This window comes from Iningainema tapete BLCC-T55 (genome assembly GCF_014698965.1).
Classification (GTDB): domain Bacteria; phylum Cyanobacteriota; class Cyanobacteriia; order Cyanobacteriales; family Nostocaceae; genus Iningainema; species Iningainema tapete.
In genome coordinates, this window is sequence record NZ_JACXAE010000029.1 from 115,343 (window position 1) to 172,816 (window position 57,474).

The following is a 57,474-nucleotide window of genomic DNA, read 5'->3' on the forward strand; positions in this document are numbered from 1 at the left end:
TTAGCAATGCTGACAATTGGAACCTTTGATTGACAAAGGTTTTAAAACTTGACGTGACTCAGACAAAACAAGAGGCACACACTGAAGCGTGAATTTTCCCAGGTGATTATTCTCGCCCTTAAACTTTGTATCTCTATAATCTAAATACCTGCTTTTGACAAACCAAATGTAGGACAAAGCTTTCCTATATTAGCTCTAGTGGTAAAAAAATCTGTTGGACTAGAACTTAGAAGTCAACTGAGTGAAAAGTCCTGCTTTAGCTTTGATGCTTTTCCAGCAAACCCTACCAAAGAAGGAACTTCAAATCATGTCAAACGATTACAACAGTAATTCTGGCTACACCTTCATTGTTAATAGCTTGCAAGACATTATTGATCCTAATGATGGTGTCACTACCCTACGTGAAGCGGTTAATGCTGCTAACAATCAAAGTGGACAAAGCACAACTGTATTTAATCTTGCGCCTGATTCAGAGATTAAGCTGATAGGACAACTTAATATTACTGGCAATCAGATAATTAATGGACCTGGTGCTGGAAGCCTTACTATTAGCGGTAACAACACCTTTAGCAACTTCGCGATCGATAACGCTAATGTTGTAATTAGTGGGTTGACTATTGCCAACGGTTTAGATGGTATTGATGTCGGTAGTAACAGCACTGTATATGTAACGAACAGTAATATCACAAACAATGCAGATGATGGCATTGATGTAAACGGAAACGACAATACCATTAACCTGTTTGGAGTTACGATCACAGGCAATGGTGAAGAAGGTTTGGAAATTGATGGCACTGACAACACTGTTTCTGCTAGCAACAGCAGCTTTGTTGGCAATAGCGTGGATGGCTTCAACATTGATGAAGGCGGCAACAACAATGTCAGCCTCAACGATTCAGTGTTCAGTAACAATGGTGACGATGGTATTGATATCAACACCGACAACAACACTGTCCGCTTGTCCGGTGTTACTGTAACTCGTAACGGTGAGGAAGGTTTGGAAATTGATGGCACTTTCAACACTGTTTCTGCTACCAACAGCTTCTTCAACAACAACAGTGATGATGGGTTGGATATTGATGAAGGTGGCAACAATAATGTCAACCTCAACGATTCTGTGTTCAGCAACAATGTCAACGATGGCATTGATATCAATACCAACAACAACACCGTTAGCTTATCTGGAGTCACCACGACGGGCAACGGTGAGAATGGGTTGGAAATTGATGGCACTCGTAACACCGTTTCTGCTAGCAACAGCAGCTTTGTTGGCAATAGCGTGGATGGCTTCAGCATTGATGAAGGCGGCAACAACAACGTCGCTCTCCGTGATTCGCTGTTTAGCAACAATAGTGACGATGGGATTGATATCAACACCGACGACAACACTGTCCGCTTGTCTAACGTCACTGTAACTCGCAACGGTGAGGAAGGTTTGGAAATTGATGGTAGATTTAACACCGTTTCTGCTATCGACAGCACCTTCAGTAACAATAGTGATGATGGGTTGGATATTGATGAAGGTGGCTTCAACAATGTCAGCCTGAACGATTCTGTGTTCAGCAACAATGCCAACGATGGGATTGATGTCAACACCGACGCCAACACTGTCCGGTTCTCTGGAGTTATTGCTGCGGGCAACGGTGAGAATGGGTTTGAAATTGATGGCAATGACAACATTATCATTGGTAGTAACAGCAGTTTCGTTCGCAATGGCGATAATGGGTTTAACATTGATGAAGGTGGCTTCAACAATGCCAGTCTGATCAATTCAGTGTTTAACAACAATGTGGACGACGGCATTGATATCAACACTGATGGCAACATCATTGGCTTATCTGGAGTTATCTCTAATGGCAATGGTGAAAATGGGCTGGAAATTGAAGGCAATAACAACTTCTTGAATGCTATCAATAGCAACTTTATTGGTAATGGCTTCTTACCAATTTCTAATGAGGGCAACGGCAATATTGTGAACGCGATCAATAGCACTCTAGTTTAACCATGATTTAAAGCATAAGGAACACTAGTAACAAGTAAGCTCAACCTACTTGTAGTGTTTCAGAATCTAGGAATGATTCTTGTGGGGTAGGCATCTTGCCTGCCCCGAATATATAAGGGACGGGCAAGATGCCCATCCCACAAAAAGACTAAATTCATCCTGCAGCGATCATCGTCTATTTCGCTCATACCGAAATCAAACTATATATCAAGTAATTTACTTAACCTAAAGATAAGAGGAAAAGAACGCTAACACCAAAACACTAATGATTGTACAATTAGATGGTGGTAACGACGGACTAAATACTTTTATTCCATACACTGACAATAATTACTTCCAACTAAGACCAACGATCGCCATTCAAAATGGGATTCCCATCAGTTCCGAAGTTGCGCTTCATCCCAATATGAATGACTTGAAAACATTGTACGATCAAGGTCGTTTGGCAATTATTCAAAACGTTTCTTATCCCAATCCCAACCTTTCCCACTTTCGTTCGCGGGATATTTGGATGAGTGCTCGCCCAGAAGGAACAGCAGATTCAGGTTGGATTGCCCGTTATCTGACAACTTTACAAGCTGAAACTGGCGATGCCGTTTTTTTAGGTGATGAATATCCACTGACATTGCTGGGTGAAAACAGAGAGCAGTATTTACATCTAGCACCTGGTTTGTCTGTAAAGTTGTCGGGGAAATTGGCACAAGCAGTGCTGTCGCTCTATGACGTGCCACAAGAAAATCCAAAGATAGAAGAACTGCGTCAAGCCGTCGTCAAAAATCGTCAGGCGATCGACAAGGTAGCACAAAACTTAGGTAGTCGCACAGGTTATCCCAACACTGATATTGGCAATCGGTTTGCTTTGGCAAGTGCAATTTTGGCATCTCAACCGAAAGTACTTTGTTTAACAGTTGGTGGTTGGGATACTCATAACGATCAACTCAACCGCCAAGGCAACCTACTTAGACAAGTTAGTCAAAGCCTTGGTGCATTACAAAACGACTTGCAAAATTCAGGATTGGCAGATAATGTTCTGATCCTCGTTTTTAGTGAATTTGGTCGTAGACCCGCCCAGAATGGCACTGCAGGCACAGATCACGGCACGGGCGGACCCGTTATGGTATTAGGAAACGTCCGGGGAGGAATCTACGGTGGACAACCGCCTTTAGATAGTTTAGTCGCTGGTAACTTACCTGTGATTAATGATTTTCGGAGCATCTATGCCGAAATTTTGAGAAATTGGGAAGGTGTCAATCCCGAAGTAGCTTTGGGACAAGATTTTCCAGCTCTCGGATTTTTGTAGTAGGGGTGAACTGCCGATTGTCTCTGCCACAAACAAGTGTGTTGACGATGAGTAGACAAAATTTGTATACTCATTGTGTAGACATTAGAGGAAATTGATTGATGCAAGGGCAATCAACTGAGGTAAATCGAAACCGCGATGCGATTATTAACATCCGGGCACACCAGGCGCAACGTGATTTAATAGATCGTGCGGCAGAAGCTTTGGGTAAAAACCGCTCCGATTTCATGTTAGAGACAGCTTGTCGCGAAGCCGAAGCGGTTTTACTGGAGCGTCGGCTGTTTATATTGGATGACGATGAATTCAAGCAATTTATGGATCTTCTTGATGCACCACCCTCGGCAAATGAAAATCTACGTAAATTGCTGACAACTTCATCGCCGTGGGATTAAATGTGGCAAACGAGCAGAATCAGATACTACAGGCTCCTCAACCCATAAAACCAGAGCATCAATGGGAAGATTTTGATTCAGGCAATCCTAAATTGAACGATTGGCTGAGAAAGCGTGCGCGCAAAAATGAAGATAGCGGCGCTTCGCGAACGTATGTTGTAACCGTCGGGCAAAAAGTTATTGCTTACTATTGTTTAGCAAACGGGAGCGTATTAAACACCAGTGCGCCTAGCAGAGTCCGACGCAATATGCCAGATCCAATTCCTGTTATGGTAATTGGGCGGCTTGCAGTAGATTGTAACTGGCAAGGGAAAGGAATTGGACGTGCTTTAGTGCGTGATGCTGTACTTCGTACATTACAAGCGGCTAATATAGCTGGAATCAGAGCTATCCTTGTACACGCTATTTCAGAGGAAGCAAAGCAATTCTACGTAAAATGCGGTTTTATTTCTTCTCCTGTGGCTCCAATGACGCTCGTGGTGACAATTGCTGATGCCAAAGTTGCTCTTGGTGTTAATAGCTAATAGACATCTCCAGAAAACAATGTAGAGACGCGAAATTTCGCGTCTCTACAATTCGCCAACACACACTTCCTCATAATGTTTACCCGCATTTTCCCAAGTAAATTCTGTCTCTACCATAAGTCTGGCGTTGCGAGACAATTTATCTCGTAATTGGGGGTTATCAAATAATTGACTGATGGCGGTGACATACTCAGTTGGTTGATTTGCTCGTAACGCCCTGAGTGGTACATTTTCTTGGTCTACAGCTAGCCCTTCTAAACCGCGATCGCTTGCTACAATTGGTACACCTGCCGCCATTGCCTCTAAAGTTTTATTCTTAATTCCGAACCCAGTTCGCATCGGCACAACGCAGACAGTAGCTTTGTGTAGATACTCTACCATTGAAGGCACACGCCCAGTGACAGTGATTCCGGGTTTGTCTTTCAATGCTAAAATTTCTGGTGCAGGGCGAGAACCAACAATATCAAAAGTTGTATCTGGATAAAGTTTTTGAATTTCTGGCAAAACTTCTTGACTAAAAAAGCATACAGCATCAATGTTAGCTAAATTATCCATCGCACCAATAAAAATCAAGCGGTGTCCCTCTGGATTAGTGGTGCGATAGGGAAATAAACTTAAATCTACACCATTGGGAATGACAGTAATTTCAGTGTCAGGCTTAAACTTTTGCAGTTGAATTCTGTCTTCAAGTGTTGTTACGACAATTTTCGAGAACTTTGCGCAGTATTGTTGCTCGTAGCGTCGTAAAAGAGGTAGATAGATAGTGTCTCGCAATTTATTTTCAGAAATCCCAGTTTCTAACTGATTGCGACAAGTACCGTAGACTGAACTGTGAACATTGACTACGGTTTTTAGCTGTTTTGGGAAATTCTGCCGAATATAGATCTCATTTACGCTATGTTCACAGGTAACCACATCGCATTTCCCGGTTTGGACAAAGTTATCAATCCAGTTTTGCATCTCCACAGAATAACGGTTTAAGACACTTGGCGGTGTACCTCGTTGTAAGAATGTAGCTAGACGCTGTAATTTTGTTCGTATATTTACTGATGTACCAAGGTCTGTAGGACGATTAAAAATAACTAAGTTATCAACGCAATTGCGTAGTTCTACTATTTCAGCGTTTGTGACATCCGGTTCTTTTTGAGTTACCAAAGTGATGGCATGGTGTTGGCTCAGATATTTGAGTAGATTAAAAGTTCTTACCTGAGTTCCTCCTCGCGTTGGCGGATAGGGAAATGTAGAAGATAACATTAAGATGTTCATGCATTTATTATTTAAGGATACTTAGTATAGAGATAATAAATATCATGACCTATTGTTAATTTTATGTCACTGTTCTGTATCTAAAATAAATATATTTAGGAGTTGCACTTATGAAAAAAATCGGTATTTACACGCTTGCCAATGATGTAGTATGTGATCAACTAGTAGCTTTGATCAATAGCATTGAAGCAAATGTCAGTTTAGATATACCCATTTGCATTATTCCTTACGATCAAAGACTAGATTTGGTGAAGCAGTTCGTTAATTCTAGAGAAAATATAACTCTCTACGATAACTGGGAATCACTACAACGGTGGGATAAGTTTGCCGAGGAAGTTTGGGCTGCTCATCCAGCAGCAAAACAAACTAATTTAACTCGTAACGCTTGGTATAAAAGCCCGTTACTCAGAAAGTTAGCAGCTTATGACGGCGAGTTTGAGCAGTTTGTGTTTTATGATGCTGATAGTTTAGCAATGAAGCCGCTGGATAGTGTCTGGCAAAAGCTTGAAACATATGATTTTGTTTTTGATGATTGGGAACATATCAAACCTAGAGAAACTGCGGCGTTAGATTTAGCCTTGATTGAAGCTTCAGGCTTGTATCAGGAAAAAGATATTCGTCCTAAATTACATTGTTCTAGTTTTTTTGCTTCAAAACAAGGTATATTTTCTCCGGAAGAGATGCTAATGATGAAGAAACTCTTGATTGAACAAGGAGAAATTGCTTGGGTAACACGTTGGTGGGATGATGCCTTTTTGTTCAACTATTTGACATTAAGGTGTCATCGCCCGTTTTTTAATTTTACACTCAGCCCTAATGGGCAAGAAAAAACAGGTAATTGTGCCAATGCAGATCCTTTTGTAAATATAGATAATGTTCTTTATAACAAAGATGGATTAAAACCAATTCATCGCCTTCACTACATGGGTTATACTCCCACTGATTTTGCTCGTTTAAGTCGTGGTGAAGATGTCAATATTCGTTATCGGGATGAGTTTTTATACTACCGCTTTCTCAAACAACCAGAGCAAAAACCACAACATCTAAAACCACCTAGTCTATTGTCTAAAACAAATAGATTTTTGCAGAAAGTCACTAAAAAAGTACAAAGAACTATCTCTTGAACCTAATGAAATGAATATTGTTCCTAAAGTAAGCGTTTGCATTCCCACTTATAATCGTGCTAATCTGCTGCCTTTCGCGATTGAAAGCGTACAGAAGCAAACTTATCAAGATTTTGAAATTATAGTTTGTGATGACGGTTCTCAGGACAGTACACCTGAATTGATGTCACAGCTAACAGACAATCGGATCAAATATATCCGTCATGGGCAAAATATTGGTAAAAGCAACAATATGCGCTCTGGCTTTGATGCGGCTATGGGCGAGTATTTTATTAAGTTTGATGATGACGATCGCCTGACTCCAGAGTTTCTCGCCCGAACGGTAGCCATCCTTGAGCAAAATTCTAGCATTGATTTTGTTGGCACAGATCACTGGGTAATAGATATTAATAATGTACGCGATCGCGAAGCAACTCAAAGAAACTCTCAGCGCTGGGGAAGAACAAATCTACCTGTAGGTATTGTCGAAAATTTATTAGAAGTAGTCTTTGTTAACCAAAGCTTTCAAATCGGAGCTACATTATTTCGTCGGCAAACCCTAAAAGAGTTAGGATTCATGCAGCCCAACTGGCAAAATTGTGAAGACAACGACTTATTTATCCGCCTAGCGTCTTCCGGGAAAAAAGGCTATTACATCCCAGAATTATTGATGGAATATCGCTTTCATACCCAACAGCAAGAAATTAATCGGGCAATTCGTTATTTGTATGATAAAATGCGCTACTTGCAAAATTATAAATTTGACTCAGAAAAGCTAGAAAAAATTAGGTTACAGCGTCTTACAGAAACACAGTTATTGTTAGGATTGAGGTTAATTGAAACAGGAGAAACGCAAAAAGGCAGAGAATTAGTTTTGGCAGGAAAGTCTTGTTCGCCTACCAAAGCATGGACAGGTTTAGGATTATCAATTTTACCTGTAAGCTGGCGGGGTAAAGCCTTTGACTTAGTGCGCCGAATTAGGGGGTAAATCGTAGGGGCGATTGCTGGTTCCTACGCTCTGCGTGGGAACCCATTCTTGGAGGCTCAGCCTCCAGAACTACACTAGAGGCAGAGCCTCTCTAACTGCATTCCCAGGCTCCAGCCTGGGAACGAGAGATAGGCGCTTGTTTTGGGGTTTCCATTACTCGTTCCTACGCTCTGCGTGGGAACCCATTCTTGGAGGCTCAGCCTCCAGAACTATACTTTGTTATACTAAATTGTTGAGTTTTAAACTTTGACATTGCAGTGCATTCCCTACTCTAATTTTGTTGACACACAACTGCAACTACCCCCCAAAAACAACAATGAACCTTTAGCGATTGATTTATTTGCTGGTTGTGGTGGGCTTGCGCTCGGTTTTGAAGCCGCTGGCTTTAAAACTATTGGTTACGAAATTTTAGAAGATGCCTGTGCAACTTATCGGCATAATTTGCATAGTTCATGTCATCAGGTAAATTTAACACCATCATCTGTTGTAGAGACGTTAAGTGCAACGTCTTTACAGAAACCAGACTTTATCATTGGTGGTCCTCCGTGTCAACCCTTTAGTGTCGGTGGGCATCAACTGGGTTTAAAAGATAGTCGTGACGGCTTCCCAACTTTTATTTCTACAGTTGAGCATTATCGTCCAAAACTGGCTTTATTTGAAAATGTGCGGGGAATGCTCTTTCGCAACAAAAAATATTTTACAGAAATTGTTTTTGCACTGCAACAACTTGGTTATATTGTCGAATGGCAAATCTTAAACGCCGCCGATTATGGAGTACCTCAAAAAAGAGAACGACTTTTTTGTGTGGCACATAAAGGCGGTTGGAAATGGCCGCAAAAAACACATTCTCAATCACCTTATACTGCGGGTGACGCTTTGGCAGAATTAGCATATTTAGCGCCACCGAACTCAAAATTTCTGACTCCTAATATGGATGAATATATTAAGAAGTACGAAATAGCATCCAAATGTATCAAGCCCAGAGATCTTCATCTGGATGCACCTTCTCGCACAGTAACTTGCCGGAATTTATGCGGAGCAACTGGCGATATGTTACGGATACGCTTGCCCGATGGACGAAGAAGAAGACTAACAGTGCGTGAAGGTGCTAGGCTGCAAAGTTTCCCCGATTGGTTTGAATTTCAGGGTTCTGAAAATAGCCAATTTAACCAGATTGGAAATGCTGTTCCTCCTCTATTAGTAAAGGTTATAGCTTATTGTGTTAAGGCTTATTTGAATAACGAGTATTAAAATCAGAAAAAATTAGTTAACCCACTCAATAGGTCAACTTGGCAGCGCTAACTTCTTATAGACAACTTATACTGTTGTTGAAGTAGCTTTAAGCATTATATTAATTCAATGGTTTTTAAGTTTACCATCTAATTAATATAATAGTTCAAACAGTAAAATAGCTAATTAAATAATAAGTATGTTCTCTCTCAAATTAATCTTGTTGAGCTAGACCTTCTTGTAACATGCCTGCAATAACCCATTCTCGGATCTTCGCACTACGATTTGGCAGAGATCTGAGAATCTGGTCGTAGGGGTCTGGTATTTGAAACGATAGAGGTTTTCTGTCCCCTACCCCAAGACCTTGATCTTTGAATTGAGTTTTTTTGCTGCCTACTCCAGCCATTGCCCACTCCTTTAAAAAGTTTTACCTTTAATAGCTTGACTATCCACCTATAGGTGGATTAATATATTAAAGTGATTTTAACCACCGCGAAACTTTTCTCTGGAGCACAGCGGTGGCTTGACCAAAACTCAACAAGGAATCCGATCATGTCCCATTTTAGCACTAAAACCACCATTGGTGTCATAAAGCATAACGTTAAACACCTGTTAGGGGTAAAAGACACTGCGCTGGTCAAAAAGTGGGCAATAGAGAATGGGCTGGGCAAATTGGATATGAGGAGGAAGTACTGCTGGCAGCTGGTGTTAGAAGCTGTATTTGTGGCGATACATAAGAGTCGGAGCCTGTGCGGTATGGGTCAACTTGAACAAGAGTGGGCGATCGCGGCTTAGTGTGCTAACGCAAAATAAAATAATACACCGCATCTAAACCGAAAATATGAACTTGCTTCTCGTACCTCAAACCAGCTTTTTCCATCACTCGTCGTGATGCTGTGTTTTCAGGAAAAGCAAGTGCAATAATTTTATCTAGCTTGGCAACGTCAAATCCAAATTTAATTGCCGCTTTCGTCGCAACTGTAGCAATACCTTTTCCCCAATGCGCTTTTGCTAAAGCATAGAGAACTTCTACTTCTTTGAGTTCTTCAAGATAACGCAAGCCACAATAGCCAATCATTGATGATAAAGAGTTATCCTCAATTGCCCAAATCCCATATCCAAACTTCTGCCAATGTTCGACGAAATAGGCAAGTGACTTTTCGGTTTGCTCTCGTGGAATCGGCTTACCGCGACTGGGCAAAAATTTCGTCACTTCTGTGTCTAACCATATTGCTGCAAGCGTATCTAAATCAGATAACTGTAACGGTTTCATTGTGAAATCAGCAAATTGAAGTGTAGCTGGGAAAAAAGTGTTCATATCGATCTGGTTTATTTAATAGTTTGCTTTATTACTGGAGCGATCGCCACCTTTTTCTCCACTTCATCCACAGTTACCTGTGCTAGCTCAAATTGTTCAATTACCCAAGCGTTTGTCTTCAAGTGCCGACTAACAACAGCTACTTGGTACTCACTTTTCTCTGAGGCTAAAGCAGCTGGTAAAAGTAACTGATCTGCTAAATGTTCATCCAATGCTGCACCAGTTGCATGAAATCTTAACATTTCCTCACAAGCTATAGACGCTACTGTTTCTGCTGCCAATCCGAGCCGCCCCAACGCACCAAACCCAGCCAAGGTATTCTCGTACTCAGCAGTGAGAAACAAACCAGCCCCTGGTGCTACACCCTTGGCTCTTAGTGGCTGTACATTAGCTTTCAATTGAGCTTCACGTAACAAATTCTCAGCACGCATCGCCATTCTTTGCGGAATGTGGGAAGGTAATTCCGTTACTACCGCCAGCCCCCGCACACCAACCAAATCACCACGTTCAACTAAATTGATCCCACTAATACTACCACCACGAATTAACAACTTCACTTCTCCTCCACCGCGAGGATACCAGCCCCAAGCCTTTAACTCCACCTCCGCTTGCACACCCATTTGCTGTAGCATAGGTAGATAGACTTGCTCAATGTAAGTTATTGAAGGGCTGTGACTGACATGAGTTCCGCCGCGTAGGGTTACTTCGGAGTCACCATCCGCAAGTGCTAGGGGCAAGAGAATAGTTTGTAATACTAGAGCTAGAGCACCTGCAGAACCCCCTGGAAGTGCCTCGCTGACATCGAACGTATAACTTCCCGCTTGCACGAAATTACCGGGAACAAACTCCAGTGTCATTGAACCCAAAGCATCTCCCTTTACTTGGGCATGACAAATTGCCGCAGCAGCGCGAACCGCTGTCAAGTGTTGGGCAGCTAATCCTGGTTTTTCGCGTCCAGCACGGATACGATTTATCTGTAAAGGTTTACCAGTAATTGCAGCTAAACTCAAAGAGGTGCGGAGAATTTGTCCCCCTCCCTCACCGTAGGAACCGTCAATTATCATATTGATTTTAGTTGTTGTTGGCACAAGCGGTAATTATACTTATGCCAATCAATAGAGAGCTATAGTGAATGAACTGGCGGTAGAGGCTATGAATTTTCACAGTCTTTGGTGACAACTCATACAATAAAATAGCTCTGTTTTCTCAGATTTTAACTTAATCGTAAAGTACATTCTAAAATCAGTTTTTGATTTACGTGGGAGTAGGGTTGAATTTCCACAGCGCGACGAAAAGCTTGGATAGCTTTAACGTACTCTCCCATTGCAGCATGGCACAAGCCCATACCGTGAAGTGCGCCAAAGTGTACTGGATTAAGATTAACAACCATTCGACAGTCTGCTAGAGACTTTTGATACTGGCAGGTGGTGTAGTAAAGGAAAGCACGACGATTCCATGCTTCAGCAAAATCTGGTTGATCTTGGATTAGTTCATTTAGTACAGTTTCGGCTTCAGTAATTTCTCCTGAATCGAGCAACTTTTGACTACGTTCAATTGTTTGCAGTCCAGAAATCCCTTTTTGCTGAAACCACAGACGCCAAAGTTTCTTGGTTGCCTGTTCGCGGATGGTTTCATCAGGATTTTTCAAGTCTTCAAGTAAGGAATTGACAAATAAAGAATCCATGAATTGTCGTCACTGAATGTAAGTGTGGACTAAAGTTCGCACAAATTTATCACATAATTATCACACAAGTAACTTTTTACGTTACTTTCAAAATTGATCGTTTAATTGCAAATTAAGCAATATATGTGTGATTTGTTGTAGTCTGTAATACTATTATTGGTATAAACCAGATTTACATTCGTTAGTGATTGGTCATTAGTAACCCAGACTTTTACAAATCATGACCACTGGGTAGTTGTTTATAAATCGCTAATGACTAAAAATTAATAAAAAGTGACAAACAAGAAGCGACTATGCCAAAGCAAAACGGTGTTTCCAGGCATATTGTTCTGACTTCCCATCCCAATCGTTATGGTTCACAACCCATCTCGATTAACTGGGGAGCAATTGATCCGCTGCAAAGAGGTCCGCTGATTGCTACTTTAACAAATCAATCACACCGTAATGTGATTGGCACTCACTCTGGTAGTTACTCAGTATATCGCGCTTTAGCAGTGGCTAGGGGTGAACTGCAATCAGACCATAAACCTGACTTATCCAATACTTCGCCTGTAGAATATATTGGACCATATCCAAGCTGGGCTGATCCCGATAAGATTGTTTCTCTAGACCCATTTGGGGCGATTGTTGGTGAAGTTTTTACATCATATTACGAACAGGGGTATGACATTCGCCCGACAATTGCAATCACTAAGGCTCACATTAATATGCCTGAACTACAGGACGCTGTGGCGAAAGGACGCTTGCAAATTGATGGCAAGATTATGAAGCCTGGGGGCGACTTGGTTGTCACTAAAGCTGCTATTGAGCCAGTTTGGTATTTACCGGGAATTGCCAAGCGGTTCCAAATTACAGAAGGGGAGTTACGTCGCGCTTTATTTGAACAAACTGGCGGCATGTTCCCAGAACTTGTCACAAGACCGGATTTGGAGGTGTTTTTGCCGCCGATTGCTGGTGTTACAGTGTATATTATCGGAGATATACAAGATATTGCTGACCCAGGTAAACCTTTAGCGGTGCGGGTACATGATGAATGTAATGGTTCTGATGTGTTTGGCTCAGATATTTGCACTTGTCGTCCTTATCTAGTACACGGAATTGAGGTGTGTGTGCAAACGGCTCAAGAAGGTGGTGCTGGTGTAATTGTTTATTGCCGCAAGGAAGGGCGTGCTTTGGGGGAGGTGACGAAGTTTCTGGTTTACAATGCCCGCAAACGCCAAGAAGGTGGCGATCGCGCTGATGCCTACTTTTTCCGGACTGAATGTGTCGCTGGTGTACAAGATATGCGCTTCCAAGAATTGATGCCGGATGTTTTGCATTGGTTGGGTATTACTCGGATCGACCGCTTGGTGTCTATGAGTAATATGAAGTATAACGCTATTACTTCTTCAGGCATTGAAGTAGGGGAGCGCGTACCGATTCCAGATGATTTGATTCCTCAAGATGCACGGGTAGAAATTGAAGCGAAAAAGTTTGCTGGTTATTATACCACAGGAGACGTTTTAGATGCAAGTAATTTGGCGGAGGTGAAGGGGCGTTCGTTAGTGGATTAACGTAGAGACGCCCCGGTGGGGCGTCTGTACACAAATATAAATATTGATGACAGGAATGGGAAATGGAGATAAAAACCGCAGAGGCGCAGAGGAAGGAGGGGAAAGAGGTGGTGGCGTATTTGCGATCGCCTGCTGCTATTCGAGAACGTTGTGGGCAACTTTTTACTTTGGCGGTGACGGGGAAGTCTCGTCATTTTGGTTGCGATGTGAGTCGGTTGGGTATGGTGGCGGATTATGTGATTGAGGTAATTCGTGAGGGGTATCCGGATGGGGATATTCCGTTTCATAGTCGTTGGCGACATTTTGAGGTTGGGGGGGTGCAACGGTTGTCTCGTTTGGATGAGATGTTGGCGGGGTTGGCTCCTTTGGAGAGGGCGGCGGCTAAGTTTGATTTGGCAATTGTTAGTGTTTTACTTGATGCGGGTGCGGGTGAGCGTTGGTGTTATGATGAGCTGGAGACTGGGCTGAGTTTTCGGCGTTCGGAAGGGTTGGCGATCGCTAGTTTTCATATGTTTTGTCAAGGGGCTTTTTCTAGTGATGACAAGCGCTCTTTACAAGTTGATGGCAAAAGATTGCAGGCATTGACGCAGCAAGAGTTGGCAGATGGATTTGGTGTAAGTGAGGAAAATCCACTGTTGGGAATTTCTGGTAGGTTGGGATTGTTACAAAGATTAGGTCAAACTTTAGTTTCTTCACCTCAGATGTTTGGGGAAAATTCTCGTCCTGGTAATTTGGTTCATTATTTGATGAATCAATCTAATCATAATCAACTTGCTGCTACGACAGTGTTAGATGCCGTTTTGCAAGGATTAGGTGAGATCTGGTCTGGACGAATCGAAGTTGATGGAGTTAATCTGGGTGATGTGTGGTTTCATCCAGATGTTGTTGATGATGGCTTAGTGCCATTTCATAAACTTTCCCAATGGCTTACCTACTCGTTATTGGAACCACTACAAGAATTAGGTTTGGAAATTACTGGTATGGAAGCCCTTACTGGATTAGCAGAATACCGTAATGGAGGTTTATGCCTTGATTTGGGACTGATTAGCCCTAAACATTTAGATATTTTACAATCATCCCACCTAGTTTCTTCAGAAGTTATCGTTGAGTGGCGTGCCTTAACCTTGATTCTTTTAGATCTGATTGCGGTGGAGATACGTGATAAGTTGGGCAAGAGTGCTGAAGAACTACCACTCGTGAAAATCCTGCAAGGTGGAACTTGGGTAGCCGGACGAAAAATTGCCGCCCAACTAAGAACAGGTGGTGTCCCCCCTATTCAAATAGTCAGTGATGGCACAGTATTCTAGTAGAGACGTTCCGGTGGAACGTCTCTACAAATTCCCGATTTTTTATTTATTTATTAAAATTTTTAAAATATATGCAACAAGTAATAGTAATTGAGCATCCTTTAATTCAACACAAACTAACGCTGATGAGGAAGTCTGAAACCTGCACAGCCAATTTTCGCCTCCTCCTTAAAGAAATTAGTTGGTTGTTAGCTTATGAAGTGACGCGGGACTTACCTCTAAAATATGAACCGATTGAAACACCACTAGCCTCAATGGATGCTCCTATACTCGCTCTTGACAAAAAGTTAGTTATCGTCTCTATTCAACGTGCAGGACAAGGAATCTTGGATGGGATGCTAGAACTAATGCCATTAGCACGAGTAGGGCATATTGGATTATACCGCGACCCAAAAACTCTGATTCCCGTTGAGTATTATTTTAAGGTTCCTCACGATGTGGACAAGCGAAATGTGTTAGTTGTTGATCCAATGTTAGCGACTGGTAATTCAGCAGTTGCAGCGGTTGAACGACTAAAGTCTACTAATCCACTCTCAATTAAGTTTGTCTGCTTACTTGCTGCACCAGAAGGAATTAAACATTTTACTGACGTACATCCTGATGTACCTATTTATACTACTGCTATTGATAGTTATTTAGATGAAAACGGTTATATCATCCCCGGCTTAGGAGATGTGGGAGATAGATTATTTGGTACTAAATAAAATTAGTAGTAAAATTAGCTATATTAAAAGTAATCTTTGTTACTCACTGTTCACTTTAAAATTAATATCATTTAATCAAAAGAAATAGAGCGACTATATCTTAAGTCGGATGGTAAATCGTATTTATCTACACATAATGAAAGGCGATTAGTTAATAAAACTCAATAAAAATAAACATGGAGAACTTTTCAGAAAATTTAGTTGCTGTTGAAGAACTCCTAATCGCTGTGCAAATTTCTGATAATGATATTGTGATAATTCAAGGAGAGGCAATAGTTGATTTAGCAGAGTTCAATTTAACATATCAAGAAGTGGAAAAGTTTAGAAAAATTTTCATGAAAATAAATGCTAAATTGGCAGAATCATTTCAAGAAAAGTATCCGGCTAGCTCTGTGCTCTCAGAGATTAAGTTAAAGTCACAATGAATAATGCAGAAAAGACTGCTAAGCTTAGATCTTGCACCTCCACCTGAATACGCCTTGAACTGAAGTTCAAGGCTAAAAGCTCAAGTCCGTTAAAACGGACTGAAAGAGTTACCCAGTTAGCTGTCTTCTGACTTAAGCTTTTAGCCAAGAAATTTATTTCTTGGTTGACGAAAATTATGGTGCAAGATCTGAGTAAGCAACAGTCTTTCCCTGCTTCATTTTACTTCAGTCGTAGTTAAGTTAACACTCCTCACCTTGATAAATACCTTCTGCCCATGCAGCAGATTCAATTATGCGTCTAAGCCAAGCAGTTGGATTTGGGAGAGAGTGAATTGCTTGCTCAAGTTTAACAGCAACCTTCACGCTGATTGGGCAACGAGCAAGAGGTTTAGAACCAATCTGTATAATGTTGGTTTTTTATAATTGACAATCAATTAACAGTAGCAAATATTTGTTCCGCTGTTAGCTGTAATGAGTCGAATGTAGGGGAGATAATACGTTCACTGCCCCGAAATTGAGTAGGCTTTTGGTATTGATTTCCACTAGCTGCTAACAGGTAAACTGATATTGTTGGTTGTTTTGGATTACCAATATAATCCCGACCCCCTAAGCCCAAGTAATCCACAATCCAATACTCTGGGATGCCTATTGTGCTGTAGTCTTCTACTTTTCGTGCGTAGTCATTTTGCCAATTAGTGCTGACTACTTCCACGACAACTTTGACGGAAGTTCCTAAAGTGATTACAGGCTCATCCTGCCACAGAGGTTCACTAGCGATCGCTACTTTATCTAACACTACTACATCAGGACGGAAAGCTGTTTTAGTTCCCAGTGGTTTAATTAAACAACGAGTAGGTGTAAACCAACGCACGCCTAGCCGATCTATCTCAATATTAACTTTTCGCAGGATAAAAGCGGCTACCTCTTCGTGCGGTCCAGTTGGTTCCATGTCAATAAGTTCCCCGTCAATCAATTCGTAACGCTCGTTATCTCCATAGCGAGCAATAAAATCATCGAATGCCAGAATCGGAGTAACTTGTGTCATAGAGATCGCATTTCCTACTTTACTCTATTTTTGATGACTTTAACATGAAAACAAAATTTAGCGATTTCTCTTCCAGTAGGGAATACCCAACGCCGCCGGAGGAGTTGATAACCCTGCTAAACCAATCATAGCGAAGATAGCGATCGCATACGGTAGCATAATCAAAAATTGATAGGGTATATTTGCACCACTAGCTTGAATGCGCAACTGCAAAGCTTCTGTGCTGCCAAACAATAAGCATGACAAAACACTACCCACAGGATGCCATTTACCAAAAATCAATGCGGCAATGGCAATAAAACCTTTCCCTGCACTCATTCCTTCCGCAAAATATTTTACCTGAACCAAGCTTAAATAAGCACCACCCAACCCAGCCAAACTTCCACCAATTACCACCGCAAGGTAACGTACCCGTTGCACTGACACTCCAGCCGTTTCAGCAGCTAGGGGATACTCTCCTACAGCGCGTAAGGTCAAACCAGGGCTAGTATAATACAAAAAATATGTACTTAAACAAACTATAAATAATAGTAAATATACTAGGATATCCTGCTGAAACAACAAAGGTCCAATCAGGGGAATATTCGCTAAACCAGGAATAATAATTGGCTCAATTCCAACAAGACGCTGCGTACCATCAGTAAAAACTAACCTTGAGAAAAAAGAAGTTAACCCAGAAGTAACAAGATTAATCGCCAACCCAGACACTAACTGATTAACCAGCAAAGTAACTGACAAAAAAGCATGGAGTAACCCCACCAGCCCCCCACCAATCACAGCGGCAAGAACACCAATCCAGGGACTATTAGTATAATAAGTAACAGCAGCACCGACAAAAGCACCAGTTAACAACATGCCTTCCAAACCAATATTCAACACCCCTGAGCGTTCCGAGTAAAGTCCCCCCAAGGCGGCAAAAGCCAAAGGTATCGCCAGATGCAGACTAGAAACAAGGTAATCAGAAAAAAAGTTAGTCATTAATTGATTATGCTTTGCGCCTACCCTTCAGGAACGCCTTTGGCGAATGCGCCTTTGCGTGAAGCTACTAACCGAGATTCAACTGCAAGACTAATAGCAATAAACAGCACAGTCAAACCTTGAATTGCATAAATCACAGTTATTGGTACTCCTGCACTACGCTGCATGATATTCGCGCCACTCCGCAAAGCGGCAAAAAATAAAGAATTTAAGAACACACCTAAAACACTACCACGACTAAGAAATGCGATCGCGATCGCATCAAACCCATAACCAGGTGAAACCGACTCAAACAAACGATATTTCAGCCCCATCACCTCAGTTGCCCCCGCCAACCCAGCTAAACCACCAGCTAACCCCATTACCAACACAATAGTGCGTTCCACAGAAATCCCACCGTAACGAGAAGCAATCGGGTTAAATCCGACAGCAGCAATTTGATATCCCACAGGCGTCAGCACAAGCAAAACCCATAAAATAGCCGCCACAATTAACCCCAACAAAATTCCCCCATGAACAATACTCCCTGGAATTGTTGGTAACCGGGCTGACTGAGCAATAAGTGGAGAATAAGGACTAGGGGCACCTGGTTCCTGCAAAGGATTCTGAACTAGATAACTAACTAAATTCACGGCGATGTAATTCAGCAGCAAAGTAGTAATTACCTCATTCACTCCCCGCACTGCCTTAAGATACCCAGGAATCAAACCCCAAAGCGCACCAAAGACAAACCCAGCAAAAAGTGCCAAAGGTAGATGAATTACAGCAGGTACATGAACATACAACCCAACCATTGCACTTCCCAAAGCACCCAGATAAATTTGTCCTTCTCCACCAATATTAAATTGACCAGCACGCAAAGCAACCAATACCCCTAAACTAGTTAACAATAGAGGTGTCATCCTAGTGAGCGTGTTACCAAACCCAAAGTAAGTAAAAAGAGATTCTTGAAACAAAGCAGTGTAGGCGACGACGGGATTTGCCCCAGCTAACATAATTAAAAGAGCACCAACAATTAAAGCAGATGCGATCGCCACCAGCGGTGATAAGATTGGCAAAACCGATACCCTCTCCCTTACCACTTCCTCTGTGCTCTCTGTGTCTGTGCGGTTCATTACTTCCTTCCACCTCCCATCAAAAACCCAACTTCCTCAACCGTCGCCGTTGCCGCATCCAAAACACCTACAAACTCACCCTTGTAAATTACCGCAATGCGATCGCTCATCGCCATCACGAATTCCAACTCAGTAGAAATATACAATATCGCTGCACCGCGATCGCGTTGAGCCAACAACCGAGAATGTACCGCTTCTATCGCCCCCACATCCAGCCCCCGCGTAGGTTGCATAGCTATAATTAATGCAGGTTCCCCCGCCAATTCCCTTGCCAGCACTACCTTTTGTTGATTTCCCCCCGACAACTGACTTACTTGAACATCTTCACTTGTCGCCCGGATATCAAATAGTTGCATTGCAGACTTAGCATTACTCCTAATTACTTCACCTTGTAACAAAAAGCGACGACAAAAGGGAAATTTCTGGAAAGCTTTCAAAATCAAGTTTTGTGCGATGTTAAACTGCAATACCAACCCCATTGTCTGCCTATCTTCTGGGATGTAACCTATCCCCCCAACCCCACCCCCCCTTGCCCCCCCTTCATAAGGGGGGGTGGGCATACTAACCTCCGTTTGAGGCAGCCCATCCCCCCTTGCCAAGGGAGGAGCAATTTTTCCTTGTTTAATCGGGCGTAAATTGGCAATTGCATCTGCTAATTCTCTTTGCCCATTACCATCTACACCAGCGATCCCCAAAATTTCCCCTGCCCTTAGTTCAAATGATACATTACTGACTACAGTAACACCCCTGTCATCGGCAACTTGCAAATTCTGCACCGACAATACCAACGAACCAAGAGTTGCTGGAGATTTATTCAACGTTAAAGCAACTTCTCGCCCCACCATCAATTCAGCTAACTGCCTTTGTGTTGTTGATGTGGTAGCCGTATTTGCTATGACTTTTCCCCGTCGCAACACAGTTACCGTGTCACATAAATTCATTACCTCATCTAATTTATGACTAATGAAAATAATCGTGTGTTCATCTGCTGCTAATTGGCGGAGAATCCGAAATAATATTTCTACTTCATTTGGTGTTAGTACTGTAGTTGGTTCGTCAAAAATTAATAGCTTTGCTTTGCGGTAGAGTACTTTGAGAATTTCTACCCGTTGTTGCATTACTAGGGGTAAATTTCCAACTTTAGCTGTGGGTTCAACTTCTAATCCATATGTTTGGGATAAAGTAGCTATTTCTTGATGTTTATGATTTAGGTTTAATTGCCACTGGTTGGATGTGCCTAGTATGATGTTTTCTGTTACTGTTAATTGTGGTATGAGCATGAAGTGTTGATGAATCATGCCAATACCAAGTTTTATTGCCTCACTTTGCGAAGTGATTTTTACTGGTTTTTCTTGCAGGTAAATTTGACCTGTGTCTGGTTGGTAAAGACCACTAATTATGTTCATTAAAGTGGTCTTTCCTGCGCCATTTTCTCCTAAGATAGCATGTATTGTTCCTGGTTCTATGCTGAGGTTTATGTTGTCGTTGGCAATGAATGAGCCAAAGTGTTTGGTGATTTGTTCTAGGCGTAGATATGGCATTTAATGAACCGCACCAGGCGCAGAGGACGCAGAGAAGAATGAGTCTAGGGATTAAGTTTTTTTAACACAGCGTGTATCTTTACCAGCTTCTTTACAGTTGGCAAAGGTGATTTTTTTAGAAATAATTTCTTCTTTTGTATTTAATACCTTTTTTTGAATTGATTGAGGCACTATTGGGTTGAATTTTCCTAATGATAATATATCTGGTTTTTCTAATCCAATGCTGTATATTTGTCCTTGGAGTTGATTTTGTTTGGCAAGTTCAGCTATGTAGGCGATCGCAAGATCAAGGCGTTTTACTGCACTTGTCAAAACTGCTTTGGGAGCTATTTCCAATTGATCTTTTGTGTTACCAAAGGCGTACACTCCTTTTTCACTTGCTGTTTGTATTACAGCTGGTGAGGCGTTGTCTAACCACTGATATATGATATCAGCACCAGCAGAAATTAGGGCAATTGTTGCTTCTTTGGCTTTGGCAGCATCATTCCAGTCACCTGTGAATGTGGAAGTAACTTTGATCTCTGGTTTAACGGATTTTGCTCCTAATTCAAAGCCGCGTAATTCTTGTTGCGTAGCTTCAAATGCTTGTCCGGAGATGTATGCTAGTTGATTGGATTTTGTCATGGATGCGGCAATGATACCACATAAATAGCTTGTTTGGAGGTGATCTAGGCGCAAGGCTCCTATGTTGGCAGCACTAACAGCACCATTGACACCGACAAAGAAGGTTTTGGGAAATTGGGGTGCAACTTGTTGGATTGCCGCATCAAATTGTCCTCCGTGGGCAAATACTAGGTTGTAACCCCGACGCGCAAAGTCGGAAAGGACTTCTGTTTGCTCCGCTTGTGCTACTTTTTCTACATAGGCAACTTCTGCACCCAGCTTTTGTTTGGCTAGTTGTACACCTTCATAACCAGATTGATTCCAAGTTTGATCGGTGATGATTCCAGGAAGAGCGATCGCTACCTTAAATCCACCACTATTAGTTGTTGAGGATGTATTCGGGCTACTACAAGCTTTTAACAGTATACTAGCACTAAGTACTCCTGAACCGTATAGAAGAAATTTACGCCTACCCCAAAGTGTTGTCATAAATTAACCTGACGATCAATAATTCTCAATTATCGATTAATTTCAGAGTTGTAAGGTAATGATCTAATCAGTGAAACCGATGAAAAATTTTAGAGAACTCTTTCGTGTCATTCTGGCGGTGGCAATTATTATAGTGGGCATAACTCACTTTACCGTTGCCGATCAATATGTTAAAATCGTGCCACCACAACTTCCCAACCCTTTGGGATTAGTTTATCTTAGTGGTTTTTATGAGATTTTGGGTGGAATTGGTTTGTTAGTGCCACCTGTTAGTCAAGCAGCAGCTTGGGGACTAATTGCGTTATTTATCGCAGTTTACCCATCTAATATTAATATGGCGGTTAATCACATTAAGATTGACCATATCCCAGATTCAAACTTATTACAAGCTATTAGACTTCCCTTTCAAGCAGTTTTCATTGCTTGGGCTTGGTGGTACACAAAACCTTCAGATTTAGCAATACAAGCTTCTATCATTCCTAAGTCTCTCATCCCTAAAGAACTTGAAGATGCATCAAAGCGGTAGTCACCCTAGTTCAAACTATCACTCAGTTATCCAGATTGACGCCAATGTGTTGGTGGTTGGAAATTTTCTGGCAATTGGGTAGTGCCGTCGCCTAATGCGTTCATAATCTGCTGAGGTTCCAAATTTTTCGCCCCAGTGAGGATTGCTCCTTCTAGTTTGACATCACATAAATTTGCTTCACTCAAGTTAACTGCCACAAGATTTGCGCCACAGAGTTTAGCTTCATGCAAAATTGCCTGTTGTAAGTTTGCTCCCATCAAATTTGCGCTACTGAAATCAGCTTCTCTTAAACTAGCTGCCGAGAAATTAGCAAAAAAGATTTCTGCTTGTTGCAGATTGGCGGCATTGAGGTTTGCTTGTTGCAGATTGGCGGCATTGAGGTTTGCTTGTTGCAGGTTGGCTCCAATCAAACCGGCTCCTTGTAAATTAGCTTTGCTCAGCTTTGCTCCTTGTAAGTTGGCAAGAAACAACTTTGCTTCACAGAGGTTAGCACTCTTTAAGTTTGCTCGTTGTAAATTAGCTTTATAAAGGTTTGTTCGAGAAAGGTTAGCAGCACGAAGACTGGCTCCTGATAAATTAGCAGCACGTAAGTTGGCTCCAATCACTACACAGCGATTGAGGTTAGCAGCATAGAGGTTAGCTCCTTGTAAATTGCACAATTGCAAATTAGCTTCATAGAGAATTGACTCGGAAAGGTTAGCACCATCAAGCTCGGCTTCAAAGAGGTTAGCTGAGCGGAGGTTTGCTCCACACAAATTAGCTCCTCTCAAATCTGCTCTTTCCAAGTTCGCTCCTTGTAAGTCTGCTCCTTTTATATCCGCATTTCGTAAATTTAGTTTTTGATTTTCAGGATCTTTTGCTGCATTACGTCTACCAATGACTGTGAGAGCAGCTTGGATATCTGTAGGAATTACTTCTATTTGTGGTTGTCTTTGTAATTGCAGTTTACCAATCTCCTCCCTTGGACTAAAAGTAGAAATATTTTCCAAATTTGACTGTTGTTCTACTTGAGTGCTAGTATTGTCTCTAATAAAAGCAGTCAAAATTTCCATGATTGTCCAGTATTCTTGAGCGGAATCTTGGGCAACTCTTTCTAAAGCATAAATAGCTCCTGTCCTTGTGGCAACACTCTCATGCCCAAGCTGTGTAATTGCCGTCATCAACCGTTCTGTAATTAAATGTTCTTGAGCTATCTGTGTGTTTTTGAACCCAAATTCCAGGTTTTTCTCAGCAGCGATCGCTCTTTTTTGCATTTCCTCCGTACGTTTGCCTGCATAATAACCATTAATCAATACTGCCCAGCCCAAAAACATAATTGCACTAGTTGTTAAGGCTTGATTTCTACTTTCTATTTTTTGTCTCGTTGATAATTTTTCATTGCTAGTAAATGCGAAGAAAATTAAAGTTGGTGATAAGGTAAATACGACTGTTATGGCTATCAACCAATGTTTTATTACGTCTGTCGTGTTAACAGACAGATTCGTTTTATTCTTCATATTTCATTGTTTGCACGGGTTTTTTGGGCAAAAAGCGTATAAAATTTATCACAAACAATCAAGATCGGACCACAATCTCAACCAAAAATATTGCTCGTCTACTCAAGCAACACAATCATGCAAGTAAATTAAAGCTCTACATTCAGCGATGCGCCCTAGACCATCAATAATACATCTTTTTCTGATGAATTTATCACCAATAGTAGAATAAGATGCAGCAATCACAACCGATAGTTAAGGACTTAGTGCTGATTGGTGGAGGACATAGCCATGCCATAGTATTATTAATGTTTGGCATGAATCCGCTACCGTCCGTACGTTTGACGTTAATTACCGAAAATTATAATACACAATACTCTGGGATGTTACCAGGACATATTGCTGGATTTTATACTCACGATGAGTGCCATATCGATTTGCGTCGTTTAGCTAACTTTGCTCAAGCACAATTATATCTAGACAAAGTGATTGGTCTTGATTTGGAGCAAAACAAAGTTCTCTGTGCTCACCTTCCAGCAGTAAGTTTTGATTTATTGTCTGTTGATATTGGCAGCACTCCAGCCACAATATCTGTATCCGGTGCAACAGAATACGCAATTCCAGCCAAACCAGTGGGGAAATTATTAGAACATTGGGATCAAATATGTAGAGACGCGAAATTTCGCGTCTCTACAATTGGCATTGTGGGTGGAGGTGCAGGCGGTGTGGAGTTAGCACTGTCGATGCAAGCTAATTTACATCGCAACTTAGGAGACGAGAGGGTGGTAGAAGTTCATTTATTCCAAAAAGATGCTGAACTAATGCCACATTATCACCCGTCGGCAAGGCGTCAAGTCAAGCAAATTCTGCAACAACGTGGTATACAATTACATTTGGGAGAAAAAGTTTGTCAAGTTGAACCGCATCAGGTGAGATGTGAATCTGGTTTGACAGTGGAATGCGATCGCATTTTTTGGGTAACACAAGCATCTGCACCCCAGTGGTTGAAGCAAGCTGGATTAGCTACAGACGATCTTGGTTTTATTCTAGTCCAGGATACATTGCAATCCCTATCCCATCCACAGGTATTTGCCGCAGGTGATATTGCGACAATGATAAATCATCCCCGTCCAAAAGCGGGAGTTTTTGCTGTGCGGCAAGGGAAACCTTTATTTGAGAACTTGCAGCGCACTTTCTTAGCAAAGCCGCTCAAACCTTATCAACCACAGCAACAATATTTAAGTTTAATTGGTACTGGGGACGGAAAAGCGATCGCTACACGCGGCTCATTCACTTTACCACCTCACAAACTATTATGGCACTGGAAAGATTGGATAGATCGCCGCTTCATGGAACGCTTTAGTAATTTACCTTAAAGGTTAGACTGCATTAGCTCAATCAAGTCACACCTAATTGTAGATTAAGAGGCGATAATCGTACTGAGATGCTCCTCATTGCCAAGATTATTTAACCGTGTGAAAAAATACTTGGAATCTTTGCGGTTGCATGGTCAAATAATTATGATTCAAAAAACACGATATTGTTCATCTATGAAAAAACCCGCTATTTTCACAACCGCATTACTCGCCACTTGTGCTATGCTCCTATCAGCCTGCGGCGGCACTAACACTAACACTGCTACTAACGGCACAACTACTGCTACTAACGCCTCAACCACAACAACTACTACATCTGGTGCTATTCCCATCGGTATTGCTTTAGCGCAAACCAGTAATGTAGCATTACTTGGGCAAGAAGGATTTGTTGGCTCTAAAATGGCAGAGAAGTATTTTAACGCTCAAGGTGGCATCAACGGTACGCCAATTAGATTAGTCAACCAAGATACTGGTGGCGATGAAGCTGGAGCGATTAACGCTTTTCAAACTTTAATTAACAAAGATAAAGTTGTGGGTATTGTTGGTCCTACTTTATCACAGCAAGCTTTTAGTGCTAGCCCGATCGCAGATCGTGCTAAAGTTCCAGTTATCGGTCCATCGAATACAGCAAAAGGGATTCCCGAAATTGGTGATTACGTTGCGCGTGTATCTGCACCTGTTTCTATTGTAGCGCCTAACTCAGTCAAAGCTGCACTCAAGCAGAACCCCAATATTAAAAAAGTAGCAGTTTTTTACGCGCAAAATGATGCATTTAACAGATCAGAGACGGAGATTTTTCAGCAAACAGTTAAGGAGCAGGGGTTGGAATTAGTAACAGTGCAAAAGTTCCAAACCTCTGACACCGACTTTCAATCTCAAGCCACCAATGCTCTGAACTTAAAACCAGATTTAGTAATTATATCCGGGTTGGCTGCGGATAGTGGTAATTTAGTGAGACAATTGCGGGAATTAGGTTATAAAGGGATAATTATTGGTGGTAATGGTCTAAATACACCAAATATATTCTCAGTATGTAAAGCATCTTGCGATGGTGTGTTGGTTGCTCAAGCTTACAGCCCAGAGCATCCAGGAGAGATAAACAAAACATTTCGCAAAACTTATGTTGAGCAATATAAGAAAGAACCTGCTCAATTTAGCGCTCAATCTTTTACGGCGGTACAAGTATATGTAGAAGCTTTGAAAGCGTTAGATAAAAAGACTAAAATTAGCACAATGTCCCTTGATAAACTACGGACAGAATTAAACAAACAGTTACTTGCTGGAAAGTACAACACTCCTTTAGGGGAAATTTCTTTTACCCCAACAGGTGAAATAGTGCAAAAAGAATTTTACGTTTCCCAAATTAAAATGGATGCAAGTGGAACTAGTGGTAAATTTGTATTTTTAAAATAGTTCCGACATGAACATAACATTATTTTTGCAACAATTTTTGAATGGGTTATCCATCGGCAGTGTTTATGCCATTTTTGCCTTAGGATATACCCTTGTTTACTCTATATTAGGCATCATCAATTTAGCACACGGCGCAGTTTTTACCTTGGGTGCATATTTTACCTATGCACTGATGGGAGGTACTTTTGGATTTAATGGATTGCTAGCCAATACTACACTACCTGTACAATTACCATTTGCGATCGCCTTAATTTTTGGCAGTATACTTGCCGGAATAGTTGGAGTAGCGGTAGAAAGACTTGCCTTTCAACCTTTGCGCCGAAGGAGTTCTGACTCTTTATTCACAGTTGTTTCCAGCTTAGGTGTAGGAGTGGTAATTGTGAACCTAATTCAATATTTAGTAGGGGCAGAAAGTTACACATTTCCCGCGAACACTTACGGAAATTTACCACCTGCCATCAACTTCGGTAGTGCAGAAAACCCCATACCCATTCGCACTGTTCAGATCATAATTTTTACAGTTTCAATGATAATTGTAGCAATTCTCACCTATTTAATTAATAATACAAAATATGGCAAAGCAATGCAAGCGATCGCAGAAGATCCCACCACTGCCAGTTTATTAGGAATCAACACCGACCGCTACATAGTGCTGACATTTTTCATCAGCAGTTTCTTAGCAGGAGTAGCAGGAACCTTAGTCGCCTCCAGTGTTAGCATAGCAGGACCATACTTTGGTATTGCCTTTGGCTTAAGAGGATTAGCAGTAATAGTCTTAGGTGGTTTAGGCAGCATCCCAGGAGCAGTATTAGGCGGCTTACTAATTGGACTAATCGAAGCATTTGTGCCATCAGAATACTCCGGTTACAAAGACGCTGTAGCCTTCGGCATCTTATTTATTATGCTCATAGTCAGACCCCAGGGTTTACTTGGGCGTCGATTTATTCAAAAAGTGTAATATGGCTGAATTTCTTTCTACTTACGGATCGCTCATCGTCTCAATGGTACTGGGGGCGCTACTAGGATTATCGCTGTACTTACCCCTAATGACAGGACAACTATCAGTAGCCAGCCCAGGATTTTATGCATTAGGAGGATACATAGCAGCAATACTATCAACAAAAGTATTTACCACCAGTAATCCATTCCCAATACATCTACTACTACTAGAAATGTTCATAGCAGGTGTAGCATCTGGCTTACTAGGATTAGTCATAGGAATACCCACATTACGACTACGTGGAATATATCTAGCGATCGCCACCATCGCCTTCGTAGAAGTCTTGCGAGTAGTATCCCTAAACCTAGACATCACAGGCGGTGCAGTAGGTATATTTGCCATTCCCCAACCATTCCAAACACCAATAGAATACTTGTGGATTGCACTGCCATTACTAATAATCAGTATGATACTACTTTACCGATTAGAACGCATCCGCATCGGCAGAGCATTCACAGCCATCCGCGAAGACGAACTAGCAGCAGGAGCAATGGGAATCAACCCCACATACTACAAAGTCCTAGCCTTCACACTAGGATCAATCCTAGCCGGAGTAGTAGGTGCAATCAGCGCCCACTTCCTCAACACCTGGAACGCACGCCAAGGAACATTTGACGCCAGTATAATCTACCTAACCTTCGTCCTCATCGGTGGTTCCAGAACATTTATCGGTTCAGTAGTAGGAGGAATAGTATTCACAGCCCTACCAGAAATCCTACGCAACCTAGCAGACACAACCGGCTTACCCACCCCACTAGCACAATTTCTCCGAGATGGAAGACTAATCATCTTTGGACTACTCATCGTCATCGGCACAATCTTCTTCCCCCAAGGACTAATAACCCCAGAACTACTTAAAGGCAGGAGACACAAGACAGGAGACACAAGGAAATAAATCCGCGTGGCTGCATTCAGAACCCAACTAAATAATCAACACACTCTCCCCCTCTTCTTCGCGTTCTTCGCGTCTTCGCGGTTCATTATGACACACCAAAACACCAACAAAATACTAGAAGCCAAAGCCCTCACACGCCGCTTCGGCGGATTAGTAGCAGTAAACAACGTATCCTTCACAGTCAACCAACACGAAATCTTCGGACTCATCGGTCCCAACGGAGCCGGAAAAACAACCCTATTCAACTTAATCACAGGCATAATCCCCCCGTCAAGCGGACAATTACTTTACCAAAACCAAGAAATCTCTCAACTACGTCCCCATCAAATCGCCAGATTAGGAATCGCCCGAACATTTCAAAACATTCGCTTATTCGGAGAACTTTCAGCAGAAGAAAACGTCATCATAGCACGACATTTACACACAAAAAGTGGTATAATCACAGGAGTATTAGGAATACCACCCGCTCCCCAAGAAGAACAAAAAAACAAGCACAAAGCCTTAGAATTATTAGAACTCGTTGGCTTAAGCAAACGTGCTGAAGAAAAAGCCAGAAACTTTTCCTATGGTGACCAACGGCGTCTGGAAATTGCCCGCGCTCTTGCCTTAGAACCCCAAATATTACTCCTCGACGAACCAGCAGCGGGGATGAATCCTAATGAAAAACAGCAGCTAAGTGAGTTTATCCGCAATCTCCGTTCTAGCTTTAATTTGACGATAATTCTGATTGAGCATCACGTGCCTTTGGTGATGGGTTTGTGCGATCGCATTGCTGTTTTAGATTTTGGTCAATTGATTGCTTTGGGTGAACCAACTGTAGTGAGAAATAACCAGGCTGTCATTGATGCTTATTTAGGAAATGGATGATAATTATAACTACAGATACACACAGATGAACACAGATAATTATAATATTTTAGAAATTAAAGACCTTTGTGTTAACTATGGTGGAATTCAAGCTTTAAAAAATATTAGTTTAACGGTTAATAAAGGTGAGGTAGTGACTTTAATTGGTGCTAATGGTGCTGGAAAAAGTACTACTCTCCGCGCTATTTCTAAAATGATTAGTCCTAAAAGTGGTGAGATTATTTATAATGGGCGTAGCATTAATCGTCGTCCATCGCATGAAGTTGTTAAACTGGGGATCGCTCATTGTCCAGAAGGACGTAGAGTTTTAGCGCGGCAAACTGTTTTTGATAATCTGCTTTTGGGTGCTTATATTCGCTCGAATCAAGTAGAGGTGAAGGCTGATATTAAGCATCAATTTGAGTTGTTTCCACGTTTAGCACAAAGGCGCGATCAATTGGCGGGAACTCTTAGCGGTGGGGAACAACAAATGTTGGCGATCGCTCGTGCTGTAATGAGTAAACCCCAACTTTTGCTTTTAGATGAACCTAGTTTGGGTTTAGCACCAGCAATAGTCAGGGAAATCTTTACTATTATTGAGAATTTGCGTGCTACAGGCGTTACTATTTTGCTAGTTGAACAAAACGCCAACCTAGCTCTACAAATTGCTGATCGGGGATACGTTTTAGAAGCTGGTTGCATTACTTTAGGTGGCGCAGCATCAGAGTTAATCAGTGATGAGCGCGTCAAGAAGGCTTATTTAGGATAACAAATCTGCTGAAGAGACACAATAGAATTAAGATGATGCAATTAATTTCCGCTTGATTCCGAGTAAGGAGTAAAATTATGTCTATGTCTTGGCAAGAATTACGTAAAGAAGCGTATAATTTATCTGTAAACGACAGATTAGCTTTAGTAGATGCTGTCATCCAGTCACTTATGGATGAACTCGAACCTAGTACACCAGTGGCAAAAGGAACTTTAACAGGCTTGCGTGGTTTACTGAAACAAGACGGAGTAAAGTAAAATTACTAACATGGTATTAAATTTGCTTACGAATGATTTAGGGATGAAATACTACGTGGATCGACGACGGTAATTTCAGAAAATCGCTTGAAGTCGTTGGTGTTGAATGTCAGTAGATGACTGAGTTTATGAGCAATCATAGCAGCAACTAATCGCGTATCGTGTGCTGGTTTGCCCATGACTTGATGTTTTGCAACAAGCTGTTCCCACCCAACAAAGATAGTGGAAATATCTGGCTTTAATTGAAAAAGATCTTTCAGAATTGATAATTCCTGAGATGCTTCTGTTAAAGTAAGACCTAAACCATTTGTACTAGTTGGTCGGGTAGCAACTACCCAAAACTCAATTAGGTTTTGCGGAATAATGTAAAGAATCTCTCCCTGTGTTTGGAGAACAGTATACGCACTTTGGACATGAGGATGCATTGGATCAACTCGATGAACCAAACGTACTAAAACATTGGTATCTACCAAATAGCTCATAACATTTGATCTTCTCTGGTGTAGATACTTTCGCGGCTGAGTGCTTGATCTGAGAGTGGCGGTGCTTGAGCAAGGGAGGGACTTTGACCTAGCATGGTCATAGCAGCTTTCCATTTCTCCTGAGGTGTTGTTGCATCAATAGAGGCTTCTTCTTTAGCTAAACTGTTTTCCACTAAAGATTCAAGATAAGTTTCAACTGACATCCCCTGTGCCGCAGCATGAGTAACTAAACGCGCCTCGACTTCTGGTTTTAGTTTAAGGGTAATTGTCATATAACAGTTCTCAATTAAGCTATTCAGGTTGTATCCAGTATAAAACAATATCATCTAACTTAAGCGATACTTTACAAATTGCTGTTTTCTACATTCGCATCAATTAGAACCGAGAGCGCACTTTGAGCAAACGTTGCTCCATTGGGTGACTGTTCGATTGTTGCCATTAAGCTAGCTCCGCCAATTAGGAGAAGATACTGCTGCGAAAAGAAATCCGGATTTTTGACACCAGCCTCTTTTGCTAAACGCATAATAATTTGTCGAATCGACTCTCGCAGATCCACTGAAACTTGATGTGCCTTGTGAGACGTATCGGCAATTTCCAAAACCGCATTAATAAACGGACAACCCCGAAAGTAGGGACTTGAGTACCACTCACGCAACACATCAAAAGTTGCTAATAAGCGTTCTTTGGGCGTATTTCCTCGCTCTACAACCGCATCCTCGAACCAGCACAACCACTCTTTGGCGCGATATTTCATCACTTCTTCAATTAACAAGTCTTTAGACGGAAACCAGCGGTAAAGCGTCCGTTTAGCAACGCCTGACGCTGCAATGACTTCATTAATGCCGACGTGCTGAATGCCCTTCTGATAGAAGAGTTCAGAAGCCGTTTTGAGGATTTGTTGCCGAGCGTGACTTGATTCAATCGTCATGGTTTGATTAGTAGACAAGTTTGTCTCCTTTGAAATACAATAGCACTAACTTTGGTAGACAAGTTTGTCTCCTTCACCCATTCGAGGCAACAACCGATGGACTTTACCATTCACACGATTGATAGCGCCCCTGTTGATTCCAAGGCGGCTTTAATTCACGCGCAACAAACGTTTGGGTTTATTCCCAATCTAGAAGGTATTATCGCGGAAGCACCAGCATTGCTTAAAGGTTCGATGGCACTATGGGATTTATTTGCTACGACAAGTTTCAGCCCAATTGAACAGCAAGTGATTTATTTGACGATAAATTACGAACACGAGTGTCACTATTGCATGGCAGCCCATTCTGGCTTGGCAAAGATGATTGGCATGAACAGTGAAGATATTCAAGCGCTACGCGATCGCACGCCATTGAAAGATCCACAATTGCAAGCTTTGCGCCATTTTACACAAAGAATGATTCAAGCGCGGGGTTGGGTTGAAGATCGTGAAATTGAGGAATTTCTAGCAGTTGGTTACAGTCAACGCCAAGTGCTGGAAGTCATTCTTGGCATTGCAATTAAAGTGATACACAACTATACAAATCACATCGCTAAAACGCCCCTTGAGAAACCATTTCAGTCATACACATGGTCAAAACCTGCAGACATCACGTAGTATTTGACCTAACTGGAGAGTTATCAATGGCTTGATCTCCTATGATCTGCTGAAAATCCTATAATTTCACATAGATATTTGCTGTCATTCTTCTGGAGTGGAGAGCAGCGCTGCTGGAGGGAAATGAGAATTCTGTTAGATACTTACATTTTCCTCTAGTTGATCAGGGCGCGATCGCTGTCTGCCTCCCCACATCCAGAGTCATATAGTTATGAACTTTTGTGAAGATGCAGAGAGTTTTGCGTAAAACTCGCTGTTGAGACTGAGAATTAAGTAGAGGCTCTTGCCTTTTGTTCAACTTAAGCGTGCATCTACTGCCACTCCTGGAATCGCTTTGATTTCGGGTTTAGTCGCAGTTGCTCTCGATTAACTTAATTCTGCACTGAACTATAGTTTCACAAGGACTAATAGACGTGGCATCTTTCAACGGTACTTCTGGTAATGATAATCTGGTTGGGACTCTAGGAAGTGATAGCTTTTTCGGTGATTTGGGTGATGATATTCTTGATGGTCGTGGTGGTGGTGATACGTTTGTCTTCAACGATGTATTTGGTACCCTCTATTTCCCTATTGCTAAACCGGATGATACCCAAGACGTGCATGTTTACAGTAATGATGGTCTTGACATCATTAAAAACTTTAGTATAGGTAAGGATAGTATTATTAGTATTGACCCTAAGACTCACTCGCGTAAGCATGTAGATATGCCATATGATGTGAGTTCACCTAATCTAAAAATGAGGAATGAAACTGAATCTATCTTCGGCACCATATATTCTGACACAATAAATGGAACTTCGGCACACGAAACTATATATGGTTTGTCCGGCAATGATCTACTGTACGGCAACGCTGGTAACGACGTTCTGTATGGAGATGCGGGCGATGACAGACTTTACGGTGGTGCAGGCTCTAACGTATTGTACGGAGGACCGGGCAACGATTATCTGAGTGGCGGAGGAGACGCTAACAACGAGCTGTATGGAGATGCGGGCGATGACATCCTCGATGGTAGTGGGTCGTATCCAGACATCCTAATTGGTGGAACTGGCAACGACACCTATATTGTGGGCAATCTCGTAATAATTAAGGAATATAATTTGGGCGATCAGATTACAGAAAAATTGAACGAAGGAACGGATACGGTTAAATCTCCCATTAGCCATAAACTGGGTGACAACCTAGAGAACTTGGTTCTCACAGGCAGTGAAGATATCAATGGCTTAGGCAACGCCTTGGACAATCGAATTGAGGGTAATGCTGGTCAGAACTTTTTGGCGGGCGGCGACGGCAATGACTACTTGCTCGGCTATGGGGGCGACGACATTCTAGTTGGTGAAGCAGGCAACGATACCCTTGAAGGCGGTGCTGGCGACGACTTGCTGGATGGGGGTGCCGGTAATGACACGCTTATAGGCGGTACTGGTAACGATCGCCTGAATGGGGGTGTTGGTAGCGACACGCTTACAGGCGGTGCGGGTGTTGATAAGTTTGTCTTTAACTCCACGTCTCAAGGCATTGACATCATTAAAGACTTTAGCTCTGTGGAGAGCGACAAAATTCAGATTTCCAAAACTGGGTTTGGCGCTACTTCCACTAATCAGTTCAGTTATAACAATAACACTGGTGCCTTGTCCTTCCAAGGAACTCATTTCGCCACTCTTGAGAACAAGCCTAGTTTTGTACCCAGTGTTGATATTGAGCTTGTCTCTTCTTCGGGTGTAACCTCTTCTCAACCAGGAACGTTTATTGGCGTTGCTAATTGACAGCATGAAAATAGAAGCGCAAAGGCGTGGCAGTGCGTTGCACCTGTGACCAAAGTTGAAGCAACTGCCGCTCCAAAAACAATAACCCCACCTAGAGAATTTCTAGGCGGGGACGTTAATTGGATGTGGCTACTATTCTTCTTCAGCGTTGTAAATTTCCTGGGTTTCATCTTGGTATTAAAATAACTTTATAAGAACTTTACAAACTTGCCGAGCAGGAGACTTTTGCTGTGTTCTCTCAAAGCTTATTTCATCAGTGGTGGCAGTTGGGGCTAGCAAGTTTATTGGCTTTAGTTGGGGCGATTACAGGAGCCAACGAATCTGCCAAAGCCCAGATAGTACATGATAACAGCTTGGGTCAGGAAAGTTCTGTCGTCAGACCTTTTGCTCCTAACTCGCCTATTGACCGGATAGATGGTGGAGCAATTCGGGGTGACAATCTATTCCACAGTTTTGAGCAGTTCAACGTTAATGCCGGACGACAAGCCTTTTTTACGAATCCTCCTGGTATTAAGAATATTATTAGTCGGGTGACGGGGGGTAGCCGCTCCGAAATTCTCGGCACGCTCGGTGTCTTGGGTTCTGCTAACCTGTTTCTGATTAATTCCAATGGGATTATCTTTGGTCCGAATGCCCTCCTCAATATAAGAGGTTCTTTTGTAGCGACAACAGCTAATGCCATCGGGTTTGGCGACCGAGGCTTCTTCAGTACATCGGTTCCTGATTTTCCCCCACTCCTGACGGTCAATCCTTCAGCTTTGCTATTCAATCAAATTGCCAAGCCGATTACCAATCAATCTACAGCAGGTTTGCGACTTCCTGCTAATCAAAGTTTGTTGTTGGTGGGTGGTAATGTGAACTTGTCCGGGGGTTTATTGCGGACTCAAGGTGGTCGAGTAGAGTTGGGAGGATTGGCAGGAGCAGGAACGGTAGGGCTAAATGTGGATGGCAACAACCTGCGGCTCAATTTTCCCCAGACTGTGCAAAGAGCAGATGTATCCTTGACAAATGGTGCTACAGTTGATGTCAGTTTTGATCGAGGCAGCGGCGATATCCAAGTACTAGGTAGGCGTATCACACTTGCTGATGGTTCAAAGATTGTAGCTGATAATTTAGGATCGCAACCGGGAGGAACTTTAACCGTGTCTGCCTCCGAGTTAGTGGAAGTAACTGGAGGAAGCAGCTTGTCAGCTGAGAATGATGGTGTTGGGACTGGTGGAGATTTGACGATTGACACTGGGAAGTTGATGATCCGAGATGGGGCGCTTTTAGCAGCTGGTACTTTTGAGGGACTTGGGAGGAATGTGACTGTAAGAGCTTCTGACTCAGTAGAACTAAGTGGAACTTCAGTAGATGGTAAGCCTAGTGGCATATCAACTCAGAGTGATGGTTCCGGAAATGCCGGTTCGGTAAGGATTGAAACTGGGCGATTGATTGTTCAGGATGGGGCAGTAGTCTCAACTTCTACCGCAGGTTCGGGGCAAGGGGGTACGTTGGTTGTAACTGCCTCTGATTTCGTGCAACTGATTGGAACATCAACATCAGTAGATGATCCGATTCCTAGTGGTCTGTTTGCTTTGGCTCGAGGTTCCGGCAAACCTGGAGACTTGACGATCGCAACGAGGCAGTTAATTGTCCGGGATGGGGCAAGAGCTTCAACTTCCAATGTAGGCTCGGCTCAGTCGGGAGGGACGTTGAGTGTGAATGCTTCCGAGTCGGTGCAACTGATTGGAACATCGGCAAATAGTCAGGTCAGAAGCGGCTTGCTTGTTGGAACTACAGGTATCGGATCTGCAGGAGAATTAACAATTAACACTGGGAAATTGCAAGTCTCAGATGGAGCAATTGTGTCTGCCCGTACTGAACGCGAGGGACGAGGAGGAAGCGTAATGGTGAGAGCCTCTGACTCTGTAGAGGTTATTAGTATCTCCGCTAATGGTCAGCCCAGCCTTTTGACAACAGAAACCACAGGCGTGGGAGATGCCGGGAATTTGATGATTGACACTGAGCAGTTGACTATCAAAGATGGCGCACAAATAACTAGTAGCAGCACTGAACTGGGAAGGGCAGGTGATACTCAAGTACAAGCAAATTCTCTCAGTCTTGACCGGGGAAGTATTACTTCGCAAACTACATCGGGTAATGGGGGAGACATTACTATATCATTAAAAGACCTCTTACTAATGCGTGATGGTAGCCAAATATCCTCCACCGCAGGTACAGCACAGCAGCCAGGAGACGGCGGCAACATCAAAATTAACGCTCCTAATGGTTTTATTGTTGCTGTCCCTAGTGAAGATAGCGACATCACTGCTAATGCTTACACAGGTAAAGGCGGGAGTGTGGATATAGAAGCTGCTGGTATCTTTGGTATTCTACCTCGCCCAAATACAACTTCCCTAAGTGACATCACTGCTAGTTCAACGTTTGGCGTGGACGGTACTGTGGAACTCAACACACTCGAAATCGACCCCAGTAGTGGCTTAGTTAACTTGCCAACAATACCAATTGACACGGAGATTGCCCAAGGTTGCGACAGTCCCAATTATGCTCAAAGTAGTTTCGTCATCACTGGGCGCGGTGGCTTACCTACTGATCCCCGAGACATTCTAACTCCTGATGCCGTACAAGTTGATTGGGTATCGCTCAAACCTAGTAGGGAAAATAGCTTTAATCGAACTGTTACCAGCACAACCACCACACCAAAACGAATTGTCGAAGCTACTGGGTGGGTAGTAAACGAAAAAGGCGAAGTAATTCTCACAGCCGATTCTCCCACCGCTACGCCTCGCAGTCCTTGGCAAACCCTTGCTTATTGCTCTGTTCAGCATAAGTGAGCAGATCCCCCCAACCCCACTTACCAAGGGGGGCATCAAACCCTCCTTTTTAACGGGGGCGTGCGTGGGGATCAAGTCTTGGTAGGCAAACTAGCAATTTGTTGCGCCAACCAAGCTGCAACACGGGTGTTTGCCTCTTTGTTCATGCGCTCTAGAGCTTGGTTTAATAGAGAAATGGGTAAACCTTGGAGTACTACAGATTCAGTGCATTCAGTATACTTACCATCCTGTAACTGAAATGCAAACACTCGCTGACCGCGAACATCAATCACCCAATACTCAGAAATCCCCAAAGAAGCATAAATTTTTTTCTTCTCATCAAGATCTGTTGTCAATGTCGTGTCGGAAATTTCACCAACTAAATTAGGTGCTAGCCACTGGTGCAGATCGATCCGACGCGGTTCTCCTGGCTGCCAACGGGGGTAGTCTTCTCCCAAGTAAAGTACTAAATCGGGCGCACCAGCTTTTAAAGGGGACTTCTCTAATAAACAACGCCCTAAAGAACTGAAAACTTGTTCAGGTCTTTGAGTAGACCAAATAAAAAATAGCATTGTGAAGAGGTCACTAATACTAGCATGATTAATACCTTCTGCCCCCATATCTACCCAAAGCCAACCTTCGTCAAAAAATAGCCTTATTCTCTCAAGTTTTGGATCATCGCGCAAAGCTACGTAATCTTGCCAAGTAGCGGTTTGCCATTGACGTAGATTCGCGATCGCATATTGAATAACTTTAGCGGCTGAGGCAGACATAGCACAACACCAGCACCAATCCTAAATTTTAATTATACTTAATTTTATCTAGCAAAGAACCCCGGTTTCTCTAAGAAACCGGGGTTCTAATTTTTTACTTGCGCTTAGTGGTGAAAATAGTGGTAAACATCATGAGGAAGCCACCGAGAAGTATGATGATCGCAATTCCCCCTGTCAACAAGTCGAGCGAATTATTATCCATAGTTAAAAGTCTACCCCTTGCTTAAGCTCTACGCCATGATTAGCATAGTGTTTGTGGCAGTATACCTCAGAGTGAATGCTGGCTAAGTCGAAGTAGGTCGGTTGATTTTGGCAGCGACCTGTGATAATAACTTCAGTATCGCGAGGTTTACGTAGTAAAGCTTGGACAATTGGTTCAACGGGGAGTAGTTCTAGGTCAACGGTGGGATTAAGTTCATCAAGGATAATAGTTTTATACAATCCAGATGCGATCGCCGTCTTGGCAATTTCCCAACCTCGCTCGGCTTCCACATAGTCCAATTCTTGGCGAGAGTTACGCCAAACGATCGCATCTCGTCCACAGCGTTGGTGATCTACCACTTCTGGATATGACTGCTGCAAAGCGGCGATCGCTGCATCTTCCGTGTAGCCAGTGCCACCTTTTAGCCACTGCATAATCAACACACGAGTAGAACCTGGATGGTTAATTCCTCTACCAATTGCCTGCAAAGCTTTACCCAAAGCACTAGTAGATTTACCTTTACCTGCTCCTGTGTAAATTTCTATACCTTGTATCCCCTGTGCTACTGCTGCTGTGTGGTGATGGGGTTTCATTTCTGAGTGCAAGTCAGCAATATCTAGTAACTGTTGTGGTGCGGCACGCCCAGTAGTAATTATTTCTAATTCTTGGGGTTTAGATTGAAGTGTCTGCACCACCTGATCGACATTCAGTAAACCTAAATCGAGGACGGGGTTAATTTCATCTAACACTACTACTGAGTATAAACCACTGGCGATCGCACCTTTAGCCACGTCCCAACCTCGCGCTGCTTCAGTTTGATCGTAGGCAGTGATTTCTTGTGGGCCAAAAAATTCGGCTCTCCCAGTACGGACTTGATCGATCAGGTGTGGGAATCCCCGTTGTAAGGCAGCGATCGCCCCATCTTCATCGTAATCTCGTTCTGGACCTTTTAAAAACCGTAGTAGCAAGACGCGGTTAGAATAGTGCGGTGTATTGATTCCTAAGCCGATTGAACGTAAAACTACTCCCAAAGCCGCTTGCGATTTACCTTTTCCTGCCCCATCGTAGACATGAATTTGACCTCTGGGCCGTGAGGGGCGTATTTGTGCCGTGCGAATACCGATACCGTTCCTTGTCATTTTTCCAGAAGCTGTAACGTGGCAGTCTTTAATATTACTCAAGTTTTTGTATTATTGGGTAGGGATTATAGTAGTGAGAAAGGATGCGGGGTGCGCTCAGCGAAATATATGAAGAAAAGAAACAAGAACATACACTGAACCAAAAGATGGTAGAAGTTGTAGATACAAGCCCAGACGCCGTGCGAACACCATATGTCCTACCTGTAGGACTTCTGTGTAGGTGTGCGCAGGCTGTAAATTTAAAGTCAGAAGCTCGGCTATGAGCGCTCTGATTACAGCTATACTCTCATAGGTACACCTTTACGTTACTTGTTTATGTTTGAAATTCCCTCTCTTCCCAGAATTTTTCCCCTTGGGGCAATATTGTTTAATTTCTTATTTCTACTTGTTGCAATACCTGCAGAATCGTTTATCTTATATCAAAGGTTAAAATTTGATAAAAAGACTAGTATTTTTTATGGCATATCTATTAACCTTATTTCCAATGTAATTGGCTGGATTGTCTTTTTTATTATAAATCCAATCTTACCAGTAAGTTTGCAATCTGAATTAATTAGTTACATATTTTTTAATAGATTCCATTCAAATAACATACAGTCTCTTGTTGTTTTAACTGCTTTTATCACTTTCTTTACTACATTTATTGTCAAATACTTTCTTTTACGGTTTTTTATATTACTTTTGATGGAACCTGAAAAGCAAGAAGAATTGCCAACTAATACAGGACGTATCTCCAGAAGGACATATCGCTTTAAATTACAAAATACTAATTTAGTCACTACTGTATTAATAGCTAATTCTATTAGCTATACTTTAATCGTCTTTATTTTATTCCTACGTTCAGTAAACTTGTAATAAATATTAAGGAGGAAGATATGAATTTAATTTTAAAAGATCTGCTCAACGTATTCAAAATTGTTGAAGACGTTTATGAGCGGATTAGAAGACTATTAGTCCCACCCAGGGCTTATTCTTGGCAAACTTTAATTTACTTAAGTATTTTTTCTTGGATAATGTCGATTCTTTCTACTGGATATGTAAAAGATATAGTTTCATTTCTAGGCTGGTTATTTCTCATAGCCGGAACTTCTTGGTATACTACTGATAACCCTATACTCATCCCTGGTACTAATATGCCAATTGGAGCAGTGATTACTGGGTTTTTAGTAAGTACTCTGGCTTTTGGAAGAGAAAATGATGTAATTACACCCAGAACTATTGTTCTCTGGCCAACAATTTCAGCATTAATTGCTGCTAGCGCAGAGTTTGTTGAAGGAACAGGTACAGAGTCGAAAACTCAGGTTCCCAAGATAGACGAACGCCAGAAAATTATAGTTTTAATTGGCTGTTGTATGGTAATTAGTTGCTGGATAGGGTTTTACTTTGTGACTGATGATTGGTTAAATGAATATCCCAGCATACAAACTGATAACTTTCAGCGTAGTACATTTATCTTGAGAACAGATGATGTAGTGGTAGGACCAAGAAATGGTGTGGTAATTTTAGATAAAATCCAACCAGTAATAGAAGAACAAATATCTAAAAAACCTTGGTCGGAAGTAGAACAATGGTTATTTGACGCTAGACAAAGAGTAGCTAGAATAGGCAGAGAAGTCATAGCAAAAGAACTAGCACAATATGATGAAAGGTTTTTATGGCGAGTTGAACCACGCATATCAAATCCTAATCCTAAGAACAAAAATGAGTACAAACTAGATTTATTAAGTATATGGAGTGGTCCTAGTTCTAAACCAGGTGGGTATTATCTGACAAAATCTTGTCAGATCGATCCGATCGCAGTACCAAAAAACACAGACACTACTAGTACAGAACAAACAGTTATAGTAGCAGAAATTCAATGCGGTCCGATCGGAAAAGTCATTCAAGGAGCACCTCCACCCCAGCAGTAAAGTACAGACGCTCCGCCGGAGCGTCTGTACATCATTCCGATTTAATTATCATACTAGCCATGAATTTAGGTAGAATTTCCGTAATAGCCACAAATGTATTTCGCGAAGCAGTGCGCGATCGCATCCTTTACATTATTGGTTTTTATGCTTTAATACTAGCAGCAGCTATGCGCTTACTTCCCGAATTTGCCGCGACAACAGAACAAAAAATTTTTTTAGACTTTGGTTTAGCGGCAATGAGTGCAATCGGTTTAATTATTGCTGTTTTTGTTGGTACAGGATTAGTTAACAAAGAAATAGAAAAACGGACAATTTTGGTATTAATTGCCAAACCCGTTAGCCGTAGTGAATTTATCATCGGCATATATTCGGGCTTGTTAACGGTACTAGCCGTACTCATTGCGGCAATGACAGTGATTTATTTAGTATTTTTACAATTGGAAAAAATCGCTTATCCAACACAAAGTATTTTATTAGCAGCAATTTTCTTATTTTTGCAACTTTCCTTAGTTACTGCTGTGGCTATTACCTTGGGTGTTTTTACCAGTTCTCTGTTAGCGACAGCTTTAACCTTTGGGATTTACTTAATGGGGAATATTACTCAAGATTTACTACAACTTGGTCGTTTAGGTAGCAGTCCTGGGATTGAACGCCTGACTCAAGCTTTATATCTCATATTACCAGATTTATCAAGATTGGATCTGAAAAATCAGGCAGTATATGGTTTGGCGGCACTACCGGAAACAAATGCTTTATTGACTAATGCAGGCTATGGCTTAATATACATTGTCATGCTATTGGCGATCGCTATCCTAATTTTTTCACAACGTCAATTTTGAAATTTGTAGAGACGTTCCGCCAGCAATCTGTAGAGACGTTCCGCCGGAACGTCTCTACAGAGATTCGGGGTTAAAAAAATGCTATTTGTGGATAGTGAATTGTTCCATCGGGCATGATTGTATCCCACTGAAGAGTATAAGTGAGTTTTGACGAACATAGGTTTGCTTCACTCAAGTTAGACGAAGTTAAGTTTGTCCAAGTTAAGTCCGTACTAGTTAAATTTGCCTGATATAAATTAGCTTCTACTAGCGTTGCGCCACAAAGCCTTGCCCCTGTGAGATTCGCTCTGACTAAATTCGCTTCAATTAATGTCGCTTCAATTAATGTCGCTTCACTTAAATCAGCCTCGCTTAAGTCAGCATTACATAAAGAAGCTCCCCATAAGTCACTTCTATTTAATTTTACTCGCCACAAAAAAGCTCCACATAAATTTGCACCTTTTAAATTAGCTTCACTTAAATTAGCTTCACATAAAGAAGCTTCATATAATTTAGCTGATTGTATAGAAGCTCCCATTAAGTTTGCTCCGCTTAGGTTTGCACCACATAGGATAGCTCCATTCAGATTTGCACCGCGTAAATCTGTTTCGATTAAATTTATTCCACTTAAATCAACTGCTCTCAAATCTATTCCACTTAAGTCACATCCACTCAAGTCTCTTCTTTGAAGACATTCATCAATGATTTGACGTGAAATTAAATCTTTGTCAGTATAATTTCTCATGGTCTTTACCTCTAATTTGGAATTGTCAAAAAATCTTGATAATATTACGCCTTGACTTATGTAAGGGCTAATAGCTCAAGTCCGTTTTAACGGACTTAGAGAGGTACTTAGTCAGATGTCTTCTGACTTGAGCTTTCAGCCAAGAAATAAATTTCTTGGCTGACAAAAATTATGGTGCAATATCTGGGGATGTATTTTAGAGTCATAATCTGCCCAAGGATAATTTTTAATACGTATTTAGGTAAATGAAAATCTGTATTTAGAAGTATTTTATCCAAAATAAAAACTGGCAAAATTACAAATATTACTTATATATAGCTATCCAATGACTCAAATTTGGTTGTGGATTGGTGTCATCAGCATGACACTGGGTTGTCTTTTTTTTGGGTTAGGCGCAAATGCTTAGATGATTGCTACTGGCTTTGTCGCCACAATTTCACCTAAAACTATTAGTTATATTTGGTACATTTTTAGTTGCGGTGCTTACGTAGCTATTTTTTACTTATTGGCACCCTACTGTCAAGAAGCGGAAAGAAAACATCCCACATCCAAACAAGCATTCCGCAAGTTAGTAACTGTGCATCTAATACTGTGGACACTCTACCCAATTGTATGGATTCTTAGTCCAGAAGGGATCAATGTCTTTGGTCAAAGTGGAGAGGCAATGTCTTATACCCTACTAGATATTGCTTCAAAAGTAGGTTTCGGGCTTTTGTCTTTGAACACCCTACATACACTAGAGACTTCCAAAGAACCCATCAACGAACCACACGCATCTTATATATAAAATTCCCACTCCCTTTCTCCCCTACTCCCCTACTCCCTGATTTTTGCAATCAACTTGATATAATTTTTGGTATAATATCAGGTAAAATTATTTTTTCATAATTGTTGACAAAGTAATCTTACGTAGAGGCAATACTTAGTAAAGATTGTTTGATGAGCCAATCAGTACTGGAGAGTTTATACGTAATTCAACCACACTGCTTATATGTAAGTAGTGTGGCTAAAAGCAGTGACACGCAATTATCTGGGAACTAAAGAATACTAAGAAAATCTCAAAATTACTGTGTTAAATACAAATATATGCTTCTGAACTGGAACCTTTGGCATATTTAAAGCAATCAGGTATGTTGGGTGCGATCGCCAAAAAGTAATCAGAAAAACCCGCCTCCTCATCAGGGGTGGGAGTACATCAATCAAATTTATACACTTTGCGTCAACCAAATGAATGCGGAAGAATATTTCGACCAGGCATTGAGTAAAAGTTTACAACAAGATTATCAAGGGGCGGTAGCAGATTACAACCAGGTACTCAAGCTAAATCCTAACTGTGCTGAAGCTTACTATAACCGAGGTTGTATTCAAAGCAGTTTAAAAAATTACTATGCGGCTATTGGCGACTTTAATCAATCAGTACAACTCAACCCTAATTTTGCTGAAGCTTACTGTAATAGAGGTAATAATAGATACTATTTAGAAGATTATACAGGAGCGATCGCCGACCACAACTTAGCATTACAAATCAATCCTCAACTAGCTGTATCCTATCAAAGTCGGGGGATTGCTCACTTTGCACTGGGCAAATATCATAAAGCGATTGAAGATTATCAACAAGCAATCAAAATTGCTCCAGATTTGGCTACCCACATCAATTCAGATTTAGCTCATGCTTATCATCATCGCGGCTTGGCTCGGTATGAGCAAGGGGATCATCAAGGCGCAATTAAAGACTTCAACTCAGCTTTAGAACTTGAACCCACCTTTGCCGCAGTGTACAGCAATCGGGGAAATGTTCTCTATACTTTGGGAGACTACAAGGGGGCGATCGCCGATCACGACCAAGCGTTGCAACTAGATCCCCAACTTGCCATCGCCTATTATAACAGAGGAAATGTCCGTTACGCTTTGGGTAATCATTCGGGAGCAATTGAAGATTACAACCGAACAGTAGAAATTAACCCATCGTTTGCACTAGGTTATTATAATCGGGGTCTTGTCCGCTATCACCTCAAGGATAATACAGTCGCAATTCAAGATTTTAGTCAAGCAATCAAGCTTAACCCTCAAGACGTACAAGCGTACTATAGAAGAGGTTTTTTGCGTGCTGATTTGGGAGACTATCAAGGCGCAATCGAAGATTTTAACTGCGCATTGCAGCAAAATCCGGAACTGGCTTTAGTTTATGGTTTTCGCGCTCATGCTCATCGTCGTTTGGGAGACTATCAAGGCGCAATTGCCGATTACACTCAAGCATTAGAGATTAATCCTAATTTAGCTGAAGCATACTATGGAAGAGCAATTGTCCGCGATGCCCTCAAAGATTTCAAAGGCGCGATTGACGATAACACTGAAGCAATTAAGATAGCACCAAACTTTCCCGATGCATACTGCAACCGAGGTAATGCTCGTCGTTGTTTGGGAGACGAAAAAGGTGCAATGGCAGATTATACTCAAGCAATAAAACTTAATCCCAATCTGATGGAGGCATATTATAATCGAGGTTCTATCCGCTATGCCAGACAAGATTACCTGGGAGCGGTAGAAGATTACACCCAAGCTCTGCGCATTGATCCTAAATCAGCAGCAATTTATAGTGAGCGCGGTAATGCTCGTTACGCCCTTCAAGACTATCAAGGAGCAAGCGAAGATTACAATCGTGCCATTGCGATCGCACCCAGCTTTTGTGAAGATTGGTATAATCGAGGTCGTAGCCGCTCTTTAGTGGGAGACTTACAAGGAGCGCTGGCTGACTTGAATCAAGCCTTACGACTTAAACCGCATTGGGCTTCTGCTTACATTATCCGAGCTGACATCCGGCGTAATCTTGACGACTATCAAGGCGCAATTGAGGATTTTCAGAAATCTGCTGACATTTATCAGCTCGAAGGGAAACAAGAGTATTATCGGCAAGTTCTCGATTTGATTAAACAACTTCAGCATTAATTTAGACATAGTAGAGACGTTCCGGTGGAACGTCTCTACAGTGATTAGATAAACATTATTAAGTTTTTCTTAAATATATGAATACTTTATAAGTTGTCTGCTATATTCTCAGGCTATTTTGCCTATAATTAGGGTGTGTCTTCTCATTGTCTAAGCTAGGGGCAATATTGACGCCCATTAGAGCAGGCGAGTAAGATACTTAAAAACGCAATCTGGAAACGCGAGCCAGTCCAAAGCGAACGCTATCAAACCGTTTGCGTATTGCCTCGTTTGTTCTCTAAAAAGAGACTATGAATGCAAACAAATCTTCGGGAGAAGAAATGAAACTGGCACATGCATTTGTGAGCAAGCAAAACAAGCATGACGACAAACCTCCTCTAATTTTAGCAGTTGAAGACAACGATGATAATTTACAACTGATGAGTTATGCCCTTGAAGCTCTCGGCTGTAAATTAATTTGTCAAAACGACAGTTCTACAACATCACTAGTGGCTAAAGAGTATCAGCCAGACTTAATCCTTCTGGATATTTTATTACCAAGTTTAAGTGGGCTAGATGTTGTAAATCAACTTAAACAAGAACCACAAACACGTAACATTCCAGCGATCGCAGTTACAGCTTTAGCTAGTAGTGAGGATAAACAAAGAATTCTGAAAGCCGGCTTTGACGATTACATTAGTAAGCCCTACATGATCGAAGATTTGGAGAGTATGGTTTGTCGTTACCTTTGCAAAAAACTTTATTCTCTGTCAGCTTAGTTCTAAGTTTTTCTTAGGGAGATTTTTCTGGGTTTGTTTTACTGGAAGAATTCTTTTTATTTCCTTTATTACTGGAAGTAGAATTACGAAGTGTAGGCGTATTGGTCAAAAGAGCAATAATTCCAGTACGACCTGTATTGATTGTGGCATCGCTTAATAGATCAATTACAGGAACATTTAGAGTCTCCTCGATCAAAGCCTTTATTTGCGGCTGAATGGCGTTATCTAAATCTGAGTGTACTTGCTCAGCTAATTCTAACCTACCCGTTTGAGCAAGTAGCAACTCTGGTTGAGTAATAGAATCTTCAAGTACAAATACTACATTTTGCTCTGACAACTGGCAAGTTACCTTACTAGGTTGATGCCCAAGTTGATCTCGATATAAAGCTTGAACACGCTGTGCTAAAGTTCTTTCTACTTGCCCACGAGTTGGAGTTTGTGCCGTCATTGCTTAATTTATGAATAGTTTGTAATGGTTCAAAACCATTATTTAAAAGTTTAAGATTAGGTGATGAATGATTATTTATATAGTAGAGGTAAGCATTAGTCAATTTCACCATCCCAACGTAGTATTTTATGTAAGACAAGTTAACCTCTGGGCATAAGTTAACTTAGTCATGAAAATTAAATACCTTTGAGGCGCACTGTAAATATACTGCCCTTACCTAACTCAGAGGAAACTTCTATCGTTCCGCCGTGTGTCTCAACAAGGCGACGGGACAAATGCAATCCTAAACCACTACCTGCGCGTTTATTTTTGCCTTGACGAAATCGCTCAAACAAGTAAGGCAGATCTTCTGGAGCAATACCATATCCTGTATCTTTTACTTCAATTGTTACCCAATGATCTGATTCAAAAAGGCGAATATTCACACCGCCTATATCTGTAAACTTAATCGCATTTCCCAGTAAATTGCTGACAACTCGTCGTAATTCTAACCGATCGCCCATTACTATACCAGCATTTTTACCACGTTGATCTAAGTCACTGACATCTACATCTATAGTTAAGCCTTTTTCAATCGCGAGAGGATTTAGTTCTTGAACTACCTCTTCGACTATTTCCCTGAGCGAACAATTTTCAAATTGCAAAGTTTTTTTACCTGCTTCAAAGCGATACACTTCGAGGAGGTTATTTACCATTGCCATTAAATTGTGGTTACTACGTAACATGGCAGCAATCGCCTGTTTCATTTCTGGCGATATTTCGCAGAAAGCTTCTTGTTGAAACAAATTGAGCATTCGATCTGCTGCTACTAAGGGGGTACGCAAATCATGAGTTAGACGCGAAACAAAATCTTCCCGCTGACGTGCCATTTTTCGTTGTTCGTCTATACTATGCTTGAGACGCAACAGCGATCGCACTCTTGCCATCAGCTCGTCTTGATCGTATGGTTTGCGGATAAAGTCATCTGCTCCCGCGTCCAAACCTTGCACTACACTGGTTTCATGAAAAGCTGTCAACAATAGAATTGGAATATAAGGTATTTCTGGGTTACTACGGATGCGACGTGTTACTTCATAGCCATCCATTCCTGGCATCATCACATCTAGCATAATTAGATCGGGCGCAGAAGAAGCAATTCGAGACAGCCCTGTTATTCCATCAGCTACTAATTCTACTTCATATCCTTCTACTTCCAGAATTGTCTGAAGCAAGATGAGATTATCTGGGGTGTCGTCGATGGCGAGAATACGTTCTACTTTATCTGTCTGCGCGGATAACATAACTTACTATAGAATAATTTATACTTTTTTACTCGTGATCTTACTATCTTCCCTCTTCTCGTATCTGTTGTTGAGTCAACTGACGAGCTTGGTACTGCTTTATATTTTTTACCGAATCACTATGATTGGTTACTTCTTGTTTGTCAAGCCGAGAAGATGATATTTGGCGTGGCAGTTGTATTTGAAAAATTGAGCCTTCATTCAACTTACTTTCTACAATAATTTTGCCAGACATCATTTGTACTAGTGCTTTCACGACTGGTAAACCTAATCCAGTACCCGGATATTTACGGGTGGTGCTTTGATCTACTTGCCGGAAGGCTTCAAAAATACTTTTGATATCCTTGGGAGCGATGCCAATTCCGGTATCCTTAACAGCGATCGCCAACTTATTTCCGGGCAGTTCCTTAACCTCAACTTCCACATTACCACAGTCTGTAAACTTGATGGCATTAGAAAGCAGGTTGATCAGCATCTGTTGCACACGAGTAGGATCGTTAAACACTATAGGGTTAGGCAGTTCAGTTTTTAACATCAATGTTAAATTTTTTTCTTCTGCCAAGGGGCGCATTTCTTGCACTACACCATCTATCACCTTGACTAAATCAAATATTTCTGGCTTAATGTCTAACTTTCCTGCCTCTAGCCGAGAAAAATCCAAAATTTCATTAATCAGTATGAGCAAATTTTTGCCATTTTTCAATATTCGCTCTAACATGTCTATTTGCTGACGTGAAAGCTCTCCACACTTTAGACGTAGCAAAAGCTGTGAGAAACCAATTATAGCATTCATTGGAGTTCGCAGTTCATGAGAGATTGTTGTCAAGAACTGCGATTTTACTCGTGATGCTTCTATTAATTTCAGGTTTTGCAGTTCAATTTGTTGTCTTTGTACCTCTATTTCTTGGTTTTGGCGAATGATTATCTCTTGGGTTTCTCTTAACTGTTGATTTACTTCGACTAATTGCTTTTGTGTTTGGGATAACCGAACTGCACTGCGTAAAACTTGTGCTATTACTTCTGCAGATATTCTAGATTTTAAAATGTAGTCTGTTGCGCCTGCTTTGATAATTTCTACAGCTATTTGTTCATTTACGCTTTCAACTAAAATTATTACAGGAACAGTAGTTGATTGTGATTGCAATTTATTAATTAAATTTAAGCTTTCTTGAGCTAGGAAGTGATAATTGAGGAAGATACAGTCGAAAGAAGTTTCATTACTAGCAGCGATCGCACTATTACTATTTACAGCTTCTGACAATTCTATTTTAATACCTGTCTTTAACAAGGTATGTCGTAATACCTCTCTGTCTACTTCGTCATCATCTATTACTAAAATTTCCAGCTTTTGTTCCATTTTATTTCTGACTTCGCTATCATATCCTCTTTTTTATAAGTAGGTAAGCAAAAATATATACAACTGTGTCAATTCTGCTAAATAAGTCGGAAACCAATACTAATGAAAACGGATAAAATATGAACCTAATTAGTTAACTTTATTTGTATTAACCTACTTGTGTCATTGTTGGCTCTATATTACGTACAAAAGCACTTCTGTTTCTTTTTTATTTATTGAATAATTTTAAATGTTAAATCACAGAAAGTTCTGTGAAATTAAAGACCAAATAATATCTTTTTCGAGTAAATGTTTATGTTTAATTTAATATTTATTTTTTGTCATCCTCCTTTAGTATTAGATTATTCAAGATTGTCACTATTACTAGCGATTTAATTCAACCTGCATCCCTTGTTCGATTACACAACTTAAATACCGTCTTCAGGATGATAAGTGATCGCTTTCAATCATGATTGAATAATTAGCAAACAGCATACTATTTTGCTGAAGAATCCTGAGTTGAGCCTGATTTTGGCAAAAAACCTAACCAGGTCAAATGTAATTGTAAAGTAGTAGCTCAAAAACTGTCTTCACCCATTGGTCTGACATATACGCCCCGAAAAGCCTACCAATAGATAGTGCTGTAGGAGTCAGGAGTTAGGAAACAGAATGAGTAAATTTACTGGGTTGAGTAATTTTTAGGCATGATTGAAACATGTTCTTCATCACTTGGTTGCTAAATTTTATTAAGAATATAAATATATAGATAAAATGAGAATAAGCTAATGTGCTAACAAATTGCCAAATTCTACAGCCGCGATCGCGATTGTCTTGCTCTGTCAAAGGTCAATAGTTAACATAAGTAACAACTTATTACCATTTATAAAGTGAACCTATATCTCCAGCAAGATTTTGGCATACATAATAAGACAAAAGAAACATAAACCCTTATCTCTATCGGTGGATGCAAATTTGTCAAAATATCATCTATCTTAGGTTTTGGAAAATAAAAAAAACAGTTAGCGTACAGGTCGGCTTCCGACAGATGCAATTCATACACAGAGAGAGTAAAGATGAGCGAAATCAGTATTGTTTTAATTGAAGATCATGACCTGACAAGGATGGGGCTAAAAGCAGCATTACAGTCACACAGCGCACTACAAGTTGTAGGGGAAGCAGCAAATGCTACCAAGGGATTAAAGTTGCTCGAAACAGCAAAGCCAGATGTAGCTGTTGTGGACATAGGCTTACCAGACATGGATGGGATAGAACTGACACGGAAATTTAGGCAGTTTCAAGCAGAAACAGGAGAAAATAATACAAAAATTCTCGTACTGACGATGGATCATACAGAGGATGCAGTACTAGCAGCATTTGCAGCAGGGGCAGACTCTTACTACATGAAGGATACCAGTATAGATAAGTTGACAGAAGCAATCCAAGCAACTCATACTGGTAACTCATGGATCGATCCGGCGATCGCTAACGTAGTTTTACAGCAAATGCGGCAAGGGTTGCCCATGGATCAGCAATCTGACAAACCCAAAACCGTGAAAATTGAAGCATTGCCCTCTGAATACGAGCAAGTTTTAGAAACCTACCCACTCACACAACGAGAACTCGAAATTCTAGAGTTAATTGTCGCAGGTTGTAGCAACGGGCAGATTGCGGAAAAACTTTATATCACAGTTGGTACAGTCAAAACCCACGTTCGCAATATCCTGAACAAACTCTGTGCTGATGATCGTACTCAAGCTGCTGTACGTGCTCTTCGTTCTGGATTAGTAGCATGAAAAAGTAGCCTGAATTTTATCCGCTCATCAACCATTCTCTCTCAAAAAGTGATGCTACATTAATCAAATTGTTTCCAGTTTCATGCAACTCATCTTCGTAGTAAACTGGAAACAATTAATTATAGCTAAAAGAGCGATCGTGTCCGACGACGAACCTCCGCACCACGAGCATCTACTCTCCAGCTACGCAGCGGGATGGGATAGCTTACACCTCATCTATGAACTAGAACCCGCTGATGAAATGCCGTCCATGCAATTAAGTCAGCACTTGATCGTCATCACACTTGACGATTGTTGTGTTAGCTATATGCTAAACGGGCGTTGGCAACATGTAGATTACACCAAGGGTGATGTTGGAATTTTCCCAGCGAGTCAACCCTTTCCCAAAGCACAAGTTGACAGAGAAGTTCCCCTGATCGATCTTTTTGTTGAGCCGACAACTCTTACTCGTGCCACTGATGCTGTAAATGCACAAATTGAACTTGTACCTCAGTTAAAAGTACACGATCCATTAATCCAGCACATGGGATTGGCACTAAAATCTGAGTTAGAAGTAGCAGGAGCAGACAGTCGTTTTTATGCCGAATCAATGGCAACTGCCCTTTCGATGCATCTAATTAGAAGATATTGTTCACGCTCACAGGGAATTCAGAATTATATAGGTGGATTGCCCAAGCATAAACTGAGGAAAGTAATCACTTATATTAACGAGCATTTAGACCAAAATTTAAACTTAGCTGAACTTGCTTTTTTAGTCCAAATAAGTCCTCATTATTTTGCCAGTTTATTTAAACAATCTACAGGACTATCACCTCATCAATATGTGAATAAATGCCGGATAGAAAAAGCAAAGCAGCTATTAGTTAGCCAGGATTTAACACTTGTAGAAATTTGCCATCAAGTTGGGTTTCAAAATCAAAGTCATTTCACCAGAGTGTTTCGCCAATACACCTCAATGACACCCAAAGTATACAGGGACATGCTGTTTTAATGTTAGACTAAAAGCATTATAGCTAGTTTCGCGAGCGAGGTCAAAATGAACGCTGAGTTTCAAAAGGTGTTTGAATTAGCCCTTTCAGAAAAGATACAACTTGTCGAGGATTTGTGGGATAGCATTGCCTCTGCTCCCGAACAGATTCCTGTACTAGAGTGGCAAAAAGAAGAACTTGCCAGAAGGAAAGCTGCCTACTTGCAGAATCCAGACTCAGGAAGTTCATGGGAAGAAGCTAAAGAACGAATTCGCAATCAAAGACAAAATGCTTAGAGATCTGATTATTTTACCAAAAGCAGAACAGGATGCTGCTGAAGCTTATACATGGTATGAAGAGCAGGAACCTGGCTTGGGTGAAGATTTTCTTCGTTGTGTTGATGCTTGTATCCAACTCATTAGGCGAAATCCACAGATGTATCGGTTAGTTCACGAGAACTATCGAAGGGCTGTAGTTCGACGCTTTCCCTACGTTGTTTTCTACGAGTATTTGGATAATACAATTATTGTCTACTCTGTTTTTCACAGTTCTCAAGATCCAAATAAATGGCGTAATCAGTTGCCATGACATAATACTTCGTTACAGTGAACGGACAAAAGTCCCTGTGCGGCAAGGAGATACTGATTTGCTAATTTGAACTTGTTGGAAGATTAGGACATTTTTCGGAAGAATAGGCAAGACAAAGTAGAGAGCGATCGCTAAACTTAGTAACAATCAGCAATATCTTAGTTACGCTTTCTATTTTTCATTTGATTCTCCGAAAGCTTCGTTAATTAGCATCCAAATGTTCTAATGAACCAAAATATTATTCCGATCTCAACTCTCTTTATTGGGCTTAACGGTTTCATTGCCTTTGTGCTTTCCTACATTGCCGCAACAGAACGAGTAAGAACAAGGATTTGGCATGGTGAGTCAAAAGAAGATGTCACGATGCAACCAGACCCCCTTGATAACCCAAGTGCCTGGGCAGCCATAGTTGAAAGCTGGACTAAAAAATTTCTACCACACGAAGCTAATGATGATGGTATTTTACAGCGCAAAGTCCGCGCTCATGGGAATTTTGCAGAATATGTGCCACTCGGATTGCTGTTAATTATAGCACTTGAGTTAATGCATTCGCCGACAAGGCTAGTTTGGCTTTTAGGAAGCACATTTACAGTAGCCCGAATTGCTCATGCATATGGTTTAATCAAGACATATGGACCTTCTGTTGGTCGTGCTAGTGGCTTTTTTCTCACCTGGTTTGTCTACGTAGTTGGGGCAAGTGCCTGTGTCTATTACGGCTTAAAAGCTATGTAAATATAGTAGTGATGATCACTTAAATACCGTATATACACGCATTCTTGGGCACACAGAAGGAGAAGCCGCTATTCAATTTACTGATAGTTTTAGTATCTATGCTTATCATGGGGTAGCTCTACCTGACAGATATTTAAAACTGCACCCTAGCCAGTGGCAAGCCAAATGGTTTTTGGAAGAAAGTAACTCAGAATTACGCGAAGCTCTAATTCAAAGTCTTGATTGCCAACGTATTCTCGAAGAATTACAAGCTGTTGAGTTAGATTCATACAAAGAATATACATTATATAAATTAAATGATGATGATAATTATGAGCGAACTTATCTAATTAAAATGATTGAGCCTAGTACAGAAAATATTTATATTGTGTACATACCTTTTGATTTGACATCTTTACAAGAGGTTATCCCATGGGTAGGTACATTAAAAGAAAAGTTAATCAAAAAAATTGACTTGGAAATAAAAAGGTTAGGATGGAGTATTGAAACTTGACAATTCAACAGCTGCGTGAGTATGTGTTGCAACATCGCTTCGGACGATGATGCGCTTCATGCATTAGGACAACGTATTCACAAAGAAGGTAAACGGCTTAACTCGATTGAAGAATTTGAGCAGATGATTCAAAACAAACGCGCTTCTGGCATACAACCATAACGAAAAGTCAAATATACTCAAAATTAACTATGAGCATATCCGGCATCGACTACTATTGTCTGACGGGTAATTGCTCGCGAGGTATCTGAGGCAAGAAACAGATAAGTTCCCACTAAATCATCCGGTGAAAGTTCGATGGGAATAGATTGTTGTTCGAGATACTTTTGTATGGCTTCTGGTGTTACCCATTGATTGAGTTGTCTTTCCGTCATAATCCATCCTGGAGCCACAGCGTTAACACGGATATGATGCTTTCCTACGGCTGTGGCAAGACTGCGAACCATGCCGATGATTGCTGTTTTAGTTGCGCTGTAGGCAATCAGCTCTGGATTGGCAACCCACACCTGATGAGAGGTTGTCATAATGATGCTACCTCCACCAACATTAATCATGTCTGGTAATAGTTCACGACAGGTAACGAAATAGTGGGTTACATTCAATTGAAACAAGTCATTCCACTCTTGCTCTGACATGGATAGTAAAGGATATCTCGGATCGTAACCAGCGTTATTGATCAGAACATTCACTACTGGTTTTTCTTTTTTAATCTGAGCTAAAGTTTCGGTAAGTGCTTTTGTATCAGTTAAATCCACACCATATACATTGACTTTGCAGTTATATTTTTCACATTCTTTAGCTATAACTAAGCCTTTGTTGTAATCTTGATCAAGAATTGTTACTTCCTGAGCCTGCGCTGCAAAGGATCGAGTTAAAGCCTCTCCAATACCATTACTACCACCTGTGATTAAAATATGCTTATTTTTTAAATCTGGATAGATTGGAGTCATGATTTTCTTCTTTTTCAGAATTGTGGTATTAGGGATTCTTAGCGGTATTTAATTAAATTAGACCGCTATTTACTATAGGTTGGAGCTAAATAAACTTATGCAGTGATGCTTAAGACGAATCATGAGACTTCAACGCACTCGCCTTCACTCTCCCTTCACAATCAAACCTTCCATCGCTTGCTGCAAGTCTTTTGTCAAGTCAGCAACTGCTTGTCTTGCACCTTGGCGAGAAGCTTTGTAAACTGGGTAACGTTCCGACACAGATAGCGGTTCACCTATAGTCATTTTTACTTGTTGTTTACCTAACTGCGGACGCCGGAAGGGGTTAGTGCCTCTAATGCGAGTCACCATATCCCATATAAGTAAAGTTGTTTCCGCAAATCTTTCTGCTGTTGGTTTTTCTCGCACGTACTTGCCTGTGACGGCAACAAAACTTTCCACCAAGCGCATGTGCCACATCCGCAAATTCGCTTCTTCGGCAACACGATCGCCTAATGCACGTTCTACAGGAGACAGTGCTTTCACATTTTTATATTCTTCTCGGAAAATGTAATTAAATCCCGCTTGTTCTACGCGACGACAGCGATCATTTAAATTTCCCTTTGGCTGCAAGTCAAAATATTGCTCTGCTACAAGTAATACCACATTCAACAGTACCTGGAGACGAGCGGCTATTGCTTCATTTCGATCACTTTGATCTCCTACAGGTAGTTTTTGGTGGTAAAATTGAGTATAAAATTTTTCTATTAAAGATAGTAAATGTTCTGATAAACCTAACAATCGGGGGTAGAGAGATTCTGGTGTAGGCGCACCATGTAGAGACGTTGTCGGCAACTTCTCTACAGGTAAACCACTAACGGTTTCTAGTTCGCCCAAAAGATTGGCGATCGCACCCCAAGGAGCTTCAAGGTAACTATATTGAATTCCAACTGGTACAATGAGAACTTGCTCATCTCGTCCACCTTTGTGTAAATCCTCAGCACACCAAAAACTCAATTGGGCGATCCCCGGTTCTAATGGGTTGACAATTTCTGAATGTCCATTAGTAGCTCCTTCTGGTGCTGCTGCCATCGGGAAGTTGCCGTTGACAAACAACTCACGGGCAGAACGAAGTCCAGTCCAGTCTGCCTTACCGCGCTGGATCGGTGTACCACCCAATTGAGAAGCAATCCAGCCAACATGGGAGCCAGCCCATAGAGGAATTCCGCGATCATAGATAAAATGAGCATGAATAGGGTGCTGTAACTTTATCCCTTTGCGTCGTGCTACACGAGGCAGAATATGAGAAAGCAAGTAACCCAGACAAAATGGATCTTGCACTTTAGGATGACGAAATGCCAGCAAAAAGCGAATTTTTCGCTCTTGAAACTGGCGATAGAGATCTACCAAAACCTCTACATTATCTGCTTCGATTTGCCTAATCTCTGTTCTGTAACGTATCCAACTGGGTAACATCAATTGGACGCCACGCAAAAACAACGGGTTAAAAGCAGGTGGGATAAACTCCAGGGGTGGTTGTGCTTGGTGAATTACATCGGGCAAAGTAGTTTTCTCCTGATCATCAAAAATATACTTTCTTTAGACTTTAACCGACATAGAGACAATTAAATGTAGAAAGGGGACAAACGATGCGACTGTCACAAATGTTATTCGTAACACTGAGGGATGATCCAGCAGATGCTGAAATTCCCAGTCATAAACTACTACTCCGTGCAGGTTACATTCGTCGCATCGGTGCTGGTATATACGCATATCTCCCCTTGATGTGGCGAGTACTGCAAAAAGTGTCCCAAATCGTGCGAGAGGAAATGAACGCCACTGGCGCACAAGAATGTCTCTTGCCTCAATTGCAACCTGCCGAGTTATGGAAAGAGTCGGGACGCTGGGACACTTACACTAAAGCAGAGGGAATTATGTTCGCCCTCACAGACAGGCGAGAGCAAGATTTAGCACTCGGTCCCACTCACGAGGAAGTCATTACCACAATTGCTCGTGATATGATTCACTCCTACCGCCAGCTACCTCTAAATCTCTATCAGATACAAACTAAATTCCGTGATGAAATCCGTCCTCGGTTTGGTTTAATGCGTGGACGAGAATTCATTATGAAGGATGCTTACTCCTTTCATGTGGATGAAGAAAGTCTGAAAAAAACTTACCAGGATATGGATCGTGCTTACAGTAACATGCTACGGCGGTGTGGTTTAGCTTTCCGTGGTGTACAAGCTGATTCGGGTGCGATTGGTGGTTCTGGTTCTCAAGAATTTATGGTGCTGGCAGAAGCTGGCGAAGATGAAGTCCTCTATACAGAAGATGGACAGTACGCTGCTAATGTGGAAAAAGCAGTTTCTCTACCCAATGATGCTGAACCTTCACCCTTTACATCCTTTGAAAAACGGGAAACACCCCAGACAGACACAATTGAGAAATTGTGTGCCTTCCTCAAATGTTCTTCTACCCAAGTGGTGAAAAATGTCCTCTACCAAGCAGTGTATGACAACGGTACGACGGTGCTGCTGCTGGTAAGTATTCGCGGCGATCAAGAAGTGAATGAAGTTAAGTTGCTTAACGAGTTGACAAAGTTGCTTGGTGCTTATAACGCTAAGACTATTCTTAAGTTATCAGTTCCTGATGCACAAACTCAAGAAACTTGGGCAGCTAAACCTTTGCCTTTAGGTTACATTGCTCCCGATCTCACTGATGATTATATTACCCCCACCCCCACCCCCTCTTCTCCGGGTGTTACGCCCCCCCTTCATAAGGGGGGGTTGGGGGGGTTCCACCCTCAGTTCTTGCGCTTGGCAGATAAAACAGTTGTTGAT

60 protein-coding genes (1 of these 60 running past the window's edge) are annotated in these 57,474 nt (G+C 41.4%); 37 read left to right on the top strand and 23 right to left on the bottom strand.

Features of this window, described 5'->3' with window-relative positions; translation table 11 throughout:
* Window positions 1–307: 307 nt before the first annotated feature.
* The 4 genes from ICL16_RS07195 (at window position 308) to ICL16_RS07210 (ending at window position 4,218) form a co-directional block, all read left to right on the top strand.
* Entirely contained in the window at window positions 308–2,002 is a 1,695-nt protein-coding gene (locus tag ICL16_RS07195; protein ID WP_238360637.1) for a right-handed parallel beta-helix repeat-containing protein, read from the top strand.
* A 265-nt stretch (window positions 2,003–2,267) separates the two neighbouring features.
* The gene (locus ICL16_RS07200) at window positions 2,268–3,302 is read left to right on the top strand and encodes a DUF1501 domain-containing protein (RefSeq protein ID WP_190826173.1); all 1,035 of its coding nucleotides are present in this window, start codon (window positions 2,268–2,270) and stop codon (window positions 3,300–3,302) included.
* A 101-nt stretch (window positions 3,303–3,403) separates the two neighbouring features.
* Complete coding sequence (locus ICL16_RS07205) at window positions 3,404–3,694, top strand: type II toxin-antitoxin system TacA family antitoxin (protein ID WP_190826174.1); 291 nt, start codon at window positions 3,404–3,406, stop codon at window positions 3,692–3,694.
* 2 nt (window positions 3,695–3,696) lie between these two features.
* The gene (locus tag ICL16_RS07210; protein ID WP_337906931.1) at window positions 3,697–4,218 is read left to right on the top strand and encodes a GNAT family N-acetyltransferase; all 522 of its coding nucleotides are present in this window, start codon (window positions 3,697–3,699) and stop codon (window positions 4,216–4,218) included.
* Between the two features lie 45 nt (window positions 4,219–4,263).
* Here the strand turns inward: ICL16_RS07210 and ICL16_RS07215 are convergent, their stop codons facing one another.
* The gene (locus tag ICL16_RS07215; RefSeq protein WP_190826176.1) at window positions 4,264–5,484 is read right to left on the bottom strand and encodes a glycosyltransferase family 4 protein; all 1,221 of its coding nucleotides are present in this window, start codon (window positions 5,482–5,484) and stop codon (window positions 4,264–4,266) included.
* Window positions 5,485–5,594: 110 nt separating this feature from the next.
* Between ICL16_RS07215 and ICL16_RS07220 the strand changes: the two genes are divergently transcribed.
* From ICL16_RS07220 to ICL16_RS07230, 3 genes are all read left to right on the top strand, one after another.
* A complete protein-coding gene (locus tag ICL16_RS07220) occupies window positions 5,595–6,608 on the top strand; it encodes an Npun_R2821/Npun_R2822 family protein (RefSeq protein ID WP_190826177.1) in 1,014 nt (337 codons plus the stop codon).
* Between the two features lie 10 nt (window positions 6,609–6,618).
* Window positions 6,619–7,575, top strand: a complete 957-nt coding sequence (locus tag ICL16_RS07225) for a glycosyltransferase family 2 protein (protein ID WP_190826178.1) — start codon at window positions 6,619–6,621, stop codon at window positions 7,573–7,575.
* Window positions 7,576–7,821: 246 nt separating this feature from the next.
* Entirely contained in the window at window positions 7,822–8,826 is a 1,005-nt protein-coding gene (locus ICL16_RS07230) for a DNA cytosine methyltransferase (protein ID WP_238360638.1), read from the top strand.
* 193 nt (window positions 8,827–9,019) lie between these two features.
* On the opposite strand, the gene ICL16_RS07235 is transcribed toward ICL16_RS07230, so the two are convergent.
* Window positions 9,020–9,211 (bottom strand): hypothetical protein, encoded by a 192-nt coding sequence (locus ICL16_RS07235; protein WP_190826179.1) that lies wholly within the window; start codon window positions 9,209–9,211, stop codon window positions 9,020–9,022.
* A gap of 146 nt (window positions 9,212–9,357) precedes the next feature.
* On the opposite strand from ICL16_RS07235, the gene ICL16_RS07240 reads away from it, so the two are divergent.
* A complete protein-coding gene (locus ICL16_RS07240; protein WP_190826180.1) occupies window positions 9,358–9,600 on the top strand; it encodes a hypothetical protein in 243 nt (80 codons plus the stop codon).
* A 4-nt stretch (window positions 9,601–9,604) separates the two neighbouring features.
* Here the strand turns inward: ICL16_RS07240 and ICL16_RS07245 are convergent, their stop codons facing one another.
* The 3 genes from ICL16_RS07245 to ICL16_RS07255 all read right to left on the bottom strand — a co-directional run bounded on the left by ICL16_RS07245 (window position 9,605) and on the right by ICL16_RS07255 (window position 11,807).
* Complete coding sequence (locus ICL16_RS07245) at window positions 9,605–10,123, bottom strand: GNAT family N-acetyltransferase (RefSeq protein ID WP_190826181.1); 519 nt, start codon at window positions 10,121–10,123, stop codon at window positions 9,605–9,607.
* Between the two features lie 11 nt (window positions 10,124–10,134).
* Complete coding sequence (gene rtcA, locus ICL16_RS07250) at window positions 10,135–11,187, bottom strand: RNA 3'-terminal phosphate cyclase (protein WP_190826182.1); 1,053 nt, start codon at window positions 11,185–11,187, stop codon at window positions 10,135–10,137.
* Between the two features lie 149 nt (window positions 11,188–11,336).
* A complete protein-coding gene (locus ICL16_RS07255; RefSeq protein ID WP_190826183.1) occupies window positions 11,337–11,807 on the bottom strand; it encodes a tetratricopeptide repeat protein in 471 nt (156 codons plus the stop codon).
* A 293-nt stretch (window positions 11,808–12,100) separates the two neighbouring features.
* Between ICL16_RS07255 and ICL16_RS07260 the strand changes: the two genes are divergently transcribed.
* The 4 genes from ICL16_RS07260 (at window position 12,101) to ICL16_RS07275 (ending at window position 15,796) form a co-directional block, all read left to right on the top strand.
* Window positions 12,101–13,360: a GTP cyclohydrolase II gene (locus tag ICL16_RS07260; protein ID WP_190826184.1), complete on the top strand. Its 1,260-nt coding sequence runs from the start codon at window positions 12,101–12,103 to the stop codon at window positions 13,358–13,360.
* Window positions 13,361–13,422: 62 nt separating this feature from the next.
* Entirely contained in the window at window positions 13,423–14,667 is a 1,245-nt protein-coding gene (locus ICL16_RS07265; RefSeq protein ID WP_190826185.1) for a URC4/urg3 family protein, read from the top strand.
* Window positions 14,668–14,738: 71 nt separating this feature from the next.
* Window positions 14,739–15,371, top strand: a complete 633-nt coding sequence (upp, locus tag ICL16_RS07270; protein ID WP_190826186.1) for a uracil phosphoribosyltransferase — start codon at window positions 14,739–14,741, stop codon at window positions 15,369–15,371.
* Between the two features lie 176 nt (window positions 15,372–15,547).
* Entirely contained in the window at window positions 15,548–15,796 is a 249-nt protein-coding gene (locus ICL16_RS07275; RefSeq protein WP_190826187.1) for a hypothetical protein, read from the top strand.
* Window positions 15,797–16,036: 240 nt separating this feature from the next.
* On the opposite strand, the gene ICL16_RS46665 is transcribed toward ICL16_RS07275, so the two are convergent.
* From ICL16_RS46665 to ICL16_RS07300, 6 genes are all read right to left on the bottom strand, one after another.
* Window positions 16,037–16,159, bottom strand: a complete 123-nt coding sequence (locus ICL16_RS46665) for a hypothetical protein (RefSeq protein ID WP_273038467.1) — start codon at window positions 16,157–16,159, stop codon at window positions 16,037–16,039.
* Between the two features lie 67 nt (window positions 16,160–16,226).
* Complete coding sequence (locus tag ICL16_RS07280; RefSeq protein WP_190826188.1) at window positions 16,227–16,841, bottom strand: Uma2 family endonuclease; 615 nt, start codon at window positions 16,839–16,841, stop codon at window positions 16,227–16,229.
* Window positions 16,842–16,898: 57 nt separating this feature from the next.
* Entirely contained in the window at window positions 16,899–17,819 is a 921-nt protein-coding gene (locus ICL16_RS07285; protein ID WP_190826189.1) for an ABC transporter permease, read from the bottom strand.
* A gap of 20 nt (window positions 17,820–17,839) precedes the next feature.
* On the bottom strand, window positions 17,840–18,934 hold the full coding sequence (locus ICL16_RS07290; protein ID WP_190826190.1) for an ABC transporter permease: 1,095 nt from the start codon (window positions 18,932–18,934) through the stop codon (window positions 17,840–17,842).
* Entirely contained in the window at window positions 18,934–20,475 is a 1,542-nt protein-coding gene (locus tag ICL16_RS07295; protein ID WP_190826191.1) for an ABC transporter ATP-binding protein, read from the bottom strand. The genes ICL16_RS07290 and ICL16_RS07295 overlap by 1 nt, the downstream gene beginning before the upstream one ends.
* Before the next feature lie 51 nt (window positions 20,476–20,526).
* Window positions 20,527–21,567 (bottom strand): BMP family protein, encoded by a 1,041-nt coding sequence (locus tag ICL16_RS07300; RefSeq protein WP_190826192.1) that lies wholly within the window; start codon window positions 21,565–21,567, stop codon window positions 20,527–20,529.
* Window positions 21,568–21,646: 79 nt separating this feature from the next.
* Here ICL16_RS07300 and ICL16_RS07305 point away from each other — a divergent pair, with 79 nt between their 5' ends.
* Window positions 21,647–22,093: a DoxX family protein gene (locus tag ICL16_RS07305; protein ID WP_190826193.1), complete on the top strand. Its 447-nt coding sequence runs from the start codon at window positions 21,647–21,649 to the stop codon at window positions 22,091–22,093.
* A 26-nt stretch (window positions 22,094–22,119) separates the two neighbouring features.
* Here ICL16_RS07305 and ICL16_RS07310 read toward each other — a convergent pair whose 3' ends face one another.
* Complete coding sequence (locus tag ICL16_RS07310; RefSeq protein WP_190826239.1) at window positions 22,120–23,571, bottom strand: pentapeptide repeat-containing protein; 1,452 nt, start codon at window positions 23,569–23,571, stop codon at window positions 22,120–22,122.
* A 230-nt stretch (window positions 23,572–23,801) separates the two neighbouring features.
* On the opposite strand from ICL16_RS07310, the gene ICL16_RS07315 reads away from it, so the two are divergent.
* From ICL16_RS07315 to ICL16_RS07345, 7 genes are all read left to right on the top strand, one after another.
* Window positions 23,802–24,944 (top strand): FAD-dependent oxidoreductase, encoded by a 1,143-nt coding sequence (locus ICL16_RS07315; RefSeq protein WP_190826194.1) that lies wholly within the window; start codon window positions 23,802–23,804, stop codon window positions 24,942–24,944.
* A gap of 174 nt (window positions 24,945–25,118) precedes the next feature.
* Window positions 25,119–26,357: an ABC transporter substrate-binding protein gene (locus tag ICL16_RS07320; RefSeq protein ID WP_190826195.1), complete on the top strand. Its 1,239-nt coding sequence runs from the start codon at window positions 25,119–25,121 to the stop codon at window positions 26,355–26,357.
* Window positions 26,358–26,364: 7 nt separating this feature from the next.
* Window positions 26,365–27,315: a branched-chain amino acid ABC transporter permease gene (locus ICL16_RS07325; protein ID WP_190826196.1), complete on the top strand. Its 951-nt coding sequence runs from the start codon at window positions 26,365–26,367 to the stop codon at window positions 27,313–27,315.
* 1 nt (window position 27,316) lies between these two features.
* Complete coding sequence (locus ICL16_RS07330) at window positions 27,317–28,252, top strand: branched-chain amino acid ABC transporter permease (protein WP_190826197.1); 936 nt, start codon at window positions 27,317–27,319, stop codon at window positions 28,250–28,252.
* Between the two features lie 87 nt (window positions 28,253–28,339).
* Window positions 28,340–29,119 carry an ABC transporter ATP-binding protein gene (locus ICL16_RS07335; protein ID WP_190826198.1) on the top strand — a complete coding sequence of 260 codons (780 nt, stop codon included), beginning with the start codon at window positions 28,340–28,342 and terminating at the stop codon, window positions 29,117–29,119.
* A 25-nt stretch (window positions 29,120–29,144) separates the two neighbouring features.
* The gene (locus ICL16_RS07340; protein WP_190826199.1) at window positions 29,145–29,867 is read left to right on the top strand and encodes an ABC transporter ATP-binding protein; all 723 of its coding nucleotides are present in this window, start codon (window positions 29,145–29,147) and stop codon (window positions 29,865–29,867) included.
* Window positions 29,868–29,944: 77 nt separating this feature from the next.
* On the top strand, window positions 29,945–30,124 hold the full coding sequence (locus ICL16_RS07345; protein ID WP_190826200.1) for a hypothetical protein: 180 nt from the start codon (window positions 29,945–29,947) through the stop codon (window positions 30,122–30,124).
* Between the two features lie 26 nt (window positions 30,125–30,150).
* Here the strand turns inward: ICL16_RS07345 and ICL16_RS07350 are convergent, their stop codons facing one another.
* The 3 genes from ICL16_RS07350 to ICL16_RS07360 form a co-directional block, all read right to left on the bottom strand.
* Entirely contained in the window at window positions 30,151–30,606 is a 456-nt protein-coding gene (locus tag ICL16_RS07350; protein ID WP_190826201.1) for a type II toxin-antitoxin system VapC family toxin, read from the bottom strand.
* A complete protein-coding gene (locus ICL16_RS07355) occupies window positions 30,603–30,878 on the bottom strand; it encodes a hypothetical protein (RefSeq protein WP_190826202.1) in 276 nt (91 codons plus the stop codon). Before ICL16_RS07355 ends, ICL16_RS07350 begins: the two co-directional genes overlap by 4 nt.
* 71 nt (window positions 30,879–30,949) lie before the next feature.
* Window positions 30,950–31,534: a TetR/AcrR family transcriptional regulator gene (locus ICL16_RS07360; protein ID WP_190826240.1), complete on the bottom strand. Its 585-nt coding sequence runs from the start codon at window positions 31,532–31,534 to the stop codon at window positions 30,950–30,952.
* A gap of 96 nt (window positions 31,535–31,630) precedes the next feature.
* Here ICL16_RS07360 and ICL16_RS07365 point away from each other — a divergent pair, with 96 nt between their 5' ends.
* From ICL16_RS07365 to ICL16_RS07375, 3 genes are all read left to right on the top strand, one after another.
* Window positions 31,631–32,191: a carboxymuconolactone decarboxylase family protein gene (locus ICL16_RS07365; protein WP_190826203.1), complete on the top strand. Its 561-nt coding sequence runs from the start codon at window positions 31,631–31,633 to the stop codon at window positions 32,189–32,191.
* Between the two features lie 413 nt (window positions 32,192–32,604).
* Complete coding sequence (locus ICL16_RS07370; protein ID WP_190826204.1) at window positions 32,605–33,957, top strand: calcium-binding protein; 1,353 nt, start codon at window positions 32,605–32,607, stop codon at window positions 33,955–33,957.
* 230 nt (window positions 33,958–34,187) lie between these two features.
* Window positions 34,188–36,794 (top strand): two-partner secretion domain-containing protein, encoded by a 2,607-nt coding sequence (locus ICL16_RS07375; protein WP_190826205.1) that lies wholly within the window; start codon window positions 34,188–34,190, stop codon window positions 36,792–36,794.
* A 71-nt stretch (window positions 36,795–36,865) separates the two neighbouring features.
* On the opposite strand, the gene ICL16_RS07380 is transcribed toward ICL16_RS07375, so the two are convergent.
* Together ICL16_RS07380 and ICL16_RS07385 are read right to left on the bottom strand one after the other, a co-directional pair.
* Window positions 36,866–37,546 (bottom strand): Uma2 family endonuclease, encoded by a 681-nt coding sequence (locus ICL16_RS07380; protein WP_190826206.1) that lies wholly within the window; start codon window positions 37,544–37,546, stop codon window positions 36,866–36,868.
* A gap of 204 nt (window positions 37,547–37,750) precedes the next feature.
* Window positions 37,751–38,887, bottom strand: coding sequence for a cob(I)yrinic acid a,c-diamide adenosyltransferase (locus tag ICL16_RS07385; protein ID WP_190826207.1), 1,137 nt, complete (start codon window positions 38,885–38,887; stop codon window positions 37,751–37,753).
* A 315-nt stretch (window positions 38,888–39,202) separates the two neighbouring features.
* On the opposite strand from ICL16_RS07385, the gene fraC reads away from it, so the two are divergent.
* Genes fraC through ICL16_RS07395 form a run of 3 tightly spaced genes read left to right on the top strand, consistent with a single transcriptional unit; the run spans window position 39,203 to window position 41,636 of the window.
* Window positions 39,203–39,742 (top strand): filament integrity protein FraC, encoded by a 540-nt coding sequence (fraC, locus tag ICL16_RS45390; RefSeq protein WP_238360639.1) that lies wholly within the window; start codon window positions 39,203–39,205, stop codon window positions 39,740–39,742.
* Window positions 39,743–39,762: 20 nt separating this feature from the next.
* On the top strand, window positions 39,763–40,797 hold the full coding sequence (gene fraD, locus ICL16_RS07390) for a septal junction protein FraD (RefSeq protein WP_190826208.1): 1,035 nt from the start codon (window positions 39,763–39,765) through the stop codon (window positions 40,795–40,797).
* 59 nt (window positions 40,798–40,856) lie between these two features.
* Window positions 40,857–41,636: an ABC transporter permease gene (locus tag ICL16_RS07395; RefSeq protein WP_190826209.1), complete on the top strand. Its 780-nt coding sequence runs from the start codon at window positions 40,857–40,859 to the stop codon at window positions 41,634–41,636.
* Between the two features lie 70 nt (window positions 41,637–41,706).
* On the opposite strand, the gene ICL16_RS07400 is transcribed toward ICL16_RS07395, so the two are convergent.
* On the bottom strand, window positions 41,707–42,360 hold the full coding sequence (locus ICL16_RS07400; RefSeq protein WP_190826210.1) for a pentapeptide repeat-containing protein: 654 nt from the start codon (window positions 42,358–42,360) through the stop codon (window positions 41,707–41,709).
* Window positions 42,361–42,766: 406 nt separating this feature from the next.
* On the opposite strand from ICL16_RS07400, the gene ICL16_RS07405 reads away from it, so the two are divergent.
* From ICL16_RS07405 to ICL16_RS07415, 3 genes are all read left to right on the top strand, one after another.
* A complete protein-coding gene (locus ICL16_RS07405; RefSeq protein WP_202895442.1) occupies window positions 42,767–43,147 on the top strand; it encodes a bacteriorhodopsin in 381 nt (126 codons plus the stop codon).
* 440 nt (window positions 43,148–43,587) lie between these two features.
* Window positions 43,588–45,306, top strand: a complete 1,719-nt coding sequence (locus ICL16_RS07410; RefSeq protein WP_190826241.1) for a tetratricopeptide repeat protein — start codon at window positions 43,588–43,590, stop codon at window positions 45,304–45,306.
* 320 nt (window positions 45,307–45,626) lie between these two features.
* Complete coding sequence (locus tag ICL16_RS07415) at window positions 45,627–46,064, top strand: response regulator (protein WP_190826242.1); 438 nt, start codon at window positions 45,627–45,629, stop codon at window positions 46,062–46,064.
* 13 nt (window positions 46,065–46,077) lie between these two features.
* Here ICL16_RS07415 and ICL16_RS07420 read toward each other — a convergent pair whose 3' ends face one another.
* From ICL16_RS07420 to ICL16_RS07430, 3 genes are all read right to left on the bottom strand, one after another.
* Window positions 46,078–46,512, bottom strand: coding sequence for a Na-translocating system protein MpsC family protein (locus tag ICL16_RS07420; protein WP_190826211.1), 435 nt, complete (start codon window positions 46,510–46,512; stop codon window positions 46,078–46,080).
* Between the two features lie 176 nt (window positions 46,513–46,688).
* Complete coding sequence (locus ICL16_RS07425) at window positions 46,689–47,792, bottom strand: sensor histidine kinase (protein WP_190826212.1); 1,104 nt, start codon at window positions 47,790–47,792, stop codon at window positions 46,689–46,691.
* Between the two features lie 43 nt (window positions 47,793–47,835).
* Window positions 47,836–49,149, bottom strand: a complete 1,314-nt coding sequence (locus tag ICL16_RS07430; RefSeq protein WP_190826213.1) for an ATP-binding response regulator — start codon at window positions 49,147–49,149, stop codon at window positions 47,836–47,838.
* A gap of 1,052 nt (window positions 49,150–50,201) precedes the next feature.
* Between ICL16_RS07430 and ICL16_RS07435 the strand changes: the two genes are divergently transcribed.
* From ICL16_RS07435 to ICL16_RS07465, 7 genes are all read left to right on the top strand, one after another.
* Window positions 50,202–50,921 (top strand): response regulator, encoded by a 720-nt coding sequence (locus ICL16_RS07435; RefSeq protein WP_190826214.1) that lies wholly within the window; start codon window positions 50,202–50,204, stop codon window positions 50,919–50,921.
* A gap of 82 nt (window positions 50,922–51,003) precedes the next feature.
* Window positions 51,004–51,912, top strand: coding sequence for a helix-turn-helix domain-containing protein (locus ICL16_RS07440; RefSeq protein WP_190826215.1), 909 nt, complete (start codon window positions 51,004–51,006; stop codon window positions 51,910–51,912).
* Window positions 51,913–51,957: 45 nt separating this feature from the next.
* Entirely contained in the window at window positions 51,958–52,185 is a 228-nt protein-coding gene (locus ICL16_RS07445) for an addiction module protein (RefSeq protein WP_190826216.1), read from the top strand.
* Window positions 52,178–52,477 carry a type II toxin-antitoxin system RelE/ParE family toxin gene (locus ICL16_RS07450; RefSeq protein WP_190826217.1) on the top strand — a complete coding sequence of 100 codons (300 nt, stop codon included), beginning with the start codon at window positions 52,178–52,180 and terminating at the stop codon, window positions 52,475–52,477. Before ICL16_RS07445 ends, ICL16_RS07450 begins: the two co-directional genes overlap by 8 nt.
* A gap of 225 nt (window positions 52,478–52,702) precedes the next feature.
* Window positions 52,703–53,209 carry an MAPEG family protein gene (locus ICL16_RS07455; RefSeq protein ID WP_190826218.1) on the top strand — a complete coding sequence of 169 codons (507 nt, stop codon included), beginning with the start codon at window positions 52,703–52,705 and terminating at the stop codon, window positions 53,207–53,209.
* A 40-nt stretch (window positions 53,210–53,249) separates the two neighbouring features.
* Complete coding sequence (locus ICL16_RS07460; RefSeq protein ID WP_337906936.1) at window positions 53,250–53,702, top strand: DUF6745 domain-containing protein; 453 nt, start codon at window positions 53,250–53,252, stop codon at window positions 53,700–53,702.
* Window positions 53,703–53,723: 21 nt separating this feature from the next.
* On the top strand, window positions 53,724–53,864 hold the full coding sequence (locus ICL16_RS07465; protein ID WP_190826220.1) for a hypothetical protein: 141 nt from the start codon (window positions 53,724–53,726) through the stop codon (window positions 53,862–53,864).
* A 23-nt stretch (window positions 53,865–53,887) separates the two neighbouring features.
* Here the strand turns inward: ICL16_RS07465 and ICL16_RS07470 are convergent, their stop codons facing one another.
* Both ICL16_RS07470 and ICL16_RS07475 read right to left on the bottom strand, forming a co-directional pair.
* Window positions 53,888–54,652 (bottom strand): SDR family NAD(P)-dependent oxidoreductase, encoded by a 765-nt coding sequence (locus ICL16_RS07470; RefSeq protein ID WP_190826221.1) that lies wholly within the window; start codon window positions 54,650–54,652, stop codon window positions 53,888–53,890.
* A 144-nt stretch (window positions 54,653–54,796) separates the two neighbouring features.
* On the bottom strand, window positions 54,797–56,194 hold the full coding sequence (locus ICL16_RS07475) for a 1-acyl-sn-glycerol-3-phosphate acyltransferase (protein WP_190826222.1): 1,398 nt from the start codon (window positions 56,192–56,194) through the stop codon (window positions 54,797–54,799).
* A gap of 86 nt (window positions 56,195–56,280) precedes the next feature.
* Between ICL16_RS07475 and ICL16_RS07480 the strand changes: the two genes are divergently transcribed.
* Window positions 56,281–57,474 carry the 5' portion of a proline--tRNA ligase gene (locus ICL16_RS07480; protein ID WP_202895443.1) on the top strand. It continues 663 nt past the right edge of the window, so only the first 1,194 of its 1,857 coding nucleotides appear in the window; it begins with the start codon at window positions 56,281–56,283; the stop codon falls past the right edge of the window.

Excerpts from the sequence above, each read along its gene's own strand:
- ICL16_RS07195 (WP_238360637.1), top strand. The coding sequence starts at position 308 with ATGTCAAACGATTACAACAGTAATTCTGGCTACACCTTCATTGTTAAT.
- ICL16_RS07200 (WP_190826173.1), top strand. The coding sequence starts at position 2,268 with ATGATTGTACAATTAGATGGTGGTAACGACGGACTAAATACTTTTATT.
- ICL16_RS07205 (WP_190826174.1), top strand. The coding sequence starts at position 3,404 with ATGCAAGGGCAATCAACTGAGGTAAATCGAAACCGCGATGCGATTATT.
- ICL16_RS07215 (WP_190826176.1), bottom strand. The coding sequence starts at position 5,484 with ATGAACATCTTAATGTTATCTTCTACATTTCCCTATCCGCCAACGCGA.
- ICL16_RS07220 (WP_190826177.1), top strand. The coding sequence starts at position 5,595 with ATGAAAAAAATCGGTATTTACACGCTTGCCAATGATGTAGTATGTGAT.
- ICL16_RS07225 (WP_190826178.1), top strand. The coding sequence starts at position 6,619 with ATGAATATTGTTCCTAAAGTAAGCGTTTGCATTCCCACTTATAATCGT.
- ICL16_RS07235 (WP_190826179.1), bottom strand. The coding sequence starts at position 9,211 with ATGGCTGGAGTAGGCAGCAAAAAAACTCAATTCAAAGATCAAGGTCTT.
- ICL16_RS07240 (WP_190826180.1), top strand. The coding sequence starts at position 9,358 with ATGTCCCATTTTAGCACTAAAACCACCATTGGTGTCATAAAGCATAAC.
- ICL16_RS07245 (WP_190826181.1), bottom strand. The coding sequence starts at position 10,123 with ATGAACACTTTTTTCCCAGCTACACTTCAATTTGCTGATTTCACAATG.
- rtcA (WP_190826182.1), bottom strand. The coding sequence starts at position 11,187 with ATGATAATTGACGGTTCCTACGGTGAGGGAGGGGGACAAATTCTCCGC.
- ICL16_RS07255 (WP_190826183.1), bottom strand. The coding sequence starts at position 11,807 with ATGGATTCTTTATTTGTCAATTCCTTACTTGAAGACTTGAAAAATCCT.
- ICL16_RS07260 (WP_190826184.1), top strand. The coding sequence starts at position 12,101 with ATGCCAAAGCAAAACGGTGTTTCCAGGCATATTGTTCTGACTTCCCAT.
- ICL16_RS07265 (WP_190826185.1), top strand. The coding sequence starts at position 13,423 with ATGGAGATAAAAACCGCAGAGGCGCAGAGGAAGGAGGGGAAAGAGGTG.
- upp (WP_190826186.1), top strand. The coding sequence starts at position 14,739 with ATGCAACAAGTAATAGTAATTGAGCATCCTTTAATTCAACACAAACTA.
- ICL16_RS07275 (WP_190826187.1), top strand. The coding sequence starts at position 15,548 with ATGGAGAACTTTTCAGAAAATTTAGTTGCTGTTGAAGAACTCCTAATC.
- ICL16_RS07280 (WP_190826188.1), bottom strand. The coding sequence starts at position 16,841 with ATGACACAAGTTACTCCGATTCTGGCATTCGATGATTTTATTGCTCGC.
- ICL16_RS07285 (WP_190826189.1), bottom strand. The coding sequence starts at position 17,819 with ATGACTAACTTTTTTTCTGATTACCTTGTTTCTAGTCTGCATCTGGCG.
- ICL16_RS07290 (WP_190826190.1), bottom strand. The coding sequence starts at position 18,934 with ATGAACCGCACAGACACAGAGAGCACAGAGGAAGTGGTAAGGGAGAGG.
- ICL16_RS07295 (WP_190826191.1), bottom strand. The coding sequence starts at position 20,475 with ATGCCATATCTACGCCTAGAACAAATCACCAAACACTTTGGCTCATTC.
- ICL16_RS07300 (WP_190826192.1), bottom strand. The coding sequence starts at position 21,567 with ATGACAACACTTTGGGGTAGGCGTAAATTTCTTCTATACGGTTCAGGA.
- ICL16_RS07305 (WP_190826193.1), top strand. The coding sequence starts at position 21,647 with ATGAAAAATTTTAGAGAACTCTTTCGTGTCATTCTGGCGGTGGCAATT.
- ICL16_RS07315 (WP_190826194.1), top strand. The coding sequence starts at position 23,802 with ATGCAGCAATCACAACCGATAGTTAAGGACTTAGTGCTGATTGGTGGA.
- ICL16_RS07320 (WP_190826195.1), top strand. The coding sequence starts at position 25,119 with ATGAAAAAACCCGCTATTTTCACAACCGCATTACTCGCCACTTGTGCT.
- ICL16_RS07325 (WP_190826196.1), top strand. The coding sequence starts at position 26,365 with ATGAACATAACATTATTTTTGCAACAATTTTTGAATGGGTTATCCATC.
- ICL16_RS07330 (WP_190826197.1), top strand. The coding sequence starts at position 27,317 with ATGGCTGAATTTCTTTCTACTTACGGATCGCTCATCGTCTCAATGGTA.
- ICL16_RS07335 (WP_190826198.1), top strand. The coding sequence starts at position 28,340 with ATGACACACCAAAACACCAACAAAATACTAGAAGCCAAAGCCCTCACA.
- ICL16_RS07340 (WP_190826199.1), top strand. The coding sequence starts at position 29,145 with ATGAACACAGATAATTATAATATTTTAGAAATTAAAGACCTTTGTGTT.
- ICL16_RS07345 (WP_190826200.1), top strand. The coding sequence starts at position 29,945 with ATGTCTATGTCTTGGCAAGAATTACGTAAAGAAGCGTATAATTTATCT.
- ICL16_RS07350 (WP_190826201.1), bottom strand. The coding sequence starts at position 30,606 with ATGAGCTATTTGGTAGATACCAATGTTTTAGTACGTTTGGTTCATCGA.
- ICL16_RS07355 (WP_190826202.1), bottom strand. The coding sequence starts at position 30,878 with ATGACAATTACCCTTAAACTAAAACCAGAAGTCGAGGCGCGTTTAGTT.
- ICL16_RS07360 (WP_190826240.1), bottom strand. The coding sequence starts at position 31,534 with ATGACGATTGAATCAAGTCACGCTCGGCAACAAATCCTCAAAACGGCT.
- ICL16_RS07365 (WP_190826203.1), top strand. The coding sequence starts at position 31,631 with ATGGACTTTACCATTCACACGATTGATAGCGCCCCTGTTGATTCCAAG.
- ICL16_RS07380 (WP_190826206.1), bottom strand. The coding sequence starts at position 37,546 with ATGTCTGCCTCAGCCGCTAAAGTTATTCAATATGCGATCGCGAATCTA.
- ICL16_RS07385 (WP_190826207.1), bottom strand. The coding sequence starts at position 38,887 with ATGACAAGGAACGGTATCGGTATTCGCACGGCACAAATACGCCCCTCA.
- fraC (WP_238360639.1), top strand. The coding sequence starts at position 39,203 with ATGTTTGAAATTCCCTCTCTTCCCAGAATTTTTCCCCTTGGGGCAATA.
- fraD (WP_190826208.1), top strand. The coding sequence starts at position 39,763 with ATGAATTTAATTTTAAAAGATCTGCTCAACGTATTCAAAATTGTTGAA.
- ICL16_RS07395 (WP_190826209.1), top strand. The coding sequence starts at position 40,857 with ATGAATTTAGGTAGAATTTCCGTAATAGCCACAAATGTATTTCGCGAA.
- ICL16_RS07400 (WP_190826210.1), bottom strand. The coding sequence starts at position 42,360 with ATGAGAAATTATACTGACAAAGATTTAATTTCACGTCAAATCATTGAT.
- ICL16_RS07405 (WP_202895442.1), top strand. The coding sequence starts at position 42,767 with ATGATTGCTACTGGCTTTGTCGCCACAATTTCACCTAAAACTATTAGT.
- ICL16_RS07410 (WP_190826241.1), top strand. The coding sequence starts at position 43,588 with ATGAATGCGGAAGAATATTTCGACCAGGCATTGAGTAAAAGTTTACAA.
- ICL16_RS07415 (WP_190826242.1), top strand. The coding sequence starts at position 45,627 with ATGAAACTGGCACATGCATTTGTGAGCAAGCAAAACAAGCATGACGAC.
- ICL16_RS07420 (WP_190826211.1), bottom strand. The coding sequence starts at position 46,512 with ATGACGGCACAAACTCCAACTCGTGGGCAAGTAGAAAGAACTTTAGCA.
- ICL16_RS07425 (WP_190826212.1), bottom strand. The coding sequence starts at position 47,792 with ATGTTATCCGCGCAGACAGATAAAGTAGAACGTATTCTCGCCATCGAC.
- ICL16_RS07430 (WP_190826213.1), bottom strand. The coding sequence starts at position 49,149 with ATGGAACAAAAGCTGGAAATTTTAGTAATAGATGATGACGAAGTAGAC.
- ICL16_RS07435 (WP_190826214.1), top strand. The coding sequence starts at position 50,202 with ATGAGCGAAATCAGTATTGTTTTAATTGAAGATCATGACCTGACAAGG.
- ICL16_RS07440 (WP_190826215.1), top strand. The coding sequence starts at position 51,004 with ATGCAACTCATCTTCGTAGTAAACTGGAAACAATTAATTATAGCTAAA.
- ICL16_RS07445 (WP_190826216.1), top strand. The coding sequence starts at position 51,958 with ATGAACGCTGAGTTTCAAAAGGTGTTTGAATTAGCCCTTTCAGAAAAG.
- ICL16_RS07450 (WP_190826217.1), top strand. The coding sequence starts at position 52,178 with ATGCTTAGAGATCTGATTATTTTACCAAAAGCAGAACAGGATGCTGCT.
- ICL16_RS07455 (WP_190826218.1), top strand. The coding sequence starts at position 52,703 with ATGAACCAAAATATTATTCCGATCTCAACTCTCTTTATTGGGCTTAAC.
- ICL16_RS07465 (WP_190826220.1), top strand. The coding sequence starts at position 53,724 with ATGTGTTGCAACATCGCTTCGGACGATGATGCGCTTCATGCATTAGGA.
- ICL16_RS07470 (WP_190826221.1), bottom strand. The coding sequence starts at position 54,652 with ATGACTCCAATCTATCCAGATTTAAAAAATAAGCATATTTTAATCACA.